This window comes from Pseudomonas sp. LS2P72, assembly GCF_054897865.1.
This window is the reverse complement of record NZ_CM142708.1, coordinates 3,659,802-3,717,472: the sequence shown is the minus strand read 5'-3', so window position 1 is coordinate 3,717,472 and position 57,671 is coordinate 3,659,802. Positions and strand designations below refer to the sequence as shown.

Sequence of the window (57,671 nt, the reverse complement as noted above, 5' to 3'; positions counted from 1 at the left end):
TCCCGACTACCGTACCGTTATCCAGTACGGCGAGTGCATCGCGCTCGGACTTCATTGTCAATCCGATGAGCTCGTTGATATCAGCGTTGAGCGTGGTTTTTGGAAGCCGAGAGATGTCACAGCTTGGGTTTGCCACCTTAAATGGCTCGAGGGGAGTCATGACTGAATGAGCCCTGACCAAATGCAACCTGGAAATGCCTGCCACAAACTCCGCGACGTAATCATCAGCCGGATTGAGAACAATCTCCTCGGCCGTTCCCACCTGAATGATCGCCCCATCTTTCATGATTGCGATCCGGTCACCTATTCGAATCGCTTCGTCCAGGTCGTGAGTAATAAATACAGCAGACTTGCCCAACTCTTTGGTCAGTTGGCGGAACTCATCCTGCAACTGCCTGCGAATCAAAGGGTCGAGTGCACTGAAAGGCTCATCCATCAGGATCACTTCCGGGTCTGCGGTTATCGCCCGAGCTAGACCTACACGCTGTTGCATGCCCCCCGACAACTCACTGGGGTATCTTGACACCCAATCGCTCAAGCCAACTTTGGCCAGGGCCTGCTCGGCGACCTTGTAGCGCGCGGCTTTACCCACACCCTGTACTTCCAACCCAAAAGCCGTGTTTTCCAAAACCGTACGGTTAGGCAGCAACGCAACGCTCTGAAAAACCATCCCGATGTGACGTGCTCTCACCTCACGCAGTTGTGCGGCATTCAATGACGAGAGCTCCTTGCCCTTGACTACGATCTTGCCGGCGCTAGGTGTGATGAGTTTGTTCAACAGCCTTATCAATGTAGATTTGCCACTGCCGGACAACCCCATGATGCAAAAAATCTCTCCTCGGCGAACCTGGAGACTGACGTCTGATACACCAACGACGCAGCCGTAGTTTTGCAGGATCTGAGTCTTGGTGAGCCCCTGCTGAACGACAGCATTCATCGCAGCAGGTGCGGCCTTCCCGAAGATTTTCCAGACTGACTGACAATCTATTAGCACTTCGTTTGTATCAATCTTGGGCGTTGTCATTTTTCGTACCCGTCGAACCAGTTTTCTGGCTTCTCTAATTAACTAAAGGGCGGCAGTGGCGATGTAGTTATTTATTATTTCTTTATATTTTCCCAGCGCTTAAGTAGCTCAGCGTGGTTGTCTGTCCATCCTTTGATGGCTTGTTCCATTGTTTTTCCGTCTTTCACCTCGCCGTTGATAGCAGTGATATCTGCAATCGGTACGTACACGCTCGCCATCACCTCACGGGCACGAGGGTATTCTTTGGAGAAATCCTTGTGCCCGATCCAGTAATAACCTTGTGGTGGAGGGAAAATACCTTTTGGATCCTTGAGGAATTTCAAGTCATACTTTTGAGCCATCCATGACGGCTCCCACACAGTTACTGCTACCGGCTCTTTACGATCAACCGCCGACTTTAACGCCGCCGTCATAGCAGCAGTACTGCCTTCCAGCAATTTTAGTTTCAGCCCATACGCACCGACTGCATTGGTTGCATCGTTCATCAAACCGGAGCCTGGCTCAATGCCAATAATTTTGCCGCCCAGTTTTTCTGCGTTGTCATTAAGCTGATCGATAGAGTCAATATCTACGTACTTGGGAACAGCAATCCCTTGATACAATCCAAAAGAAACAGGGGAAAGTTTCTCTAGACGGTTCTTATTCTTGTTCCAATAGTCATTCGCAGCGTAGTCTGTTTGGGACGCAAGAACCTGGATGTCACCTTTCCCCAATGCGGCGTAGGCGATACCCCATTCGGAAAACTCAATAACCTTAACGGTATAACCAGAGTCTTCAAGTACCTTTTTGGTTATACCGGTAATAGGTGTCAAGTCTTCCCATGTCAGTGTACCCATCGTAATTATTTTTTCTTCCGCGTGAACGGGCAGCATTACCATGCCCATCATCGCGACCGCGCAAACTGCCTTCCAAATCTTCTTCATGGCGTTCCTCGATCTACGGTTAAACTTATTATATTAGCCTCTAAACAATAGAAGCGCGTGGTGCACAGCTGTAAGCTCACCATCTGTTCCCGTTGTTGTTGCCTATCAATCCATAACCGGACTGATACTCAATGCCGTCGTTGCTTCGGCATGAACCTGTATCGACCCTTTTAGTAGAGGATCGGCATTACTTTAGAAGAAATGGCAGGTCGGCCTTCATCCCATGGGGAGCGATAAACATTTCCATGTTTTCTCGTGAGAGTTCCCAATGCTCGAAAACCAGATCAACTACAGCACTCTCGTCACGATTCTCAATTGCTTCTATAAAAGAATCGTGGTGCTCTGCGGAAAGCTGTAGCCGCTGCTCCGTATCCTCGTCACAAGGGCGGAAAAATGTGTGGCCAATACGCGCGTGATCAATCAACAGTCTTTCGAGGCTAGGCTCAAGGTACTGATTACCTGACATTTCGCCCATGATCGCGTGGAACCGATTGTTTTCAACGACCATCATCAGGGCATCACGCGATACCGTAGCGGCGCGGAAGCGGCGTTGAGTTTCCTTCAGGTCAACCAACTGATGAGCTTTGAAATTTTGAACCGCAAGTCGACCAATCGCGGCGTACACCATCGGGGCAACAAGGAAAAAGTTCCGTAGCGTTGAGTGGTTCATTGGAATCACTCGGGCACCCCGGTTTTCCCTGATATCGATGTATCCCTCACCAGCAAGACGTCGAAATACTTCTCGTACTGGGGTTCGTGAAAGCCCGTACCGCTCGCTGATAGCAACCTCATCCAGTGCCTCGTCAGGATTCAGTTCCATCGTGAGGATCTGACGCTTGAGGTCGTCATATAGACTGCTCTTGCCGTTTTTCAAAATGACCTCCCGAGGCAACCAGATCAGCGGTACGGCTTGTTGTTGAATTGAGATTCGCACGGGTTTGGTGTGTCGTCAATGCTTTGTATTATTTATGTATACAGAGAAAATACTGTGAAAATTCACATACAAAATCAATTTATTACTTTTAAATCATGCAGTTAGCATTTTTATTCGAATCTAGGTGGTCGTTAACAGAAATGTAACCTGTCGCAAATTGAACGCCCCCTACCCTTGAAAATACGGTGTTTCACCGAATCGGATGTCTACAGGCGCCATTCAAAAGACCGCAAACGACATGCTGTAGCCACGACATAAACGGTAATGTTCGAGACTCCCGATTCGTGTCAGTGAGCAGCAACTGGGGCGTCTGCTAAATGGCACTGACGCGGCAAGAAATCCGAGATCGTCGGCCTACTTCCAGCGAACCCCTTCCGGTCGGGCTGGTCTTCTCCTGTATCAGCTCTCAGGCAGCAACACAGGACTATTCACTGCCATCGACCTCTTTTATCGAAGCGAGGAGGTCGTCGTGGAGCGTTTATCCAGGCGTAAAATCCGAGAGGTACTACGTCTAAAGTTCGCCGCCGGCCTGTCCGTGCGCAAGATCGCCACCAGCTTATCCATTGGCTATTCGAGTGCGGGCGACTAGTTTTACCGGTTCGCAGCCAGCGGGCCTCATTGGCCCATCGATATCTCTGATGCCGAGTTGAACCGACGCCTGTTTCCACCGGCAGCTCAGGCGCCGAGCGACCAACGCCCGATGCGTGACTCGGCATGGGCTCACACCGAGTTGCGCCGCCCCGGCGTGACTCTGGCTTTGCTCTAGCAGGAACATCGACTCAATCACCCACAAGGCTTCCAATACAGCTGGTTCTGCGAGCGCTAGGCGGGCTGACCCACGCTTGGAATAGCAAACAGCATGCCAGCGCCAATAATAATGTACTCCCGGTGTATCGAATCGAGGCCCCGTGATGAAACACGTCAGGTTGATTCGGCACGCGGAAAGCTCCACAAACGCAGGCCTATGGAGCCATCCGAATTCCGGATGAGGCCCTGTAGGAGCTCGAGCTGTACGGCAGTGATTCCCTGTACTTAATCGAAGAGTACATCGGCAACACTCGCTGCCTAGTGCTATCGAAGACGGCCCAGATAGCGGATCGAATAGATGAACTCACTGAAGCTTGGAATAGCGAACAGCACGCCAGCGCCAATAAAAAATAAGGCTCTCCCTCTGTATAAAGTCGAGCCCTTGCGATGAAATATGTCGGTTGATTCGGCTGCTCCAGGCAATACAGACTAGAATTTGAAGCGTCCGACCAAGCCCTTTAGTTGACCGGAAATGTCTGTCAGACGGCCCGATCCGGTCTGTGCCGAGTGCGCAAACTCCTCTACAAGCTGTGCATCAGCATGGATCTGCGCAATGTGCCGGTTAATGTCTTCGGCCACCTGATGCTGTTCCTCTGCCGCAGTTGCGATCTGAGTATTCTGGTCACGAATCAAGTCCACTGAGCTGCGGATTTTGTCAAAACTGTCGCGAGCCTGCTGGATGCGCTCAACACTGGTTTGTGACATCTGCAGGCTGCGCTGCATCTGCTGGGTCACTTCCTGGGTGCGCCGCGCAAGGTTGCCGAGTAGGCTGTCGATCTCGCCAGTGGAATCGGCCGTACGTCGTGCCAGAGCCCGCACCTCGTCGGCTACTACGGCAAAGCCACGGCCCTGATCGCCGGCGCGCGCCGCTTCGATGGCTGCGTTGAGGGCCAACAGGTTGGTCTGTTCGGCGATCGATCGAATGGTATCGAGAATGGTGTTGATGTTTTTGCTGTCCTGTTCAAGCATCTGCATGGTCTGGGTTGATTGCTGCAAGTCTTCGCTCAGTTGAAGGACGCTACCTGTGGCCTCACCTATATGATGCTGCCCGTCGTGGACGTCGCGATAGCCAGTGTCCGCACTGAAGGCGGCCTGGCTGCAGGAGCGGGCTACTTCGTTGGAAGTTGCGACCATCTCGTTGAAGGCGGTGCTGACCAATTCCACCGCTTGGCGCTGCCGACCGGCGGCTTCGTTCATGCTCATGGCCACTTTACTGGTGTCGGCCGCCGTATTTTGCAGGTCGGAAGAAGCGCTGCCGATTCGCTGCACCATCTGAGCAATCATACCCAGGAACTGATTGAACCAGCTCGCCAGAGTGGCTGTTTCGTCCTTGCCCTGTACGGAGAGTTTTCGGGTGAGGTCGCCTTCCCCTTCGGCGATTTCCTTCAGGCCATCGGCAACGCCGCGAATCGGTCGCACGATCACGCTGGCGAAACTCGCGCCCACGATCGCAAAAGCGACAGCCAGCGCGGTAGCAATGACTGCGATCATCCAAATCAGGCTTGAGGCGCTGGCCATCACCTCGTCGCGTTTGATCAGGCCGATGAAGCGCCAGCCGAGGGTTTCGGAACTGACCACATTGACCATGTAGGGAACGCCATCAATCTCAATCCGAGTCACGCCGTCGCCGCTCTTGGCGAGTTCGGCATAGTTTGGGCCCAGGTCAGCCAGAGACTTGAAATTGTGCTTGGCATCGCTCGCATCCACGAGAACGTTGCCGTTGGCTTCGACCAGCATGAGGTAGCCGCTATCGCCCAGCTTGATGTTTTTGACCAGTTCGGTCAGTTGTTTGAGCGACACGTCGAGGCCGACTACGCCCACTAGGTTGCCGTTGGCGTCGGCAACGGTGCGTACGGTGCAGATCAGCGATACATCATCAGGCGCCCAGTAATAAGCGTCTGTGCGGACGGTAGTGCCCGGCGCAGCCATGGCGGTCTTGTACCATGGGCGCACGCGGGGGTCGTAATTGGACATTTTAGGATCATTAGGCCAGCTAGCGTAGCCGCCGTCGTTCAGCGCTACGGAAAGATAGGCTGTGGTCGGATGGCTCTTGGCGAATCCGTCGAAAATCTCCAGAAGCTGTTGGTTGATTTCAGGAAGAGGAGTTTGTGCAGCGTCGGCCCCGGAGTAAATTTTTAAGCCCTTTGCGCTGATAATCCGCGGGTCATTGGCGAAATATTCGACATTCTGGCTGATGCCATCAAAGAACTGCTTCATACCGTTGTCGATCTGACGGATTTCACGGCTACTGCTATCAAGGAAACTGGTTTGTGCCGCGTCGCGCAGGTTCAAAACGACGAGCACCGCCACCAGGATAACCGGGAGGCAGGCGATGGCCGCGAACGCCCATGTCAGCTTCTGCTTGATACTCATGACTTCTCCTGCGGATATTTTTATAGGTGTTGAAACGACGGAAGCAGCACAGGTGCGCTTTGCGAAGTTCTGGGAGGGAAAAGCATCCATGCCTAGGTGGTACGCATCATGTAAGTTGCGACGGAATCCCTGATTGGTTCGATTTTAGTGAGGCATAGGGCGTCGCACGACGACGGCCGAGGGTGTGGACGCTAATTCAACAACCTCCTCCCTTTCTGCTTCTCAAATGCTTACTGCACAATCGCGAGGTTATGCTCTCGATGGGCCGGCAACTCGTGTGCGTTTACCATGGCTTCGGCGAGACGCCGGAAAGTGACAACCCCGAGCGGTTTACCGGATGCAGAAACGACCGTGACATCGCCCTCTGGCGCTAACGCGAGGGTACGCACAGCCTCCTCAACAGTGGTGCCTGCCATAATAGTGGCTCCATTCGCTGGTGCTCCTGAGCGCAACGGCAACATTACGGCCTCCACATTCAGCACCCGCCCACGGTTGACCTCTTTGACGAAATTCGCAATGTAGTCATCAGCCGGACGCAGCACAATATCGTGACTTGTTCCCTGCTGAATAACCTGTCCATCACGCAAAATGGCAATTTGATCCCCGAGGCGCAGGGCCTCATCAAGGTCGTGTGTGATGAAGACAATGGTTTTCTTAATCTCTTTTTGCAGATCCAGAAGCACGGCCTGCATGTCAGTGCGAATCAGCGGGTCAAGCGCGGAGTAGGCTTCGTCCATCAAAAGGACTGGTGCGTCATTGGCAAGCGCTCGCGCCAAACCAACCCGTTGCTGCATGCCACCCGACAGTTGATTCGGATATTTTTTCTCGAAGCCTTTGAGCCCCACTCGCTCGATCCAGCGCATCGCAATGTCGGTGCTCTTGGAGCGGGACATTTTTTGGATATCCAGCCCGTAGACGGTATTCTCAATGACGTTACGATGGGGAAGTAATGCAAACTTCTGAAAAACCATTGCTGTCTGCTGACGGCGAAAATCACGGAGTTCAGCTTGGCTCATTTTCACTACATCGACACCGTTAACCAGCACCTCCCCTGCGGTAGGATCGATCAACCGGTTGATGTGACGAATCAGCGTGGACTTGCCCGAGCCAGACAACCCCATGATCACCTGGATGCAGCCTGCCGGCATTTCCAGAGTGATGTCCTTCAGGCCAAGCACGTGGCCAAAACGCTCCATAAGCTCCATCTTCGACATGCCGTTTTTCACGGCATCGACATGATTAGCCGCATTCGGGCCGAAGATTTTGTATAGATTGCGGATCTTGATGCCGTCAAAATGTTGGTCAGCCATGTACCACCTCCAGGTGTTTCTGAAGTCTTTGCCCGTATGCCTGACTGACCCGGTCAAAGATGACGGCGATACCGACAATCGCAAGGCCGTTGAAAATTCCAAGTGTGAAGTACTGGTTGGCGATAGCTTTGAGTACTGGTTGGCCAAGGCCCTGCACCCCGATCATTGACGCGATGACGACCATGGCGAGCGCCATCATGATCGTCTGGTTGATGCCCGCCATGATGGTCGGTAATGCCAAAGGCAATTGAACGTTCTTTAGCTTTTGCCAGCTGGAAGAGCCGAAAGCGTCGGCGGCTTCGAGAACATCTTTGTCAACCAGGCGAATACCAAGGTTGGCCATGCGGATCATCGGGGGAATCGCGTAGATAACCACTGCGATCAGCCCTGGAACTCTGCCGATGCCCAGCAACATGACAACGGGAATCAAGTATACGAAGCTTGGCATCGTCTGCATGACATCCAGGATAGGATTGACTAGCCTCTGAAGGCGGTCAGAGCGCGCCATCAGAATGCCGATCGGCAAACCAATCGCGATGGACAGCACCGTACAGACAAAGATCATGGATATGGTGCGCATTGAATCGTCCCACATACCGAAGTATCCGATGGCCATCAGCGCCATGAGTGCACCCAGTACGATCTTGATGCTTCGGCTGGCGCCCCAGGCGATGGCCAGAATGATCAAGACGATAATCGGCCAAGGCGTCTGGGTCATGAACTTCTCGGAGATGAGGAGGAACTTCTGCAGGGGAGAAAAGAACCCCTCGATGCCCTCGCCGTAGCTGCGGGTAAACGATCGAAATCCCTCGTCGATAACTTGTTTGAGCCCGCGCAGGGAGTCTTCGTCCATTTGAGGAAATTGTTGAAACCAGCTCATATGCTCACCTTTTTCATAAATGCCAGGCTCATTTTTTGTTTTCTACCTGGTGGACTCGGCGTCCAGAAACGCCGAGCCGCAAAGCAAATTACAACGCTGACTTGATCTTCTGAGCTGCTTCAGGCTCGACCCACTTCGCCCAGACATCAGGATGCTTTTTCAGGAATTGCTTTGCACCATCAGCACCGGTCGCCTGGTTGGCCGCCATCCAAGCCAGCATCTGACTGACTGCAGCGTTCGGCCAGGTGCGTACTGTCAGATATTTATAGGCAGATCCAGCACGGTCGGAGAATGACTTAGTGACAATCGTGTTGACTTCGTCAGCAGGCCACTCATTCGGTTTTGGATCCGGGCAATTCTCGACCTTGTTGCAACGGTTCCACTCAGCCTCATCGTAGGGAACGCCTGATGGAAGGCGAACCATCTCGTATTTGCCCAGCAGCGAGGTCGGATCCCAGTAGTAGCCAATCCAGCCCCTCTTGCGCTCATAGGCATGTATGAGCGAACCGTCGTGCCCTGCCGCAGATCCGGTATCAACAAGACGAAAGCCCGCTTCTTTGCCCTTGTACGCCTTGTAATACTGGCTAGCGATGATGGTGCCGCCCCACCCTTGCTGTCCGGCAGACCAGGCGCCTTTCGACGGATCTTCAGGATCAGGAAAGAGCTCAGGATGCTTCAGGGCATCTGCGATAGTCTTGATGTCAGGATGTTGATCAACGATGAACTTGGGGATGTAGATACCCTGCACGCCGCCATCAGCGAAGGTTTTGCTTGCAATGAGCAATTTACCTTCGACGATACTCTTCTGTGTAATAGGCGGTCGCAAGCTCGTCCAAGACTCGGGCGCCACGTCCGGTTTTCCTTTCTCGGCCATTGAGGTCAATGTCGGAACCGTGTCGCCGAGTACGATGCTCGCATCACAACCGTAGCCGTTCTGCAAGATGAACCTGTCGACCTCGGCAAGGAGCTCTGCAGATGCCCAGTTCATACTCGCAATCGTCACGGCGCCACAGTCTGCAGCATTGGCAACCGGCGTAATGGCTGCAAGACCCAGCACCAGCGACATGCTAGAGACCAAGCGTTTGATTGCAAGCCCTCTGGTATCCATCTGGACGGAGACATCTTTTTTTATTTTCATTTGCAGTCACCCTTCTTATGTTCATCTAGGAAGCTTATTCAGACGTACATTCGCGCCTGTTTGCGCGCTCACGTCTATAAAGCGAGCAATGCCGTTAGCACACCCGCAAGTACGAAATTAAGGACGCTCAGAAACGACTTACTCGACCAGCTCCTACCGCAGCGACACTCCAGTCCAAACGGGCAGTGAATGTTCCATATTTGGTGGTCGCCTTGTTGGCGTTAACTAAGCGCAGGCATAGCTTGTTGCCAATCTCCAAGGCTCGGCCTTTAACATACAAGTGACGCGATCAATGATCAGGGAGAAGGCACCCAATACAATCCGGTGCTTACGTGGGTAATCATCAGCCGAGTACTCTTTAGCTTCATGGCGGTCGAGCCTTCGAGGTCTGAGTTGATTCTGTTCCGGCTGAAGATCCACAGCTATAAGGAAACGGACGATTACCGGCAGAATCTGACAGCTACGATTCTTACTTTTCGCTGCGGTTGAGACGCGCCCGCACAACTCAGTCATTTCTGAACATTTGGACTAACGGAAATCCTTGAAGCACCGGGCAGCAATGGCTGTGCAAGCCGCAGATTGGCTTTTCTTGACAGTGTTGGCCTGAGCTGCGGCTCGCGGTAAACCGCCAAAGCTGGCCGTGGTGCAAGGCTAAGTTGGTTTTAATGGCGGATCGATTGAGTACCGATTCTTCTGGCCGAACGAAGGGATCTTTAGTGGGTGCAAGCAATCCTGCGAAGCACCAATTGGCTTATCACAAACTGACTAATCACCAGATCGAAATGCGCGCCGCCGGCGTTTTTGTAGACGGTGATATCGCTTGGTGCGCGGCTAAATCCCTCGTCCTGGCAAATATCGTACAGGTCACCCTCGATCTGCGTTTCGCTAATCGCGCCGAGGGTCAAGGGGATATGGATATCGCCGGACACATATGCGGTGGAACGGTCATCCACGAAGATCCTCGACCTGCGCATCAGATCGGTATCTGCTTCCTGCATATCTTGGCGATAGCCGCCTACAAGGTCGACGTGGGTACCTGGTTTAACATTCCTACCCTCGATCAAAGGTATCGTCGAACTGGTGGCCGCGCTGATGATGTCCGCCTCACCGACTGCCGCAGACAGATCTTCGACGATCTCGACTGGCACACCTCTCCCGCGCAGTTCCTGGCAAGTCAGGGTCAGTTTTGAAGGCGTGCGATTCCACAATAGCACTTTGCTAATGGCTGGGCGGATATGCAAGTAGGCATCGACCAGGGATTTGGACACGGGGCCGGCCCCCAAAACGAGCAAGACACCACTGTCCTTACGGCTGAGTTTTCTCGCTGCAACGATGGAGTCTGCAGCAGTTTTCCAGCGAGTAATCTCAGGGCCATCCAGCACGGCCTGAATGGCCTTAGTCGTCTCATCGATGACCACAAATGCGGCGTCCTCGACTGGGCGGGGTGGTCGTGCACGGCTATTGACCGGGCACATAGACGCGATCTTCAGCCCTGCCCCGAACCCAGGAAGGATGACACCCCTACTTAGTAAACCATAATCGGCATCACCCAAAAAAAAACTGTCCCCTATCGGTCGAGGCCCAAGATGAGCCGTGTATAACGCTTCCAACACAGCGTCCCACTCCATCACCGAATTGATTTCGCTCGCCGAGATGATCCGCATTTTGTGCCCCTCATGCTCTCTAACAAAGTGCTGCACACAGGGTATGTGAGTAGCACTAAGCAAGAACCTTTGATCCTTGAATGCTTAGCCGTGGATATTACTCAGCGATGCCGGGCAAGCGAGCATCTACGCGTGAAAGCACAAACTCCGTGATGTTCTCAACGCTGCGACTGATCAGATGCTGCATCGCGTCTCTGCTGCTCCAGGCAACGTGAGGTGTAAGGATGAAATTGTGCATTCCAATCAACTGCAGGATGGGGTTGTCCGGTTGTACTGGCTCATCCACCAGGACATCCAACGCAGCACCGCCGATACGCCCAGCCAGCATCGCATCTATCAGCGCACCTTCGTTGACAATGCCACCGCGCCCTGTGTTGATGAGAATTGCATCCTTCTTCATCTGGGACAATTCAGCAGCCCCTACAAGATCGAGTGTTTCCTCAGTCAAGGGACAGTTGATCATGAGCACATCACTGATCTGCAATAACTTCTCCATACGAACGAACTCCGGCCCGACGTAGCGACCATCACGATCATAGAAAAACACCTGCATGCCGATTGCGCGTCCGAGCTCTGCTACTCGTTTCCCGATAGAGCCATGCCCTACGATACCAAGCACTCGACCACATAGATCCCTGATCGGGAAGTCGAAATAGATGTTGCGAGGCTCTGTTTCGCCCCTCTGAACTTTCTGCATCAAATCACTGTAGCTGGAGACGTTGCGAAACAGCTCGAACATCATCGCCAGCGAGTGCTCTGCCACAGTATTGGTTGCATAGCCTGGAACGTTGGTGACTTTGATTCCTCGCGCCTTGCAGTACTCCACATCGACGATGTCAGTACCCGTAAGCGCAAGAGAGATCATCTGCAAATTGGGCAGTTGAGCGAGATGCTCCTCGCGTAATGCAACGCTGCAGGTCAGCGCGACTGTAGCGCCGCGCAGGTGCTCAACCACCTGATCGGGTTGGGTATAGCGATAGCTCACCCAGCTGTGATCAAACGGCATTTCTGGCAAGGCGACATCCGGCCCAATGCCTTCGTCATCGAGGAACACGATGCGATGCTTCATGAGGGACATTCCTATTTTTTCTGAGCGGGAACGTAGCCAGCAGGTGCCAGCGATGCGAGTTTGGAAGTCAGAACGCTGGCATCCATGTTTCGATCCTCCAGTGACTCCTTGCGTACAAGCGCGTCACGTACGAGGTGTGCACCAATGAAGCGGAAGGGCTCGACTGGGAATAGCTTCATCTTCTGATTCACCAGACCGCAGTTCGACCACTCATCGTTGGCATTTTCCACCAGAGATTTGATGATCCGGCTAGCGAACACAGTCGTACCAACGCCGTTACCAGAGAAACCGATGCCAAAGACGATATTTGGGTGTCCGCCAAGCTGACCGAAGTTCGGTAAGCCTTTCATTGCACGGTCAATAGGCCCTGTCCAACTGCTGATGATAGGAACATCGCTCAGTTGCGGGTAGAAGCTGCGCACTTCTTCAGTGACTTTATCCACTGCGGGCGTTGGGCGCTCATAGAGGTCACCGATCTTGCCGGCGAACGCGAATTTACCCAGTGGCTTGCCAAATACAATTCGCCCATCGGGCGTGTTGCGGTAGTAGTTCAGCACCGTGCGTGAGTCTGTGATGCACTCGCCGCCACTGAAGCCTATTTGGTCAAGACGCTCTTTGACCGGCGCGGTCGCAACCATATCACTCGACATGATCGCAATCATGCGACGCAGTTCGGGGAATTGGGCTCCCCAAGCATTCATCGCCACGACAACTTTATTCGCCTGAACACTTCCATGCTCGGTATGAACAACAGGTTTGTCTGACCGCTCTAAGGTGGTCAGGGGCGACTTTTCGTAAATCACAACGCCGAGCTTTAATGCAACACGGCGCAGGCCACGGGCCAACATCGCAGGCTGCACGGTAGCGGCGTTAGGATCGAAGATCCCGCCCATCATGCGCGCAGAGCCCGTGCGGCGACGTACCTCTTCGCGAGTCAGTGGGCTGAACGGATTCACGCCGTGTTTTGCGAGACTTTCGGTCAGCACCTTCCAGGAATCGACTTGACGCTGGTTGCTCGCTGTCCAGATCCAGCCATCTTTTCGGTATTGAGCGTCGATGCCATGCTCTGCGCAGAAGGAGCCAATCTCGTCGATGGCAGATTCCGCAGCCTCGCAGATGCGGCGAGCCTCTTTTTCACCACAGATGCTCATCACGGATAGGTATTTTGCCCACCAGTTGGTCGCGATACCGCCATTACGTCCGCTTGCACCAGAACCACAGCGATCTCGCTCAACGATCACGATGCGCCAGTCGGGGTGAGCCTGCTTCAGGCGGATCGAAGACCACAAACCGAGAAAACCACCGCCAATGATGCAAACGTCCGCCTGCTCATTACCCTTCAGAGAAGGTGCAAGATGGCACTCCTGATCCAGAGCTTGCGCATACCAAAAGCCACGGTACATGTGTGTTCACCCACAATTAGATTGATCGATGGGACACATGTTGCCGAACGGACGGATCTACCACTATCAGGTTACGGACAGATGCTATTAGCCGGCTGCCGTTATGAAGAAATATGCAAAAAGAATTTCTAGCTGAATGAAGCAGCTACCTGCTGTCCGAATTTTTATATAGATGGCATAAATATTATATCTTCTGATAGCGCTGTTATATTTAAGACGGCAGAGTGAGCATAAGCTTTCGCTCACAGAGGGTGCTGCGCGCGCAACAGCTTACTCTTCTAGTAATAACGCAGCACCCAATCCACCTAACGGTGCGTGAGGCCAGTGAGGACAATAATAATGAAAATTTCCAGCGTCTATGAAACAGGCGGCAAAGACCCCGAGGCTCAGGTAGTCAAGCCCGACCTGCGCGTCGGCTTCATTCTCATGAACCAATTCACTCTCGTTCCAGTTGCGGGATTCGTGGATTCATTGCGCTTCGCAGCCGACAAATCCTTTCGAAGCCAGCAGATCTTCTGCAAGTGGGATTGGATGACCTGCAACGATCAGCCCATCACCGCAAGCTGCGGAATGCCCATCCATCCGACCAAGCCCTTGACTGACATCGAAAGTTACGACTATGTCGTCCTGGCTGGTGGACTGCTGAGCGAAACACGCAACCCGCCAGAATGGCTACTGGAAATGCTGCGCCGCGTTCATGCTGCGAAGATTCCGCTCATTGCCCTGTGCTCCGGCTCCTTCGTTCTCGGGAAAGCAGGTTTGCTGGAAGATCGGCGCTGCGCAATCCACTTCACCATCCGTGAAGAGTTCATGCAGCGCTTTCCGGAAGCTGAAGTCCTGGTAGACAAAAGCTTCGTTGACGATGATGGGATCATCACCTGCCCGGGCGGCACGGCCATTGATCTAGCTGCACACATCATCAGTCGACATTGCGGCTCGATACGAGCACAAAAAGGGCTTGAGTATTTGCTCGTCAACGATGAAGAAATTCAACGACAAGCCAACGATGAAAAAACCGGCATAACCGAGCTGCACGTATACAAAAACGCCATGGTCGAACGTGCCATCAGCTACATGCGAAACCACATGGACTCCCCTACGTCTCTGAAAGAGGTCGCAGAAAGTATTGGTACCAATGAGCGCCAACTGCATAGAGCGTTCATGTCCAGTACAAACGAATCTCCCGCGCAGTACTGGCGAAAACTCCGCCTGGAATATGCACGCAAATTACTGATGAACACTGAGATGCATGTTACTCAAATTGCTTTTCAGACTGGGTTCTCGGACGCCTCGCACTTCATCCTCTGGTTCCGCAAGCAGTTCGGTGAAACGCCGTGCTCCTTCCGAAAGCGCCGCCATGATGTGGAGAAGCTCATCAACTTCGGGCACTAAGCGCTTGCGCTTGCGTTTACCGCCGCTGTAACAAGCGGCAGGTGAGCTCTCACTAGAGTCCTCCTCTATCTACACATACTGAATCTTTCGCCCCTCAATCGCGGGCGATACTCGCGCCGTTCTCGAAACCAACAGTCCACTGCCCCTTCGCTTCACATCAGGCAAATAATGACAAAGGCCACTTCACAACAAGCCAAAGGCAACTTTCTGGGCGTCGGTGCAATCCTGCTCTGGAGCACCATGACTTCCCTGATGCGACTGCTTAGCGAGACATATGGCCCCACTGCGGGCGCGGCGCTGATGTATACAATAGCAACTATTGTTCTATCGCTGTTGCTTGGCTGGCCGTCGATGAAGCGCTTTCCACTGCGATACCTGATTGTCGTGGGGTCGCTGTTCGTAATCTACGAGATCGCACTGTTCTTCGCTTTAGGGTTAGCTCAAAACCGCTCGCAAGCCATTGAGGTCTCCATCCTCAACAACATGTGGCCATGCCTGACCGTCGCCTTGGCGGCGCTGATGGGATTACAACGGGCAAGCCTTTTGTTGGTTCCCGGGATGGCGATTTCCTTGTTGGGCGTAGGCTGGATTCTCAGTGGCGGTCAGGGGCTAACCATCGACAGCATATTGTTTAATGCAAATCAGAATCCGCTCAGTTACGGTCTCGGATTATCGTGTGCATTTCTATGGACTTTCTACTGCTGCCTATCGAAGAAGATGGTGCACTCGGAAGACGGAACGGTACCGTTTTTTGCGTTCGCTAGCATCGTCCTATGGATCATATACGCGGTTAATGGCGAGCCATTGCCCAAACCTGGGCTCGCAAGTGTGGGTTTACTGATCGCCACCGCAGTGGTCATCGCTCTCGGTTACGCCGCTTGGAACAGAGCACTGCGAACCGGCAATCTGATGATGCTAGCAGCCATCTCGTACACCTCCCCAGTTCTATCCGCTTTTCTGAGCTCCTTGCTTCTCAGCACCACCCTGCAGTTCAGCTTCTGGCAAGGTGCGGTGATGGTGACAATGGGCTCGCTGATCTGCTGGTGGGCCTCGCGAAGAGGCTGAAGGTTGCGGCTACATGCCGGCGGCACCGCGAACATGAGCCAACAGCGCCTGGAGTGGATGCAGCACCGTTTTTCCATCCATGCGTTTCACCTGGCTCCGGCAGGAGTAGCCGTCTGCGAGCAAACTGCCGTCAGCCCGATGCTTGTCGATCAGTGGGCCCCACGACTGCGCATAAATTTTCCGGGATGACTCAGCGTTCCTGGTCTCGTGCCCATAAGTACCGGACATGCCGCAACATCCCGTAGTCAGCACTGAGAGCTTCAGTCCAAATCGCTCAAACACTCTTTGCCACTGAGTGATGCTCGCCGGGGCATTCGTTTTCTCGGTGCAATGAGCCAACAAGTTGTAGGCAGCCATTGGTGGCACATCAATTTCCGTATCAGGCAAGATTTCGCATAACCACTCCTGGATGAGATGCACTTGAGGCGCGCCCTCCCCCAGCACTTTTGAATACTCCTGCCGGTAGACGAGTGTCATCGCAGGATCGAGTCCCACCAATGGAATACCATAAGCAGCCAATGCTCCCAAAGTCCCACCGTTGCGCCGAGCCGCCCTCTCGAAAGCACCAAGAAAGCCTTGCACTTGCAGAGGCTTGCCATTTGGAGCGTACGGTGCGAGGTACACTTGGTAACCGAGGCGGGAAACCAGTTCAATCCAATCTATGGCCACCGTGGTCTCGAAGTAACGGGTGAACGCATCCTGCACGAAAATCACGCTGCCCTCGCGCTCAGCTTGCGACAAACATCCAAGTTTTTGCGTGGTAGCCAACTGCACATTCCAACGCTTGCAGGCAGTCTTGAAATTGAGCGAACTGATTCGAGGACTATCAACCATCCCAGCAACTCGCTCCAGCAGCACCCTCACTGGCGGTAAACCCATCAAGCCGTTGTAGAGACGCGGGAATCGCGCAAGCACAGGAATGCTAAACTCAAGAGAGCCAATCAGATAGTCTTTCAAAGGCCGTCCATATCGGCAGTGGTAAAGCTCCAGAAAACGTGACCGAAATTCAGGAACATTTACTTTTACCGGGCATTGGCCGGCGCAGGACTTACAAGCCAGGCAACCTGCCATGGCATCGTAAACTTCGTGAGAAAAATCAGGCTCTCCCAAAGACCTGGCAATCGAATTACGCAGCCGAGCTAGAGGTGCGAACAAGCTCGATCTCTGTCGAATGGCGGCGCTCTGAGCCAACACATCGACCCCTGCCTGCCCTTGCTGACGGAGCCATTCGCGAATCAGCGAAGCGCGTCCTTTTGGCGACTGGGTTCGATCGCGAGTCGCCTTCCAAGACGGACACATGGCATCGTTTGGATCGAAGTTGTAACAAGCTCCGTTTCCGTTGCACTGAACGGCGGTGTCGTAACTCTCCCACACACGTTCGTCAATAACCCGATCCAGGTCTCCCCGCAGCGGGACTTCATCTACTCCAGTTAACTTCGCATTGATCATGCCCGCCGGCGTTGAGATCTTGCCAGGGTTCAATTGGTTATGCGGGTCGAAGGCAGCCTTCAGCGCCTGCAACTCAGGATAGAGCTCCCCAAAAAAGGCCGGTGCATATTCCGAACGCAGCCCCTTCCCATGCTCTCCCCATAACAAGCCACCGTATTTATGGGTTAGCGCTGCTACAGCATCGGAGATAGGACGAATCAACGATGCCTGTACAGGATCTTTCATATCGAGGAGTGGACGCACATGAAGCACACCCGCATCAACATGCCCAAACATGCCGTACTGCAACCCATAGCCGTCGAGCAACTCACGAAATTCGACGATAAAATCTGCAAGGTTCTCGGGTGGTACCGCAGTGTCTTCAACAAAGGGCTGGGGTCTTGCCTGCCCTTCAACATTGCCCAACAAACCAACTGCCCGCTTGCGCATCATATAGACACGCTTAACCGCCGCCTCGCCAATGGCCAGCGTGTGCCCTAAACGACGTACGGAGGTATCCCTGTACAAATGCTCCACGAAGTCATGTACGCGCGATTCCAGTTCCGGCCAGTCATCGCCACTGAATTCGATCAGATTGATACCCAAAGTTGGCGCTTCATGATCTTCAGGGAAATACTCAGCGACACCGTGCCAGACAATGTCACGCATCGCCAAAAGCAGCACCTTGGAGTCGACGGTCTCAATGGACAGTGGCTTGAGTGCCATCAGCGCATTGGCATCGCGCAAGGCATCCATGAAGCTTGCGTATCGCACATTGACCAAGACCGTATGTTTCGGAATCGGAAGCACATTCAGCTTGGCTTCGACAACAAAACCGAGGGTACCTTCAGACCCGCACAGTACGCTGTTGAGGTTGAATCGACCGTCAGCTTCACGTAGATGCGCCAAGTCATAGCCAGTCAGACAGCGGTTGAGTTTGGGGAATTTATGGGCAATCAGATCGGCGTTGCGGTCGACAATATCGCGGGCGCAACGCAGCACTTTAGCGCTGCGGCCAGCGCCAGTAATCCCGAGCTCCAGTGCTTGCTCCTCAATGGCGGAGCTGTTCAACAGCTCACCACCCAACAGCACAGTTTTCAGCTCAAGCACATGATCACGAGTCTTCCCATAAGTGCAGCTACCCTGCCCACTCGCGTCGGTATTGATCATCCCGCCGATGGTTGCCCGATTGGAGGTCGAGAGCTCTGGCGCGAAGAACAGTCCGTAAGGTTTCAGCGCTGCGTTGAGCTGATCCTTGACCACTCCCCCTTGAACCCGAACCCAGCGCTCTTCAGGATTGATTTCCAGGATGTGCGTCAGATGGCGTGAGAGATCAACGACAATACCTTCGGTCAGCGATTGGCCGTTGGTTCCTGTTCCTCCTCCGCGAGGCGTCAACACTACCTCTTGGAATTCTTCTTGTGCAATCAGCGTGGCTAGACATGAAACATCCGCAGCGTCCCTTGGAAAAACTGCGGCCTGTGGCATCCGCTGATAAATGGAATTATCGGTGGCGAGCACCGTCCTGGTCGCCTGATCCAGAGTGATTTCTCCGTCAAAACCGACAGCGCGCAACTGAGTGAGAAATGATCGGTACGCCTTGGCGAGCTGAGGTTCGGCGTGAAGACGGGCAATCATTCGATCACTCCTGGAAGTATCTATGAAACACGATGAATAGAGCCTGCAAGAGCTGTAACACATTGGCTAAAGCAGGATTGTAGAGATGATTTTATGGGCTCGACCTCACCCTGGGACGAGGTCGATACGAAGCCAGCTCATCTACGATGATGACGCTGGCTATTACCTTCGCATCTCGTTCAGCGGTGCGCCGAAGCCTGAATCTCAATCAAATAATCAGGGGTGGCAAGCTGCGCACCGACGCAGGCGCGAGCAGGCTGCAGCTTGGCTCCCACCCATGCGTCATATACTTCGTTCATGGCGTCAAAGTGCTTCATGTCTGCGAGCCAGATCTGCACCCGCATTAGCTCTTCACGACCGACACCGGCCTTGCCTAAAAGCTCTTCGAGCTGGGTAAGCACATCACGAGTTTGGCCTGCGATGTCCTGCGTGACATCGTTGGCCACAAGGCCAGATGTCTCAATCCAGTCGCCAGCGATTACCAGCTTGCTGGCTCGATGCGATGCGTCAATTCGAGAAACCACGGCGTGCATCCTCAGAAAATGACATAGGTCTTTCGGAAGGTTTCGCGGATGTCCCAAACACCTTCGCAGTTAGCTGGGAAAAACACCGCATCCCCTGTACGAAGCTCGACCGGCTCCCCACCATCTGGAGTGAAGATGCACCAGCCTGCTACGACGTGACTGAATTCGCGATTCATGATGTGGCGGCGAAACACACCTGGAGTGCACTCCCAGATACCTACGGAGGATGAAGACTCTTCCAGTGTGACATCCTGGCCAAGCTGCGAATGAGCAACCACATCTCCAATTGGCAGTTTTGCAGGCGTGGGCTCGCCCATCGGAGAGCGCTCTGCGTTTGTGATTACTGTAGGTTTAACGGACATTGGTTTTTTTCCTGTTCATGGGCGCCTTCATGTTTCAGGCACAGTTTTACAGTTGATTACTGAAAGGGGGCTGCACTCTTAACTTTCCAGGCGTGCGCGACGTTGCCCCCAATGCAAATTGGCGTTCACGCCTAGGGATAGGAATGGCTCTGGCGGATTTCGGTTCGGCCCAGCGCTAGCGAGCAAGAAGTCGATTAATTCATGGTGCTTACCGGCCAACCAGTCGGCCAATAGAGTGCCGGCCCCAGTTCCACGAGTGATGCCCAAACCATTACACCCCAGCGACCCGTAGACGTTAGGAGCCAGCTGACCGAAATGTCCAGAATGATTGCGGGTCATGCACATAGCACCGCCCCAGGTGTAGTCGAAATTTACACCCGGCAGCATGGGAAAGCGGTTCTGGAAAGAACGGCGCTGGTTAGCCTCAGCGCGAGCAAGAAGATGGGCGTTTATCTTTCCGCTGGGGTTGAAGGTGAAGCTGTTGCGAACCAGCAAACGCTGATCTGGAGTACGCCGCAGGGTGCTGCCAAACGGGTCGGCGGGAATAACGCCCCAGACTCGTTTTCCCCCCAGTCGAGCTTGCTCATCTGCGCTCAACGGCCGAGTCATGCTGGCATAGGTGAAAACGGGCAGCAGGCGTCCTTTGAGAAAGCCAAACTGTGTTGCGAAAGCGTTATTGCTGAGTATCAGTTTATCGACAGTAACTGTCCCTTTCGCATGGGTCAGCACAATCGGATTGGAATAGTCGACAGCAGTGACAGCGCAATTCTCAAACAAAGAGACGTTGGCCGGTAGGCTCTCGGCCAAACCTTTAACCAGGCTGGCGGGCTGGATCAACATTGTCCCAGGAGTGAACAATGCGCGTCGGTAAAATGAGGTTCCTAAATGCGAAGGAAGCTCCTCAGACTCAATGATTTCGTAAGGTTGGTCGAGCTTGTCCAGGCCGCTCTTATAAGCCTCCAAAACTCGCAGACCTTTCATTTCTACCGCTGCCTGATATTTGCCGGCGAGCTCTATCTGGCAATCGAAACCATGCTTTGCAATCAGAGAAGTAATGATGTTCTGGGCGAAGAGATTCAGTTTCAAATTCATCTTGGCAGTCACAGGGTCACCGATGTAATCCGCTGCACCGATGTCATGCGGCAGATCGATAGCGAACCCTGAGTTGCGACCCGAAGCGCCAAAACCGACTTCCTGAGCCTCTAACAACACGATTTCGTCGTCAGGAAAGTTCAACGCAAGCTGGCGCGCGACCGCAAGTCCGGTCAGCCCGGCACCTACGACCCCCCATCGGGCGCGGACATGACCTTGGCGAGCAACACGGGGCGTTCGCGGAGGACTGAGATGGAACCAGCCACAGCCATTATCGTCAGCAGGGGTTTCTTTTATTTTCATAATTTTCGGCTCTCACAACTGTGCACCGATTCTGGGTTGTACTCCTCTCCTGCGCCTATAACGATACGGACGATTGCCAGCAAGTTTCTCCCTCAACGCCAAAATTGATCCTTCGAGCATCCATTTCCCTGATCCACAGATGAACTCCCAGGCTCAAGCCCATCGAAGCAACTAACCCATAACCTCCTATGACTTGTCCCCCCTGTTATATGGCCAGGCAAGGCACGAATGAGATAGTTAGATGATCGAGAGCCACACCCATCACGCTCCGTTCATGGAGTGATTGGTTTTCCACCCACCTTTTCGCCATTGAATAAAAAGGCGGCATTGAAAGGAGGTACTCATGCAGAAACTTGGAATACTTGGTGTCGGCGACCTAACAGATAAGATCGTTCGCGGTTTACGCCGTAGTGGACACAACGAGAGCATTTTTTTGTCACCGCGCAATGACGAGCGTTCAGCCCAACTAGCCTCCGATTGCGGCTGCCAAGTGATGCCCAGTAACCAGGCGGTCGTGGATAGTGCAGACCTGTTGATCATCGGAGTGCGACCAGATGCTTTACCAGGCCTGGCAGCCGAGCTGGTCATCCCGGCAGGGAAAAAGGTCATTTCAATTGCAGCCGGCGTGAGCCTTGACGCATTGAAACGCCATTTCCCCAATGCTCAATGTGTTCGAGCAATGCTCTCCTGCGCAGCGCAGTTCAACCAATCAACTGTTGTTATCTGCCCACCAGATACCACTTGCGAACAGTTACTCCTCCCCCTCGGGAAGATTGTGGATCTCGAAGATGAAGCTGATTTCGAGCTCGCTACGGTTGCCGCCTGCATGAACGGCTGGTTCTATTTTTTCCTTCATGACCTGCAACAGTGGCTGGTGGAAAAAGGGCTGCCTTCGGACAAAGCTCGCAGCCTCGTGCTGGATAACATGCAGGATTGCATCGCTTCAGCTCGACACCATTCGACTATTGATCTCAAAACACTGGGGCAAGCGATAGCGACGCCAGGCACGTATACAGCAGATGGGCTCGATATGCTTTACCACCTGCAAGCCAATGCCCACTGGGGGGCCGCTTGTGAAATTGTGCTGGGAGCATTGCAGGCCAGCTCAACTCCACCAAGCCATTTTTGATAACCGACGCTCTACACCCATCGTCCAGATGAGAGATCCATCTGGGCAAAGGGTGCGCGTCACCAAACCGTTTGAGGTAGTAAGCAAGATGACCAAGGCCGCCGATCTAGTAGTGCAATGCCTGGAAAACGAAGGTGTCGAGTATGTGTTCGGCATCCCCGGCGAGGAAAACCTCGATCTACTGGAGTCCCTGCGTAAGTCGCATATCAAGCTCGTGCTGACCCGCCACGAACAATCAGCTGGCTTCATGGCCGCGACTTATGGCCGTCTCACTGGTAAAACCGGGGTTAGCCTATCTACCCTTGGCCCGGGCGCTACCAATCTGGTTACTGCAGGCGCCTACGCCTACCTAGGCGGGATGCCGATGCTGATGATTACCGGCCAGAAACCCATCAAAAAATCCAAACAAGGCAAGTTCCAGATTTTGGATGTGGTAGGCATGATGCAGCCGCTAACCAAATACACCCACCAACTGGCTTCGGCGGACAACATCCCGTCCCGTGTGCGCGAGGCCTTCCGTTTGGCAGAGGAAGAAAAACCTGGCGCGGTACACCTTGAATTGCCGGAAGACATCGCCGCCGAGCAAACCGACAGTCTGCCGATCCCGCCGAGCCTGCACCGTCGCCCACTGGCTGAACACAAGGCTATCCAGGCCGCAGTCGATAAACTGAAGACCGCCCGTAGCCCAATCCTGGTCATCGGCGCCGGTGCCAACCGCAAGATGACCGCCAAGGTACTCAAGCAGTTGATCGACAAAACCAATATTCCGTTCGTGACCACCCAGATGGGTAAAGGTGTGGTCGATGAGCGTCATCCACGTTTCCTTGGCAACGCTGCACTGTCATCTGGGGACTTCGTGCACCGAGCCGTCGAAGCCGCAGATCTGATCGTGAACATTGGCCACGACGTCATCGAAAAGCCTCCCTTTTTCATGGTTCGCGGAGGCACCCAAGTCATCCACATTAACTTCCGCTCGGCCGAAGTCGATTCCGTGTATTTCCCGCAGATCGAAGTAATCGGTGACATCGCCAACGCTGTCTGGCAGATAGGCGAGGCGCTTAACGATGTCTCGCACTGGGACTTCTCACGCCTGATGACTATCCGCGAAGCGAACGAGGCACAGGTTGCCGAAGGCAGCGACGATGCGCGTTTCCCGGTATACCCACAACGCCTGGTTGCAGATGTGCGTAAAGCGATGCCATCCAACGGGATCGTCGCGCTGGACAACGGAATCTACAAAATCTGGTTCGCGCGGAACTACAAAGCCCATATGCCTAACACCGTGCTGTTGGACAACGCCCTGGCCACAATGGGTGCTGGTTTGCCTTCTGCGATGGCAGCTCACCTGGTCTATCCAGACCGTCCAGTCCTTTCGGTATGCGGAGACGGTGGCTTCATGATGAACAGCCAGGAGCTGGAAACCGCTGTGCGCCTGAAGATGAACCTGACCATCGTTATCTTGCGTGATGACGGCTACGGAATGATTCGTTGGAAGCAAGCGAACATGGGGTTCACTGACTTCGGCCTGAATTACGGCAACCCTGACTTCGTTCAGTACGCACAAGCTTACGGTGCTTACGGCCATCGGGTTGAAAGCACAGAGGGCTTTTTGCCGCTCCTGGAAAGATGCTTGAGCACGCCTGGCGTACACCTGATCGACTGTCCGGTGGACTACTCCGAGAACGACCAAATCCTGAACACCGAGCTCAGAACCCGCAGCTCGAAAGTTTAACAAATAAGCATCGCAACCCTGCACCGCACCCTCGTGCAGCTTTCGCACTCATCCTGAAATGAACAGGAGCTCCCATGCAACTTAAAGACAATTCGCTGTTCCGCCAACAAGCCTACATCGACGGAGTTTGGCTCGACGCCGACAGCGGCCAAACCCTCAAGGTCAACAACCCGGCCACCAATGAAATCATCGGTACCGTGCCAAAAATGGGCGCGACCGAAACCAGGCGCGCCATTGAGGCCGCTGATAAGGCACTGCCGGCCTGGCGTGCCTTAACAGCAAAAGAGCGCGCAGGTAAGTTGCGCCGCTGGTTTGAATTGATGATTGAAAACCAGGACGACCTGGCACGTTTGATGACTATTGAACAGGGCAAGCCCCTGACGGAATCGAAAGGCGAAATTGTCTACGCTGCCGCGTTTTTCGAATGGTTTGCGGAAGAAGCTAAGCGCGTTTATGGCGACGTTATCCCAGGCCATCAGCCTGACAAACGACTGCTCGTTATAAAGCAGCCTATTGGGGTCACTGCTGCGATTACCCCTTGGAATTTTCCATGCGCAATGATTACTCGCAAGGCCGGGCCAGCCTTGGCTGCCGGTTGCACGATGGTGCTCAAACCAGCCTCCCAGACCCCCTACTCCGCCTTGGCGCTCGCTGAGTTAGCAGAACGTGCCGGCATTCCAAAGGGTGTATTCAGCGTCGTCACTGGCAGTGCTGGAGACGTCGGCGGTGAGCTGACCAGTAATCCGATCGTACGCAAACTCAGCTTTACTGGCTCTACTGATATCGGTCGCCAATTGATGGCTGAATGTGCCAAGGACATCAAAAAAGTGTCCCTGGAGCTAGGCGGGAACGCACCGTTCATCGTCTTTGATGATGCCGACCTGGACGCAGCCGTAGAAGGCGCACTCATCTCCAAGTATCGCAACAATGGTCAGACCTGTGTTTGTGCAAATCGTCTGTATGTTCAGGACGGTGTGTACGACGCTTTTGTCGCGAAGCTCAAGACGGCAGTTGCTAGGCTGAATATCGGCAACGGGTTGGAAGAGGGTATTACGACCGGCCCACTGATTGACTCTAAAGCAGTCGCCAAGGTCGAAGAGCATATTGCGGATGCGGTTAGCAAGGGTGCCAGAGTAATTGCCGGGGGCAAACCGCACGCCTTGGGTGGCACCTTCTTCGAGCCGACCATTCTGATTGATGTCCCTCGAAATGCGCTGGTCTCCAAAGACGAAACTTTCGGCCCCCTAGCACCTGTATTCCGTTTTAAGGATGAAGCAGAAGTCATCGAACTCTCCAATGACACCGAGTTCGGCCTTGCTTCTTACTTCTACGCGCGAGATATGAGTCGCGTCTTCCGTGTGGCCGAAGCGTTGGAATACGGCATGGTAGGGGTCAACACCGGCCTGATTTCCAATGAGCTTGCGCCTTTTGGAGGCGTCAAAGCTTCTGGACTGGGCCGTGAAGGCTCAAAGTACGGTATCGAAGATTATCTAGAAATCAAATACATCTGCCTGGCCATCCAGTAAGGCGCTACAGCCCGTCAACATAATGGATTTCGTTGATGGCGGTAGCACCGCCATCAGCATTTCTTACGTTTAAAATCAGCACTGCTTCTCCCCAATTGGCGCGCAGTTATCCCCTGTTCAAAAACCAGTCTCTTCCCCAGCGAGTCGTTCACAACCCAGTCCCTCCGGCACCTCTAAATCAACGATTTTAAAACACTTCTCAGTCGAGCTGGGCGCACTTTTTGCCTGAGGAAGAATCTCCCAAAAGTAGTCAGGCCTGTTATATGGCTCCCAAATGAACGGTGAGATAGTGCCGTCCAAGGAGCAAGTATTACGTTTCTGTTTATCGCCCGTAATTGGATAAAGCGATGGCCGTTGATTGGTGTGATGGGCAAAAGTCTCCCAGACTCTTTGCCCGACCAATCGCGTAATTATCTCTATAGGTGAATCACCCCCTAATGCAACACCGATGACACCTTATAACAATTCTAAAAACTCAGCAGATTGGCGCTAGTAAGTCTTGTCCGCATTGGCCGACAAACATACTCAGTGCTGATGGAGGCACGATGACCAACAGTCAAAAAATCTCACTAGAAGACGCTCCACTAAACGCCTTTCACAAAAAACTGGCGGTTTACTCTTCTGGTGCGCCATTCCTTGACGGCTACATCCTGAGCATTATCGGTGTCGTCATGGTACAGCTCAGCCAAGCGCTGCAGTTGACCACTCTGCAAGAAGGCATGGTAGCGGCAGCTTCGTTAGTAGGGATGTTCTTCGGTGGCTTCGTCGGTGGTCTCTTTACTGACCGTTTAGGTCGAAAGACGATGTACGTACTCGTACTCGTAGTCCTTGGTCTGTTCTCTCTCTGTCAATTCTGGGTCGCCTCGGCCTGGTCGCTAATTGCGCTGCGCCTGATGCTTGGTATTGCAATAGGTGCCGACCATCCGCTTGCGACATCGCTTCTCGCAGAGTTCCTACCAAAAAAGCAGCGGGGGTCGATCCTGGCGTCACTGGTAATGATGTGGTTCGTGGGTGCCGCAGTGGCGTACATTGCCGGAGAGCTCATCCTTCGTACAGCAGGCCCTGAAGCGTGGCGTTGGGCTCTGGCAAGTGCCGCAGCTCCTGCATTACTATTTTTGATCATGCGTGCTGGAACTCCTGAATCTGCACGTTGGCTTTTGAACAAAGGCCGAGTTCAGGAAGCTGATCAAGTGATTAAAAAAGTCTATGGCAATCAGTGGTCTGTTCACAACTTGCCCGAGAAAACGCCGGAGCAAAACGTGTCGGTGTGGTCACTGTTCCATTCCAATTACGGAAGACGCATCTTCTTCGTGAGCATTTTCTGGACTTGCTCGATCATCCCCCAGTTCGCGATCTACGCCTTTGCTCCTAAGATTCTGAACACAATGGGACTGACCGGCGAACTGGCAGCTTGGGGCGCAGTCGCAATCACGGTGATGTTCGTCTTAGGCTGTCTGTTGGGCGTTAAACTGATCGACCCTCTGGGGCGTCGCAACATGCTTATGCATAGCTTTCTTTGGTCTGGCCTCGCACTACTGCTGCTGGGGCTTTACCCGGAGAGTGGGACTATGCTGACTCTGGCTCTCTTTGGTAGTTACGCCCTGTTTATTGGGGGCGCTCAAGTGTTGCAATATGTTTACCCTAACGAGCTTTTCCCTACTTCGATTCGCGGTACCGCTGTCGGGTTGGCAACTTCTCTATCGCGTGTAGGCGCAGCCATCGGCACATACTTTGTTCCGTTATCTCTGGACAGCATTGGGATTGGAAACACAATGCTCGTGGCATTCGGTATATCCATGGTGGGGCTGTTTTTTACTTGGCTAATGGCTCCAGAAACGCGCTCTCTGGATCTGCATCAGGCCAGTTCGGTTCGCTGCTGAAACTATCCACTGGTGGGAAGCTCGCGCTCCGCGAGCCCTCCCCCTTCGTGAGCTAGCATCTTCAACGGCCAACCCCGTATTCGACAGGTAGAGAAAATGGCATTCAAAAGAACAATTCACGCGGTAGACACTCACGCCGGCACCCCTATGCGTGTCATCACCGGCGGCGTCCCGAACATCCCAGGCAATAGCGTCTATGAGAAGATGAAATGGCTTGAGGAAAATGATGATCAGCTGCGTAAGTTGATGCTGCGAGAGCCGCGTGGCTATCCGGCACATTGCTGCAACATAATCGTGCCACCGAATCACCCGGAAGCCGATGCTGGCTACATCATCATGGAGCAAATCGAATACCCAGTGATGTCGGGAGGCAACACCATTTCTGTGGTAACCGTTCTTCTCGAAATGGGCATGCTGCCTATGAAAGAACCGGTCACCGAACTGACGCTTGAAGCTCCTGCCGGATTGATTCGGATTAAAGCGGAGTGCAAGGATGGCAAGGTAAAAGGTGTAACTTTCAAGAACGTGCCTGCCTTTGCCGTTCACCTCGATGCCATTATCGACGTTCCGTACCTAGGGAAGGTCAAAGTAGACGTGGGCTGGGGCGGGATGTTCTATGTCATCGCTGATGTTCGTCAGTTCAAAGATCTGCAACTGATCCCTCAGCACGGCGCTGAAATCGCACGTATCTCCTCCATGATTCGCCAAGCTGCCATTGAACAGTTGCCTGTGGCACACCCGGACTATCCTGGCGTAGGCATCACTATTTCGCAGTTGTCTGGCCCGTCCGATGACCCTAATGCCGATTGGAAAAACGTAGTGACCATGGCCTCTGGAGATTTCTCTTGGGACGATAAAGCAACTTGGACTGGAGCCCTGGATCGCTGCCCATGCGGCACTGGTACGTGCGCCAAAATGGCAACGCTTCACGCCAAAGGTGAGTTGCCACTAAATCAGGACTTTCGTCACCAAAGCATTATTGGGAATATCTACACGGGCCGCCTTATCGAAGAAGCTCGCATAGGCGACCACAAGGCTGTAGTGCCTACCATCACCGGCAAGAGTTGGATTTATGGCCTGAACACGCTTGTTCTTGACCACGACGATCCATTCACCGAAGGCTTCACGGTGGGCGATATTTGGGCCTAAACCGAATGGCGTAAGCAGCGAGCCGCGCCGTTGTGAAAGAAAACGGACGTCGAGATCCGTCACTGGCTGCAGTACGTTGGTTTGCGGGCGGAGCAGACCCTATTACAAGCCCACGCGGACTGCCGATGACGCGCTCGAGTGTGGCTGAGCGGATTGCCTTGACTGTCACTGGGGCGATAAATACGTGTCCCCAGTTGCAGCAACGCAAGGTATCACCACACACGCCGCGTCATTCGGCAGCCATACACCTTCTGACGGCCGGGTGGATATCACCGTCATCGCTCTATGGTTGGGCCACGAAAGCCAAGTCACCACTCACGGTTATATCGAAGCCGATCTAGCCATGAAGGAGCGTGCGCTTGCCACCATCGACCCACCCGAAATCAAGCGCGCGCTAACGTCCGACTGACACCCTGCTGAAGTTTCTGGAATGTCTCTGAAATGCAAAATCGGCAGTGGTGGGCAACCAGGCGCGCTGCCACCATCGCCGCATACCCGTCATAACTTCCGACTGCGGATAATTGCGATTATGCCAAGCTTGGCATAATCGCAAGAACTGGCTCTTCACGGGATCGCTACGCAGTGGAAAAACGCGCGGCCGCGATCATGAGTTTGATCAGTCTGCGCGGCTGAATGGGTAGGATCCGTATGCATACTTGAAGGATGTACTCACGCGCCTGCCGACGCAGCGGGCGAGTGAAATCGATCAGTTGCTGCCGCATAGTTGGCGCCAGTCTAATCAGGCAAGGCTTGATGCCTGGACGCATACGAAGGGAAGGTATAATGCATAACATCCCAGTCATACCCATGCTAGCTGCGAAATGCTATAGCAGATATCGGTTTTACTTATCAGGCAACATGAGCAGAACTTTAGCGCAGTTCCGCATGAGAGCTGATCCACAACACCGTTGCGTCTTCTGCTGTGCCAGAAACACATGCATGCCCCATGGTGCTGTCGAAATAGCAGGAGTCTCCTGCCCCCAAATGCAGGGGAGCATAACCATCGGTATGCAATATTACTTCTCCGGTCAGGACATAGATCAGCTCTTCGCCATCATGACTCAGTAGTTGTGGAAACTCAGCACGGTCATGGGCTCGGATAGTCGTCACCAACGGAATAAAGCGTTTGTCCGTCATGTCGGGATGCAAAATTTCATAGTTGTACTGGTCTGTGCGGTGCGCAATACCTTGTCCGCGACGCGTCACACTTCTTCTCCCCGACATTGAGGCTTTTGCAGCCGGGCTGAAAAGCTCGCCCACCTCAATATTAAGTCCTGATGCCAACGCAGCAATTTTTTCGTACGTCGGCGAGAGTTGGCCATTTTCGATCTTTGAAAGCGCAGATGCGGAGATGCCACAGCGCTGGCTCAACTGCTGCAGGGTCAGGTCAGCGTTGCGCCGCAGCATGCGCAGTTTGCCAGCAAGCACACTGCTGGAAAGCTCGGGGGCAACGAACGTCAACGTATTTTCGGAGTTTTCTGAGGTCATGGCAGGCGTTCCGCGCAACAACCGTTCGAGCAGAAGCCCTAGACGAACAGGTTACTTTGCGCTATAAATTTCCTATACGAAATATAAATGTAGGATAAGCACATTATCCCCGGCAATGAGTGGAGCATAGCATGCGAGTTCTAACTAACCACCAAACGGCAGCTCACCTGCCTTTCGACGGTTTGATCGAGGCTCTGGAAGGGTTCTTCAGAGAGGGTTGCGAGGTGCCGCTGCGGCACAATCATGCCATTGCTGGCGACAACGCCTCACAGGACGGCATCCTGCTCCTGATGCCTGCATGGCAACCAGGCAAGCGCTTGGGGGTGAAGACGGTCTCGATTTTCCCTGACAACCACACACGTGGCCTACCAGGGCTGCACTCAGTGTTCATTCTGTATGACGCCACCACGGGCGCCCCCCTTGCAATCCTCGACGGTGATGTCATCACCTCCCGGCGTACCGCAGCTGCTTCGGCGCTCGCGGCGAAGTGGTTGAGCCGGCCGGACGCCAGCACATTGCTGGTAGTTGGTGCCGGACGCGTTGGGAGCCTGTTACCAGAAGCTTATCGCAGTGTGCGCCCGATTGAGCGAGTACTGGTCTGGGATCGTAACGCCGAAGCAGCCACCACAATGGCCACCCACCTGCGCGGGCAAGGCGTTGATGCCCTGGCAGTGGATTGCCTCGAAGATGCAGCCCGCACAGCTGACATCATCACCTGTGCGACGCTTGCCACTGCCCCGCTCATCCTGGGCCAATGGCTCAAACCCGGCACCCATCTGGACTTGATTGGCGGCTTCACTCCAGCCATGCGCGAAAGCGATGATGAATGCCTGCGCAAAAGCACAGTATTTATCGATACAACCGAAGCGTTGCTCAAAGCCGGCGACATCCTCACCCCGATTGCCAACGGTGCGTTCAGTGAGCAGCAAGTGGCAGCGACCCTGGAGCAATTATGCCGTGGGCAGCACGCCGGCCGCACCGATGCCGAAGAGATTACCGTATTCAAAGCGGTGGGCACTGCCTTGGAAGATCTGGCTGCGGCGTCATTGGCATTCGACGCGTTCGAAGCAACCGTCGCATAAGGGGTCAACACCTCGACAATCAGCAGCAGGTTACCTGTGCGCTGAGGTGGCCAAAATGGCTATACCCGCTTGTTATCTGGGGACTCGAAAATGGAATCATCCAATCATTACGCTGTTGTGGGCGCCGGCATCATTGGCCTGTGCACCGCCCTGGAACTGCTTCGGCGCGGCAGCCAGGTAACGTTGCTTGAGCAAAACGCTCCCGGCATGGGAGCTACGTACGGTAACGCCGGGTTTATCGCCACCGAGCTGATCGAACCTTTGGCCAACGCAGAAAACATTCGCAATGCGTGGTCATTGCTCAAAGACCCCCATGGCGCCTTGTCTGTACCTGCAAAAAACTGGCAACAAAGCCTGCCGTGGATGATCCGCTTCGCGTTATCCGCTCGTCATAACTCGGTGGTAAAAGGCCGGGAGGCATTGGCGAAACTACTGAAACCCGCGGTGCCCGCGTGGCAAGATTTATTGGGACGCGAGGGGCTGACCGAACACCTAGTGCAAACCCATTACCTGCGCATATGGGAAAAGGCCGAAGGGGCTGAAGCCGCTCGTGCAGAGCAGGACTTTTACTCCGCCTGGGGGATTGCCGCCCAGTTTGCGGACAGCGAACAGGTAGTAGCGCTGGAACCGGCTCTGCGCGGTCGCGTTAATCATGCCGTTCTGCTGCCCCACGCACATCGGGTCAGTGACCCCTATCGCTTGAGTCAAGCCCTGCTGGAGCGCTTCATCGCCCATGGGGGCGTATTACTGCAGGAGCAGGTATTAGCGCTGCGCCCGGTCGCAAACCATGTGGAAGTGCTGACTAACGGCGGGCCGCGCACGTTCAACAAAGCCATTGTTTGTACCGGTGCACATAGCGCGAAGTTGCTGCAAAAGCTGGGTATAAGCGTGCCGCTCATGGCCGAGCGCGGTTATCACCTCAACTTGCCGAGTGTACAAGGGCTGATCAACGGCCCTATCTGCTCGGCCGAGCGCAACGTATTTATCTCCCCATTGGAAACAGGCCTGCGGATAGTCGGTTTCAGCGAATTGGGTGGTTTGAAACTCCCTGCCAACCCGGCTCGCTATCAGACCCTTCGCCATCATCTGGGCTCGCTCTTGCCCCAGACGCAGTCCCACCTGGCGCAAGCGGGAGAATGGATGGGGATGCGGCCTACGTTGCCTGATTCGTTGCCGGTCATCGACACCCATCCCAATTACCCAAACATCGGTTTCGCCTTTGGCCACCAACACGCCGGACTGACGTTGGCCGCGATCACCGGCAAGCTCATCAGCGACCACATGAGCGGTGCGAAGGTCGGACTCGACCTCAACGCTTACCGCGTTACCCGATTCTAGTTCTGCCCCAGAACCGGATATTCCGAAGCGACACTATTAATAACAATAGGCACTTTGTATGACCCAGCACATCAGCATCAGGAAATTCCTCTCCCTTTCGTTCTTTCTGTTTTCGATGTTTCTGGGGGCGGGAAACATCATCTTTGCCCCTCCTCTGGGCCAGGCCGCTGGGACTAACACCTGGGTCGCGATGTCAGGGTTTCTGATCACTGGGGTAGGCTTGGTGCTTCTGGCAATCACTGCGCTGTCAATCGCCGGCGGTACTATTGACACGCTGGCAGGTCGGGTAGGCCCCCGTTTCGCCAAGGTCTTTTCGCTACTGCTGTTCATGACCCTCGGCCCTATCTACGTGGTGCCTAGGACTGCGGCAGTGGTATATGAAATTTCCATCACTCCCTTCGTCGCGCAAGACTGGGCTTTGATGGCATTCTCAGTGTTGTTTGTCGGTCTCTCTGTTTACCTCGCGCTGGAGCCGAAAAAACTCGTTGATCGCCTGGGTAATGTGTTGACCCCCACGTTTATCATTCTGCTGCTGATCATCGTGCTCAAGTCGTTGGTTACGCCGATAGCCGACTTCGCAGAGCCTTCAGGTGATTACATAAACCACGCATTTAGCCGCGGTTTTACCCAGGGTTACTACACCATGGATGTATTGGCGGCATTTGTCTTCGGCAAAATTTTCCTAGACGCTGCCAAGCTCTACGGCGTTGCACCGCAGCAGTTGTCCAAGCTGTTCGTGCGGGCAGGCATCTTCGCGGTGACTGGTTTGGCGGTAGTGCAGTTGTCTTTGGCAGGCATGGGTGCGAGCAGTTTTGCGGTGCTGGGTCTGTCCACCAACGGTGGTCAGGCGCTGACGCAGATTGTTGACCTGCTACTCGGCAACACCGGCGTCATGATGCTGGCGGGGATTATCTTCCTGACAGGCTTGACCACTGCGGTCGCTTGCCTTGCTGCGGTGTCTGAATACTTCAGTCGGATTTTTCCGGTACTCAGTTATAAATCCTGGAACCTGGTATTGGGTCTGCTTAGCCTAGTGATCACCAATTTCGGGCTGGTCTCGATCCTTCATCTGGCCTCGCCTATTCTGCTGTTGCTTTATCCTATCGCGATCACTCTAGTCGCATTGGTATTTCTGAACCGTTTCTTTAAAGGGCATCAAGCCGTGTACGTCGGCGCGGTAACGGGTGCCGGGGTCATGGGGTTAATTGATGCATTCAATGCATTCGGCATGATTCCGTCCGGCATGACGGCCATTTTGAACGAGGTAGTCCCACTGTATACCAGTGGTTTAGGTTGGATCGTTGCGGCGACGCTGTTCGGCCTGATGGGGCTCGCGACGATCCCGCTGGCCCGTGGTCGCGTCTTTCACAATGCGCCCGTTGCGTAAGGTGTTCCACGCAAGCGTCGACCCATCGGGTTGACGCTTTGATCAGCCTTCATTTGTCAGAAATGGCAAGCCGGCCCATAGGCTTTGCGGGACACAAACCTTTCCATCGAAAAGCAGCCGTGCCGTGCGGATCATCCCGCGATCGCCCTTATCGACCGGGCTCGGAAGGTGTGTTCGCCGGCCCCTTACGATTCTCGTCCGTGCCCCCTCTTCCTCGCTAACTAAAAAGAGCCCTCGAACAGACTGTGTGAAAACACACTGACAGGCCCTAGACCAAACGCCCCGACTTGTTCGGGGCGTTTGTTTTTTGCGCTGTAAAAGGCCTTTCAACCCATCAGTTGCATCATTTTTCGGGCACCCAGAACGGCAACAGCCCGCTTGAGGTTGTAGGCAGTCACAGCCAAGGCCATTTCAGCTCTCGCCCCGTCAAGTTGTCGCAGCAAGAACCGCCCGTTTCCAAACAGCCATTGTTTGAGGTTCCCAAACGGGTGCTCCACGATGGATCTGCGCCGTTCCATCATCTCCGGATGCAGTTGCATCCGCTGCGCCATACGCTCAAAGGCTTCCTCTTACCAGTGGTGTTGCTTGGATTGATGCTAAGGGAGCCTGGGCGCGGATACCTCGATCAACTTCACACGAAATCGGCACAGGCAAGCCTGATGGGCACCATCCGCTACATCCGCTCACATGAGGCCCTTTCGCATATCATGAAGGGGGCCACTCTATATTCGTTCTGGGGATGGGGGATCGTGTGGTGGCTACCGGCCTATCTCTCCAGAGCATACGGGCTGTCCACTGGCGCTGCTGGACAAGTCATGGGGCCCATACATGCCATCGGCGGCACCTCGCTCATGTTCGTGACAATTGCCCTCATGGCATGGCTGCGAACCAGGTCTGCAAGTTGGCAGGCGTTATATGTTGGTGGCGTCGCGGTGCTTGCCACCATTCCTTGCGTACTGCTGTTTACCTTTTCCACAGATGGGAACTACCTCATTTTCCTCTGGATGTTCGTCCCGTCCATTTACGTGTATCTCGGCCCGACTACCGCACTCATTCAGAATTATCTTCCGCCTGAAATGAGAGCTAAGGGCTCAGCGATCTATATGTTCAATTCGAACATCTCATGTCTGGCAGCAGCCCCTTTGATCATCGGAGCGGGATCAGACATGTTGCAGACACTCGGCGCGGACTCCCTTCAATCGCTGCGCATTATGTTGGCAGGCATCGCATTCTTTGGTCTTTGGTCAGCCTTCCATTATTGGTCGGCTGCACAGATCATCCGGGCACGCGACACGAGCAACACCTAAAGCACTCGAATTGCACTGCCCAACAGAATGAGAGATCTGTTCATTGTTCCGGAAGTGATGAAAGCGTTCACCATCGCCTTTACCGTGTCGGCGATTCGCACGCAAACTTGAAGGAGGCCTCACGCGCCCGTCAATACTACGAGCGAGTGAGAATATTGAATCGCAGAAGGTAGCTGAGATTCAAATGCCACCGTGCCAATGGCTGTCTCAGTCACGCAAGGTGAATTAGACAAACGCTTCTTCATCGAAAACGCCGAGAGCCAGCGTTGAGTTGATTTAGGCAATTAGCGATAGTTGTAAGCACTCTCATTGTGTTCGGCCAAGTCCAGCCCAATCTCTTCGACATGCTCGTCCGCGCGCAATCCAATCAGCGCCTTGACCACTTTCAGAATGATCCAGCTGACCGCAAAGCAATAAACCACAGTGAACAATACGCCTTTGATCTGCGCGACCACTTGGTCACCCATGGTCACGCCTTCGACTAGACCGCCAAGCGACGGTACGCAAAATACGCCGGTTAATACAGCGCCGATCATCCCGCCAATGCCGTGCAGGCCAAACACATCGAGGCTGTCGTCATAGCCAAAGCTTTTTTTCAGCACCGTGACACTTAGGTAACAGAACACGCCACACAACAGGCCGATTGCCAAAGCACCGCCGACACCGACATACGCACACGCTGGCGTAATGCCGACTAGGCCGGCCAAGGCTCCGCTGGCCAGGCCCAGCGCACTCGGTTTTCCGACCCTGAACCACTCAGTGAACATCCAACCGAGAATACCGGCACAGGCGCCCAGTTGAGTGTTGAGCATGACGATGCCCGACAGAGCGTTTAACCCGCCACCAGAGCCGATATTAAAGCCGAACCAACCGACCCAAAGCATTGCCGCACCGACCATGGTCAGGCTGAGATTATGCGCAGGCATTGGCGCGTTTTCGTATCCTTTGCGCTTGCCCAGAATCAAACATGCTGCCAACGCTGCGACGCCAGCGTTGATGTGCACGGCTGTCCCGCCAGCGAAATCCAGCACCCCCCAGTTATGCATCAAGGCACCCGCCCCGCCCCAAACCATGTGCGCCACCGGCGCGTAGACCAGGGTAAACCAGATCGCCATGAACAGCAGCGCAGCGGAGAACTTCATGCGCTCAGCAAAGGCACCAGCAATCAGCGCAGGAGTGATGATCGCGAAGGTCATCTGGAAAGTCACGAACACGCCCTCGGGAATGTCGCCCACCAGGCTTTCTGGCGTCATGCCTGACAGAAACGCACGACTCAAGCCACCGACGAAGCTATTGAAGCTGACCTCGCCCTCAACCATGTTGGTGGTGTCGACCACCATGCTGTAGCCATAAATCACCCATAACACGCCGACCAGTCCGGCGATACCGAAGCACTGAGTGAACAGTGACAACATATTCTTGGCCCGCACCAGACCGCCGTAAAACAGCGCAAGGCCCGGGAGACACATGAACAGCACCAACACTGCTGCCGTGACCATCCACGCGGTACTACCGGTATTAAGTGTTGGTGCATCGGCAGCCTGGGCCAGAGGAATGAGGGCGCCGAGCGCCAGTAATGCAAGAAGAGATTTGCCGATTAGACGGTTTACCATTTTCGAAGCTCCTGCAATGAATGGAAAAGTGTCTGGCAGAAAGCGAGGTAGAAGTGACGGGCCTTGATGGCCTCTTCGAGGAAGTAATTAGAAGTCGAAGCATTTGTAAAAGCGCACTCGTCAGCGACAATTCCTATCGCGGGCCAGCGCGCTCAGAGGTGGTTAGCGTCTCAATACTGCTTTCCTGGAATCCACGAGGTTCCTGCCAGCGGCACCCGGGCCATTGCTGCCGATTCCACAGTCAATGCCACCAAATCCTCGGGATCGAGGTTATGCAGATGGGATTTACCACAGGCGCGCGCCATGGTTTGTGCTTCAAGCACCAATACGCGCAAATAGTTGGCCAATCTGCGTCCGCCCTCGACCGGATCGAGACGTTTTGACAGCTCCGGGTCTTGGGTGGTGATACCTGCAGGGTCACGGCCGTTCTGCCAATCATCATAGAAACCGGCAGCAGAACCGATTTTCTTCAGTTCCTCGTCCAGACGCGGATGGTTGTCGCCCAGAGCGATCAGCGCCGCCGTACCGATGGCCACTGCATCAGCGCCAAGCGCCATGGCCTTGGCCACGTCAGCACCGTTGCGGATACCGCCGGAGACGATCAGTTGCACTTTGCGGTGCATGCCCATTTCCTGCAGTGCCTGCACTGCCTGCGGGATAGCTGGCAGAATCGGGATACCAACGTGTTCAATGAATACCTCCTGAGTTGCCGCAGTACCGCCCTGCATGCCATCGAGCACGATCACATCGGCACCGGCCTTCACCGCCAGCTTGACGTCGTAGTAAGGGCGGCTAGCACCAATTTTCACGTAAATCGGTTTTTCCCAATCGGTGATTTCGCGGATCTCGGCAATCTTGATCGCCAAGTCGTCTGGCCCTGTCCAGTCGGGGTGGCGGCACGCTGAGCGCTGGTCGACACCGATCGGCAAAGTCCGCATGCCTGCAACACGCTCGGTCACTTTCATGCCCAGCAGCATGCCGCCGCCACCCGGTTTAGCACCCTGACCCAGCACAATTTCGATGGCATCGGCCTTGCGCAGGTCATCCGGGTTCATGCCGTAACGCGAAGGCAGGTACTGATAAACCAGATGCTGCGATTGACCACGCTCTTCCGGAGTCATGCCGCCGTCACCGGTGGTAGTGCTGGTGCCGGCGATAGTGGCGCCACGACCCAGGGCTTCTTTGGCATTGGCTGACAGCGCGCCGAAACTCATGCCCGCAATAGTCACCGGAATCTTCAGGTGAATGGGATTCTTGGCGAAGCGGTTACCGAGGATTACATCAGTGCCGCACTTCTCGCGGTAGCCTTCCAACGGGTAACGGGAAACGCTAGCACCCAGCAACAACAGGTCGTCGAAGTGCGGCAGCTTGCGCTTGGTGCCGCCGCCGCGAATGTCATAGATGCCGGTTTCCGCAGCACGCTGAATTTCTTGGATGGTCAGGCGATCGAAGGTGGCCGATTCGCGCAGGACTGGAGGGGTTTTCTCGCTCATGTTCTTGCTCCTGAATCAGTACGCTGAGGCGTTATCGACTTTGAAGTTGTACAGCTGACGGGCCGAGCCATAGCGCTTGAAGTCCGACGCTTTCTCGTTGAAGCCGGCTCGGTTCAGCAGCTCCTGAAGCTCTTCGATGTGTTCGACACGCATCTCTTTGGCAATGCAATCCGAGCCTAAGGACTCGACCTTTCCTTTGACGTAAATGCGGGTTTCGTACAGCGAATCACCCAGTGCATCACCCGCGTCGCCGCAGACCACCAAGCGCCCGGCCTGGCCCATGAAGCAACTCATATGACCGATGCTGCCACCGACAACGATGTCGATGCCTTTCATGGAAATGCCGCATCGGGCACCAGCATCACCTTCAATCACCAGCAACCCGCCATGGGCAGTGGCGCCGGCCGCTTGCGAGGCGCTACCTTTGACTCGAACGTAGCCGGACATCATGTTCTCGGCGCAGCCCACGCCGACATTGCCATGCACAGTCACCGAGGCTTTCTGGTTCATGCCCGCGCAGTAATAACCGGCGTGGCCTTGAATATCGATGGACACCACTTCATCGACGCCAACCGCAAGATTGTGTGCGCCGTTGGAGTGGGTCACCACCCACTCGCGATCTTCGAGATTCTTAGCCTGATCGTGCAGGGCCTGATTGAGGTCGCGCACGGTAGAGGTGGAAAGATCGATAGTTTTCATATGAGTGCTCCTTAAGCCGACTCGCGTTCCCAGATGTACATGGTGGCGGGAACGGGTTCCCAGACTTTGGCTTTCTCGATACCTGGCAGGCTCGACAACGCTTGATATTCCGAGGCCATGGCAACGTAGTCGTCGGTCTCGGCGAGGATCGCCGGCTTACAGGCGATCGGATCGCGGATCACTGCAAAACCGTTGCGGGTGCCAATAGCGAAGGTGAAAAACCCATCCAACGCTTCAAGCGAACTGTCCAACGCGGTCTTCAAGGAGTCACCTTGCTGCAGGCGCCAGGCCAAGTAACCGGCCGCGACTTCGGTATCGTTTTCGGTGTCGAAATTGATGCCTTCGCGGCGCAGTTCTTGACGCAGCCGGAAGTGATTGGACAGCGAGCCGTTGTGCACCAGGCACAGGTCGGCGCCGGTGGAAAACGGGTGGCTGCCTTCCATGGTCACGGCGCTTTCGGTGGCCATGCGGGTGTGACCGATGATGTGGCTGCCCTTCATGCTGCCCAAGCCGAAGCGCTCGGAGATTTCTTTGGGCAATCCCATGCCCTTGAGAATTTCGATGCTCTTACCGGCGCTCATGATGCGCACGGTCGGTGCCAGTTCGCCCAATGCAGCGCGTACGGCGGCTTCTTCAGCCTTGATCTTCAGCACAATCGCGCTGGCGTTTTGAAACCAGTCCAGCGATGCGCCGAGCTTGCCTTCAAGCGCCGCAATCAGAGTCTTGAAGTCGTACTCTTCGGTGGTGGCCTGCAGGGTCAACTTGACCCAGCCATCCGCTACTTCATCGCCGTAGATGGCAAAGCCGGCACTGTCCGGGCCACGGTCGGTCATGGCTTCGAGCATGGGTTCGAAGAGCTTGCCGAGCTGTGATTCCAGCGCCAGGTTTTTCAAGTAAAGACCCACGATTCCACACATATTCATATCTCCTGGGCAGAAGACGCCCAACCCATTAGCTGGGCGTCAGAAACAGTTGGTTAAAACGGAAGGATTAGAAAAACTCGGTGTAGCGCTTCACTTCCCAGTCCGAGACGTGGCGGCTGTACTCCACCCACTCCATGCGCTTGAGCTTGATGAACTCACCGACAATCTCTTTGCCCATCACTTCGGCAAAAAGCGGATCGGCTTCCAGCGCATCGCAGGCTTCCTTGAGCGATTGCGGCAAGGTTTTAATGCCCTTCGCCGCAATGGCTTCCAGCCCAAGGCTGTAAAGGTTTTCATTGCAGATTTGATCGGGCATCAACTGGCGCTCAATGCCGTCCAGTCCCGCAGCGATGATCGCGGCACTGACCAAATACGGGTTGCAGCCGGCATCAGGCAGACGGAATTCGAGACGGCCATAAGGCACGCGAACCATGGCCGAGCGGTTGTTTGCGCCAAAGGCGATGAAGGCTGGTGCCCAAGTTGCGCCGGACAGCGAATTGCCGACGACAAGACGCTTGTAAGAGTTAACGGTCGGTGCAGCAAAGGCACACAGCGCTGGGCCATGGGCTAGAAGTCCGGCGGCGAAGTGATAGGCCAACTTCGACAACCCCATACCGTTCTTGTCGGAAGCATCGAAGAACAGGTTCTTGCTCTCGGCGCTGGCAATGGAGAGGTGAAAGTGCATGCCGTTACCAGCACGCCTAGGATCGGGTTTAGGCATGAACGAGCAAATCATGCCCAGATCATTGGCGATCTCACCGGCGGCCATGCGAAAGAACGTGAATCGGTCAGCCGACTCCATCGCGTCGCTGTAGGTGTAGTTGATCTCGAACTGGCCATTGGCGTCTTCATGGTCAATCTGATAGATATCGAAACCCACTGGCTGGAGCGCTTCGGTGAGTTTTTCGAGAAACGCCCTGGAACGCGACAACCCTTTATAGTCATAACAAGGCTTGTCCAGAGTATCGCTGGCGTCGACCAATTGGAGCTTACCGCTGTTATCCCGACGCATAAGATTGAACTCGGGCTCCAGGCCCGTGTTAAGCGTCCAGCCTTTCGCCTTGAGCCGTTCTACTTGCTGCTGAAGGACGTAGCGAGTGTCGTAGGGCCATGGCTCGCCATTGACGTGACCAATGCAGACGATGCGGCCATAGCCTGGTTGCCACGGAACTGGCGTCAGCGTTGACAGATCGCCCTTGGCCATAAAGTCTGGGCCGTGTGGCTCCATACCCATTCCGCTAATCGCGAAACCGGCGAAACCAGCACCACCTTCTGCAACCATCGGAAGACCGGAAATCGGTACCGACTTCGTCTTGGCAGAACCATGGATATCCACGAACTGCGCCAGCACGTATTTGATCCCGTGCTGTTCAATCAGGCGCTGAGTCTCTGCTGGTAACATTTTATCTATGCTCCGTATTCCGACGAGGAAATTTACTTTCCCTTTGGGAATGCAAGGTGCTTGCCAAAATCGTATTCCTGGATCATTTCGCCGTTGGCGAAAGATTTTTTTCTGTTTATATGGGAATATTGATTTCCCGACAGGAATACTGACCGGGCTACCTTACACAGAGTTTTACGTTTCGCACATTCCCAGTGCGAAATATTTTTTACTGAGCGGAAACAGTGCGCACGTGATGAATATGCCAACCGAAACAAAGCCGAAATTGAAGCTTGAGCAATACTTAGGCATTGAGATAAAGCGGCAGCGGCAGGCTCAAGACCTAAAACTTTCAGACGTCGCACGGATTGCAGGTATCAGCCAGGGCATGTTGAGTAAGATCGAAAACGCTCAAGTGTCCACCAGCCTCGACAATCTGAGCCGGCTATGCGACGTGCTGGGTATGCCAATGTCGAAGCTGTTTAGCCAGTACGACCAACCAGGTAGCAGCGCGCTGCTCGTCAAGCGTGATGACGGATTGGAAGTCGTACGCAGAGGTACCGAGAAAGGGCATACCTATCACTTGCTCAACCACACTCGCGGGCCGAAAAAAAGCTTCGAGGCGTACATGGTTACCATGGACGACGCCAGTGAAGAGTTTCCGACCTTCTCCCATCCCGGTACGGAGTTTCTGCACCTGCTGGAGGGCGAACTTGTCTATCGCCACGGTAACCAGCTGTATCACATGGAGGCTGGGGACAGCCTGACCTTCGATGGCGACATCCCTCATGGCCCGGAAGAGCTGGTGAGGGTGCCGATTAAACTGCTGTCGATTATGAATTATGGGACGCAGGCGGAGTAATCTAAGCCACTGATTAACCCGCAAGAAAGCGTTTACAGCGCTGATCTCCCCCCACCATCATCCAGGCGTATCCACAACCGCATTGCGGGCGTGGGCCGCCTCGGCCGCCAGACGTAGCAAAGCCAAATATTCCTGACAGTTAAAAAAGTTTCCATATAATTCTGGACTCGCAGGATTCTTTCGCCTATAAATCCGCACGAAGAATAATTAATTCTCAAGAGGAATTTTTATTCATATCTTAAAACATTTTTCACCCCTGAATTTCAACCTGCTTTCAGCTGCCGCCATATCTCTGAGGACACGTGATGCAACACGAAAAGAACCATTTCATTCTCAAAATCAGCTGCCCGGCGACCTCCGGCATCGTTGCGGCGATCACCTCATACCTTGCAGGCAACGCTTGCTACATCGGTGAAATGGCGCAGTTCGATGATGAATTCAGCGGCAAGTTCTTCATGCGTGCGGTGTTCCGTTTCAACGACGGTCACGTCGGCGACATCGCGCAGTTAAAGGCCGGTTTCGATGACGTCGCCAAGGGTTTCGATATGCAGTGGGAACTGCACGATACCCGCGAGCCTATGCGCGTGCTGCTGATGGTCAGCAAATTCGACCACTGCCTCACCGATCTCCTGTATCGCTACCACAAAGGCGAGATGGACATGAACATCACCGCCATCGTCTCCAACCACCTCGACTTGCGCCCAATGGCCGAGCGTGAAGGCATTCGCTTCATCTACCTGCCGGTGACCAAGGACACCAAGGCTCAACAGGAAGCCGCGCTGATGAAAGTGGTCGATGAAACCGGCACTGATCTGGTGGTACTTGCCCGTTACATGCAGATCCTCTCCGACGATCTCTGCAAGCAGATCTCGGGTAAAGCCATCAACATTCACCACTCGTTTCTGCCCGGTTTCAAGGGCGCAAAGCCATACCACCAAGCGTACGAGCGTGGTGTAAAACTGATCGGCGCCACCGCTCACTACGTTACCAGCGATCTGGACGAAGGCCCGATCATAGAGCAAGAAGTACAGCGTGTTGATCACGCCTATCTGCCAGAGGATTTGGTAGCCATTGGACGCGACACCGAAACCGTGGCGCTGTCCAAGGCGGTGAAATACCACCTTGAACACCGTGTCTTCCTTAACAAGGACAGAACGGTGATTTTCCGATGAACACCTCCAAACTGATCGATGGGAAAGCTGCCGCCAATCGCATCATGACTTTGGTCAAAGCCGATGTCCAACGCCTCAAAGCCGATGGCATCGAACCTGCGTTGGCGGTAATTTTGGTTGGCCAGGATCCGGCCAGTCAGGTTTACGTTCGCAACAAAATTCTGCGTGCCGAAGAAGCCGGCATCCGCTCGCTTGAATATCGCCTGAGTGCCGAAACAACCCAGACGCAGTTGCTCAAGCTCATCGCCGAGTTGAACGATGACGACAGCGTCAACGGTATCCTTCTGCAGTTGCCGCTGCCCTCGCACATCGAGGAGCCCCTAGCGTTACAGGCCATCGCTCCGGGCAAGGATGTGGACGGTTTTCACAGCGAAAACGTCGGCGGCCTGAGCCAGGGTCGCAACGTTCTGACGCCTTGCACCCCAAGTGGCTGCATGCAGTTGCTGGAGGATGCCTGCGGAGACCTGAGCGGTAAGCACGCGGTGGTCGTCGGCCGTTCCAACATTGTCGGAAAGCCCATGGCCGCCCTGCTACTCAAGGCTCATTGCTCGGTCACCATACTGCATTCACGCAGCATGAACGCCCGGGCCCTGTGCCGTCAGGCCGACATCGTGGTCGCCGCCGTTGGCCGCCCACGGATGATCGATGCTAGCTGGCTCAAGATCGGCGCGGTGGTCATCGACGTCGGCATCAATCGCATTGATGAGGACGGCCGCAGCCATCTGGTGGGCGATGTCGATCTCGAAAGCGCCCTGCCCCAAGTTTCGGCCATTACCCCGGTACCTGGCGGAGTCGGCCCGATGACCATCGCGTTTTTGATGAAAAACACGGTGATCGCTGCCGTACAGCAAGCCCACATACAACGCAGCTCTTCGGAGGCCCCATGCCTTTCAATCTCCTGAAATACGGGCTCAGCTCGGAGTATCCCGTAGAGGTGGATCTGCCTGCGCCAAAAGAGCTCAAGTCTTCCTATGATGTGGTGATCATCGGTGGTGGCGGTCACGGCTTGGCCACCGCCTATTACCTTTCGAAGTACCACGGCATCACAAACATTGCGGTGTTGGAAAAGGGGTACTTGGGCGGAGGCAACACAGCACGCAACACAGCCGTGATCCGCTCCAACTATCTGACAAGCGAAGGCGTGCGTTTCTACGCTGAGTCGGTGCGGATGTTCGAGGGCCTATCCAATGAATTCGACTTCAACATCATGTACTCCCAACGCGGCCAACTGACCTTGGCGCACACCGATGCAACGGTGCGCTCGTTCCGTCAGCGTGCAGAGGTCAATAAGCACTTTGGTGGCCGCACCGAAATGATTGATCGTCAGCAGATTCGGGAACTGGTGCCAACGCTGAATCTCGATCCAGGGCATATCCCAGTACTCGCGGGCTTGTGGCATATGGATGGTGCCACCGCTCGTCACGACGCTGTGGCCTGGGGTTATGCCAAGCAGGCGGCCAAGCGCGGTGTGGAGATTCATCAGCTCACTGAAGTGCAGGAGCTGGTCATCGAAAATGGCACCATCACTGCCGTCAAAACTAATCGTGGCACCATCAAATGCGGCTGTGCAGTACAGGCCGTGGCGGGCATGAGTTCCCAGCTAATGAAAAAGGCCGGTATCCGTTCGCCAATCCAGACCTTTCCGCTGCAAGCGATGGTCACCCAGCCATTCAAACCTTTCCTTGACCCACTGGTGAGTTCGTCGGCCCTGCACTGCTATGTGCAGCAGACCAGCCGTGGTGAAGTGGTATTCGGTGGCGGCTCTGACCCGTACCCGCTGTTCAACACTCGCTCGACGCTGGACTTGAAGGAAAGCCTATTGGCCCACGCCATCGAAATGTTCCCGTTCTTGGCCAACGCCAAGCTGATGCGTCAATGGGCCGGAATCACCGACATGACCCCTGATTACAGCCCGATCATGGGCTTGTCGCCGGTCAAACATTACTATCTTGATGCCGGTTGGGGCACTTGGGGCTTTAAGGCCACGCCCATCTGCGGCAAGACCATGGCCGAACTTGTGGCAAGCGGTGGCAAGGTGCCAGAACTGATCAAGCCGTTCGGCCTTGAGCGCTTCTCCACATTCCAACAGGTTAACGAAATGGGCGCGACAGCGGCCAGCCACTGACGGAGAGCGACAGATGAAAGTCATGACTTGCCCGCTCAACGGGCCGCGCAATATCAGCGAATTCACCTATGGCGGTGAGTTCAAGCAGATGCCCGATCCTCAGACCTGCACCGACACCGAGTGGGCCGACTACGTATTCAATAGCGAGGACTCCTTGGGCGTCGTGCGCGAATGGTGGATGCACAACCCTTCCAGCTACTGGTTCCTGGCAGAGCGCCACACTGGCAGTGACGAAATACTTCGCACCTTTGATCCTAAGGAAGTGTTCAACGCCCGCGTCGACTTCCATGCCGCCACCCCCAAGGAGACCTCCAAATGAGCCGCCTACCCGCTCCCATGGGCCTTCTAATCGACCGCAATCAGCCGCTTAATTTCAGTTTCGACGGCAAGCCATATCAGGGTTTCGAGGGTGACAGCATCGCCAGCGCGCTGCTCGCAAACGGTCGGTTTCTACTGTCTCGCTCGTTCAAGTACCACCGTCCGCGTGGCCCGCTGACCATGGCTGGGCAAGACGCCAATACCCTGGTGCAACTGCCGAGCGAACCCAACGTGCTCGCCGACAGTTACCTGTTGGAAAACGGCGTGCAGGTGACCGGGCAGAACTTCAATGGCTCGCTGGACAACGACAAGGATGCCTACCTCGGCAAGTTCTCGAAATTCATGCCGGTGGGCTTTTATTACCGCTCGTTCTACAAGCCAAAAGGTATGTGGAAAGTCTGGGAACCGATCATCCGCAAGAAGGCCGGTCTGGGTGTACTCGACCTGAAGTTTCAGCCCGAGTATTACGACAAGGCCTATCTGTTTGCTGATCTGGCGGTCATTGGCGCAGGCCCGGCCGGTTTGCAGGCCGCACTGACTGCCGCCAATTCTGGCGCCAAGGTGCTGCTGATCGAGCAACAACCTGTGCTCGGCGGTTCACTCACCTATGCCCGTTTCGATCTCGAAGGTACCCGCGCCGAAAACCTACGTCGTGAACTGGTCAGCGCCGTCGAAGGCCACGCCAACATTCATGTACTGAAAAAGGCGACCTGCAACGCCTGGTTCGCCGACAACTACTTGCCGGTGATTCAGGGCAAACGCATGTACAAAGTCCGTGCGACCCAGTGCCTTGTCGCCAGCGGCTCGTTCGATCAGCCGGTGATCTTCCGCAACAACGACCTGCCCGGGGTGATGCTGACCAGCGCCGCGCAGCGACTGATGAAGTTGTATGCCATTAAACCGGGCAAACGCGCTGTGGTTCTGACTGGCAACGATGACGGTTACCTCGCAGCGCTGGATCTGCACGAGCAGGGTGTCGAAGTCTCGGCACTGGTGGACATGCGGGTGAATCCGGCTGACCGAGCCCTGCTGTTGGCACTGGAGAAGCGCGACATTACCTGCCACCTCGGCAGTACTGTTTACGAGGCACTGCATGAAAAAGGCATGCGCCATGTCAACGGTGCCGACATTCGCAAGATCACCGGTCAAGGCCAGGTGGCCAGTAGCGGCCTGACCCTGGACTGCGACCTGCTGTGTATGTCCGGCGGTTACATGCCGGTGTATCAGTTGCTGTGTCAGGCTGGCGGCAAGTTAGCGTACGACGATCAACTGGCAGAGTTCACACTCACAGGTCTTCCGAAGAACCTTGGCGTCGCGGGATCCGCCCATGGTTATCACGCGCTGGAGAACGTGTTGGCAGACGCGACTCATGCTGCCGCAGAGATTGTCATCGCGCTCAATCTCGGCCTCACAAACAAACCTTTGCCGATGCACGCCGAAGCACAGGTCAACTTCCCTTGGCCGATCTTCCCGCACCCCAAGGGCAAGGATTTCGTCGATTTCGATGAAGACCTGCAAGTGCGCGACATCATCAACGCTACCAGGATTGGCTATCGCGACGTGCAGTTGGTCAAGCGCTACTCCACCGTAGGCATGGGGCCGTCCCAAGGGCGTCACTCTGCGTTGCCAACCGCGCGGCTGGTAGCCGCTTCGACTCAGCGCAGCATCAGCGAAACCGGCGTGACCACCGCGCGACCACCCTTTGAAGCGGAAAAACTGGCCCACGTTGCAGGCCGAGCTTTCGACCCCTATCGGCAGACGCCGATGCACAAGCGGCATTTGGACGCTGGTGCGAAGATGATGCCCGCCGGAATCTGGCAGCGCCCCGCCTACTACGGCAAGGCTAGTGACCGTGACAAGTGCATGCAGGCCGAAGCGCTGCATGTGCGCAACAAGGTCGGCATTATCGACGTCTCGACCCTCGGCGGTCTGGACGTACGTGGCCCGGATGCCGCTGAACTGCTCAATCGCATGTACACCTTCGCCTTTCTCAAGCAACCCGTGGGTCGCTCACGTTATGCGCTGATGACCAACGAACATGGCGTGGTGATCGACGACGGCGTCTGTGCACGTTTCAGCGAAAATCATTTCTACGTCACCGCCACCACAAGCGGCGTGGATCGCATCTATCAACAGATGCTCAAGTGGAATGCGCAATGGCGGCTGAACGTCGACATCGCCAACGTCACGGCCGCGATCTCGGCGGTCAACGTCGCAGGGCCGGATTCACGCAAAGTGCTGGAGAAGGTCTGTACCAATCTGGATTTATCGTCGGAAGGATTCCCGTATCTGGGCGTGCGTCAAGGTACGGTGGCCGGGATCAAGGCACGTCTAATGCGAGTCGGTTTTGTCGGTGAACTGGGCTATGAAATTCACGTCCCTGCCCGGCACGCGTTGAAGCTCTGGGACGCATTGATGGAGGCTGGCAAGTCTTTCGATATCCGCCCTTTCGGCGTCGAAACCCAGCGTCTACTGCGTCTTGAAAAAGGCCACGTGATCATTAGCCAAGACACCGATGGGATGACCCATCCGGCCGAGATCGATATGGGTTGGGCAGTCAGTCGGAACAAACCGTTCTTCGTGGGTCGTCGCTCGGTGGACATTCTCGAAGCCCAACCGCAGAAGCGCAAACTGGTCGGCTTCACCCTGCCTAAATCCAGTCCCTTGCCGCTGGAGGGTCATCTGGTGCTCAACGGCCCGGCCATCAGTGGCAACGTAAGCTCCTGCGAGTATTCGCAATCCCTCGGCCAGATCATTGGCCTGGCTTACGCAGGTTTTGATCAAAGCGCCCCAGGACAGCAGATTCCGATCCGCGTCGAGAACGGCGTAATTGTGCATGCTACCGTGGTGAAACTGCCTTTCTTCGACCCTGAAAACAAGCGCCAGGAGCTCTGACATGTCCAGCCTCAATGCAGAAAATCATATCGGGCTGAGCCCATTGCAACGATGCGCCGTGGTCGATTTGACCGAAGTACCTAGAGTCGGATTTCGTGGCACGGACAGCGCAGCGTATTTGCTGGCACGAGAATTCATTCTGCCGAACTCACCAAATCGTGCAGTGACTCAGGCGGACGGAAGCCATGTCGTACGGCTCTCGCAAACCGAATTTCTGCTCTTGGGCAGTTTGCTAGATCGTGGTGAGCGCATCGCTGGCGAAGAAGCACGTTGGGAAATGGATCACAGCGCCAACTACTTGCTACCTCGCGAGGACAGTCATGGCTGGCTGCTACTGAGCGGAGTCCACATTGCCGAGGTCATGGCCAAACTTTGCAGTGTCGACCTCCGGCCGCAGGCGTTTGCGCCTGGTGCCGTGGCACAGACATCAGCAGCACGTATCAACGTGATTGTGATCAATCTGGGTTCGGTAGCTACGCCAGTTTTTCATATCCTCTTTGATCGCGCTTCTCTGGACTATTTCAAGGGCGCATTGATGGATGCCATGGGAGAGTTCGATGGAGCCGAGCTAGACATCGAAGCGTCGATCTGAAACTCAACGCAGGCAACAGCATAGATTGTTGAGCAGCAAAGTCTGCTCAACAATTGCCGTCGAAATACTCTCGCTCATATCTCCATCAGAGGCCACGATGACCATTCTCGACACGCCGGATAAGGAAACTGACTACAGTGTGCCGGCCCTGGCTCGGGGGCTAAGCGTGTTAGGACTGTTCGATGCAAGCACACGCAGTCTGAACATCCATGAAATATCTGAAAGGCTGGGCGTCAGCACTTCGGCTGTGTACCGGATATTGTTCACGCTCATCAACACCGGCTATCTGAATAAGATAAACACACAGTACGAACTGGGCGCACGAGTCATCAGTGACGGATTTAGCTATCTGGCTAATCGCGATATTGTCGAAGTCGCTATGCCGCACCTCAACCTGTTGCGAGACCGTACTTCGCTGTCTTGTCATCTGACTATTCGTGAGCAGACCGACAGCCTCTACGTATACCGAGCGTTTGCCGCTCAACGCCTCTCTGTCAACATCCCCATCGGGACACGAATCGCTTGTCACTGCACAGCTATGGGAAGGATTTTGCTGACCGCGCTGGATGACATAGAGTTAGGGGCGCTCTATCAACATATCAGGCTGGACGACTATCCCTCACCAGCACCTCGAACTCTTCCTGAGCTCCAAGCCCTGATCCTAAACGACCGCCAGCGTGGCTGGGTGCTACATCGATCTGATTACTCAACTGCAATTGCTACATCGATCAAAGACCATAAGGGGGCGGTCACTGCTGCGATCAACCTTTCAGGCCCCGATGCAGTGATGGATCCTCCTGGTGCGCAGGATCAGTTCAAAAACTTACTATTGACGTGCAGTGCAGACATCAGCCGCGAGCTAGGCTATGTCCCATAATTGACGATTTGAAGCGCGCGCTGAACGCGCGATAGTTAACGCGACTTGCTTTGTTATCACGGAAAGTAACTGATGGTTGGCCACGTAGCTGTATTGACGCCAGTCCATTTGCCGGTTGCAACGGCGCAGCAACAAACTAGAGGGTTACCCATCAGGCACATGGCCATGTCGACACCTTTGCGAATAACGGCTCCCCTCTTTTGCCGATAACATGACTCAACGACGAGGTCAGGCCTGTCTCATTGTGCGTAAGGGCGGCGCAATTGCTATATTGCTACGCGAGAAAGAGGGTGAATTTCCCTTGCGGAATGGCCAAACTGCGGTGCCGGGAAACCTGATACGTCTTGGTGGCTTTCGTTCAGCGGTCTGCCGTCTATGGCGGCAAGCCCTCAAACGGCGCAGCCAGCGCAATAGACTTCAATGGTCACGCTACGAACGCCTCGCCGACCTCTACATACCTAGACCCAGAAATGCACATCCTTACCCTGAGGATCGCTTCGCGTCACATACCCGAGGCAGGAGCCGTATGCGGTAGTTCCGCACGTACGGATCTGTGCGGGGGGTGGCAGGTAACTGCCATCCCTACCGCGACCGTGTCGCCGGGAATCTACGGGCGTTGAACTGCTTGGCGGATCAGAAGCAATGGAGACCACACGTGAGAAAGCCACCTATGAAAATCATCATCGAAGAATGGGACGGCGACGGCGCAATTCGAATTCCCGATGAGGCGCTGCAGGAACTGGAACTCGATGTTGGCGACTCGCTGTATTTGATCGAGGAGTTTGTCGGCAATACGCGATGCCTAGTCCTATCAAAAAAGCCTCAAATGGCGAATCGAATACGTAGTGAGGCTGGCGACAAGGCAGTACCAATGCGCAGGGAACCCCGTGGCCCGGCCATTCTTTGATCGAATTCCAGGGGGGTGTGCAAGATATTACCACCCTCAGCTAGCGGCCTGTTTTACAATTGGTTTATCTATTTAAATTATTTGGCCGTATCTTTCTGGGCGAGTTCAATTAACGAACTACCCGTACTGATAACTAGCTACACCGCCCATTAACTTACTACGAATGCAAACAGATCACTGTTTCATAATGCACTCCGCCCTACACAGATACCTCTGCAATATAGCGGCCTATTTTTACGACACTGGACAAGTAATTGTCCGTGCGAGCAAACCCCATTCCAAACACCCTAAATTATTCTTGACTCCTATTTCTTACACTATGTTTTTGGGCATCACTATCAACATGGTCGGAACCTATCAAATCGGCAATTGCATCCCCAGACTCTACCCGAGACAGCCAATTCAACGCCGCTTGCTTAATCAACCAGTGCGGGGTTCGGTCTATAGAAGCAGCCGCTACTTTTAGTCGTTCAATATCCTTAATTTTTAGCTTAACTCCCAAGGTTGTTTGCGACATATAAACTCCATTTGTTTACTATACGGATACAACTCAGCCAAAGCGGTCGCGTCGCTGAGTGAAAATTCTACCGCCTAAATAAATTTATTCGTTGCATGCGCTTGTGAAATTGCATCGTTACACTGCTACCCGTACAAAAGCCTCGACCGCCCGGAATAGTGAACACACAGCCAGCAAGACGTTTTCCAACTGACAAATGGTGTTGATCGATAATTTCTCCAGTGAGTGAATCTACTCCACCCCAAAAGCTCAGACCAACATCCGCATACAGCAATCTTCCTTGCGCTGAGCCGTCAATAAGGCACCACCCGACATAGGGCTTACTTAACATTCGACACCTCCGATTCTCTATCAGCAGGCGGAGCACCTCGCATCTAGCGGCCTGTACGGGTAGTTCGTTAACCTAAGTCACCCAGAAACACGCGACCAAATATTTTAAATAGATAAACGAATTAAGCAAACACCCACTAGTTAGCGCCACACATGTTTAGCCGAGCAGCCTCCCTAATCGTTAAGAGTGGGTGTACCATTGTAACTAAGGGGAGAGGCGTCTAGTGCCACCTCTCCGGTGCTCAGCCACTAGTATTAAGGCTCATCCAACATGAACAGGCTTTAAGCGTTGAGACCCAAGGCTGCCAAGGCGACCCGTGCCGCAGCTAGATCCCAAGCCGCGGTTCCCACACTTTTGAAGACAACAGGGCGCGCAGGATCTAATTCATTATTCAGTGCGGTAGCTAAAGATTTGACGCGAGTCCAGTCAACGCCGGCTTGAATCAGGTCACCGGCCTCGTGCATGGCGCCTGGTGGATCGTCAGCATAAATATCGCTGCCCGACAATGTGGTCGCACCGATTTCCGCCATGTCAGGCTTGAATGCGCCTACCCCGATAACAAGACGACCAACCACGGCGTCTTCATCATAGACGGCTTTGGTGCTGGTGGTCACCGTGATGACTACGTCAACACCGCTGGGGAGCTCTACGGGGCAGGGGCTCAAGTGTGGGTGGTACTGACTATTGCCAGTGCAGAAGTCCTGAACCATTTGCTCGTTCAGGCCTCGGACTAATACCTTAGTCTGCGGATGCAGTGCATTGATCGCCTGCAAGTGGTAACGAGCCTGAACACCCGTTCCGTAGAGGAGAATGACTTCAGGCTCTTTTTTCAAAAAGTTTCGAATGGCGAGCATGGTAACTGCAGCGGTTCGTCTGCCTGTCAGTTCAGGGCCATCAAGAAGGCACATCACTTGGCCTTTCGCCGAGTCACAGACGGTAACGGTACCGTTGATAGTGGGTAGTCCCAGTTTAGCATTGGATGGCATTACGCATACCAGCTTATGGATGCAAATGTCATGCGTCGTAGCCGGCATGCTCAGGAGGACATTCTCTCCGCTTATTGGGACGACCATTCGTTCAGGGCTAAGGATAGTCCCGCGCTCCAACTCGGCTGCAGCGACTGCAACCGCATCAACGAGCCGTTTAAAATCTAATAATTTAGCTGTTTCTTCTTGGTTGCACACTGGAATGGGCAAAGCGTTGCCATGGGTAGACATAATGATCCCTATACCTCTCTCGGTTGTTTTGTTGCTTTTGGTAAATTTTTTGCGAGTAGTTCTCAGTTTTAAATCTAATGACGAGAGTTCACTCGTGCGCTCAGGAGGCCGCACTTAACCATAGGGCAAATAACGCCTCGCTAGAAAATTACTGAGTTGCGCAAAAGCTAACAACGTAGACTTAATTTTGTAAACTTAATTTTGTAAACTTATTTTTGACAAGCTGCTGAATAATTCGAACATGCGAATCTTCAGCAGCCTCGGATTAATTAGATTCTCTCTTCTTTATTGGTCAGTTGTGCAACCCTTAACCTGTCGGGGAGTTAAAATCGCCAGACAGAACAAAACGTGTGGCTTTAAAAGGTGAGAGATCGATTTTGTCTTCGCCCAAAATCATCCGGCTACTGATAAGGTCTGCTGTTGCTGCCGCCAGTGTTAAACCGACGTGAGAATGTCCAAAAACAAAACCCAAGTTCGGAAATGCAGGGTGCGTATCGATAATTGGCTTCGAGTCGGGCAAGGTGGGCCGCATCCCCATCCACTCAGAAGCTCCAGTGAGAAGATGTTCGGAACCAGGAAATAGGCCATTGAAATGCCACCTCAGCGTATCAAAGCGCTCCGGAACAGGTGGCAAATCCACTCCGCCCATCTCACTGAAGCCTACTACGCGAAGGGCTTCATCCAATGGGTTGAAGAAGACATTTCGATCCGCCGAACATATCGGCCCGTTGAGAAGACCCTTCGCTCGCGTGAGGTTCAAGTGGTAGCCGCGTTCGGCCATAAGCGGCACACGCAATCCTAGAGGTTGCATCAACTTGGCGCTATGGGCTCCTGCACAGACAACTGCATGAGTAAAAGACTTCTGAGCGGTAGTAGAGGTAACCGTGACAGATCCAGATATGGGGCGAACCTCCCACACGTCCTCTTTTTTAAGTTTCCCGCCACGCAAGGTGAAAGCTTTGAACAGCGCCAGGCTAAGTTGGTACGGGTCTCGCACGCGATGAGCATAGGGTAGAAGCACAGCATGATGGACTCGGCCCTTAAGCACAGGCTCCAACTCAGCGACGCGCCGCTGGTCAGCAAATTCAGCTTCAGTGCCCCAGTGGTTGTAAAAGGCCTGTTCCGCGCGGGCTGCCGCCACTCGGGTACTATCTTCCCATACCTTCATATAGTGAGTCGGAACCAACTGATCCAGGAGCCGCTCCTGCCCTAGTAGGTCTTTCCAGGCGGGGACTGCGAGTCGCTGAAGGCTTGCCAGCGCTTGACGTGTACCTTGAACCACTGCTGGTCGTGCGGAAGCCGCAAAGCGAAACATCCACGGTACGCTTTGGGCCCAGTTGCCCAATGGGACACGAAGCGCGCCGTGACGATCGAGCAGCAGCGGGATCGCTTTTCGAATCGCCTGCGCGGTAGCAAGTGGATTCACCAATTCGGTCGCAATGAAACCGGCATTTCCGAAGGATGCTCCGAGCCCTGGGCCTTGGCGATCGTAAAGAGTAACCGCAAAGCCCTTCTCAATAAATTTCAGGGCTGTACATATTCCTACGAATCCCGCGCCGATCACGGCACAGCTGGGTTTGCTATTCATGCTGTATTTCGCCTTAACACGCTACGTTCAAGGAATAACTGGGGTCTGACTAAAATAAGATCCCGTGCAATTCATTTTATTGAGCGCAAAAATTCAATCGTTTCTGGCCGTGTTGGATTTCCGATCACTTGGTCTGGGGTACCGATTTCATGTACTAGCCCGTTCCGGAAAAATGCCACGCGGTCTGATACGTCACGAGCAAAACGAATTTCGTGGGTTACCAAGACCATCGTCATACCGTCTTCGGCAAGCATGCGCATTGTGTCAAGTACTTCGCCCACAAGTTGGGGGTCAAGAGCAGATGTTGCCTCATCGAACAGCATATAATCAGGAGACATCGCGAGTGCGCGCGCAATTGCCATCCGCTGTTGTTGACCGCCGGAGAGCTTCCCCGGGAAGGTTTTTAGCTTTTCACCCAGCCCAACGTGCTGCAATTGCTGGACTGCGATAGCTTCGGCTTCTTGTTTAGACTTCCCCAGTACCTTTCTCGGCGCGAGCATAACGTTTTCAAGCACAGTGAGGTGCGGAAAGGCATTCCACTGCTGAAAAACAATGCCTATTTTCTGGCGAAGTTTATTGATATTGGTTTCTTTATTATGCACCTCTACGCCGTCGACTCGAATGCTGCCTTTCTGAATCGGTTCGAGCCCATTGATACACATAAGCAGAGTTGACTTTCCAGAACCTGAGCCGCCAATGATCGAGACGACCTCCCCTTTCTCAACTTGCAAGCTTACGCCTTTAACAACTTCCAGTTTGCCAAAAGACTTATGAACGTTGGTAATCTCAATCATTTTGCCACCTCTTCTCTAGACCGGCCCCTAAGCGCGCCACCACCAGGCTCATGACATAATAAATAATTCCCGCGATACAAAGCACTAATAACGGCTCTTGAATACGCGTAACGATAGTTTGAGATGAACGCAGAAGCTCAACTATACCAATCCACATCACTAGTGCGGTGTCTTTCATCAATCCAAGCACGAGGTTCAGCCAGCCCGGGAAGCTTACACGCATAGCCATAGGCAGAACTATGTAACGCATATCTTGCCAATAACTCATTCCGAGCGATCGACTTGCACGCCTGATCGATGGTGATACTACCAACACACCGCTACGAACTATCTCTGTTATGTAGGCCGCAGCGTATACACCCAGCACTACACACCCTACGGTGAACGCACTTATATTGAGACCGACAATACTTTTGAGTGAGTTTACCAACACAAACTGTATCAGCAACGGTACGCTGCGGAATATATCCAACACCCACGCCAGCGGCATAGAACCATAAGGAAATATCGCACGGAGTAGACCAAAAATCACCCCGGCGAATGTACCAATAATCATTGCGACAAATGTTAACTGCAGGGTCACCCATGCGCCATGCAACAAAAATAACAAGTCGCTAGCAGTTAGGCTGGTGGAGAACATTTACAGCTCCTCAGTAGCGGAATAGTCGCCAGCTCATTAGGCGCGCCAGGACAACAATGAGTTTGGCGATCAAGTAATAAAGCACGGCTGCGATGGCAAAATACTCAAAGGTTCGGAAGGTCTTTACGTTGTAACTCTGAGTGATGCCTGTAAGGTCGTCAGTGAGACCAACAATGACCCCCAAAGAGGTCATCAAGACTGCCCAGACCATCTGGTTACTCAGCGGATAGAAAACTATTCGGAGCAATTGAGGAACTATGATCATGCGATAGGCCTGAAAGGCACTCATGCCCAATGATCTCGCTGCCCGCATTTGAGTACCAGGTACAGCCTTAAGCCCTCCACGGAAATATTCTGCCAAATAACCTGCGTTGTTGAATGTAATACCGGCCAACAACGCGGCCCAAGAACTCACATGAATCCCTAGAGAGCCCAGTCCAAAATACAGGATGTATACCTGGAAGAGCGCGGGCGTATTCCGCGCTAAAGAAACCCAACTGTTCCCGAACCCTCGCATGAAAAGGCTAGGCGCCTCACGCATCACGGTCAATGTCAGGGCTAACAGTACTCCGAAAATCATGGACAACGCCGCAGTCTCAAACGTAACTAAGGCGCCTCCCAGCATGTCCGGTAGAGCTCGCAACGCCGTTCGCCACTGGAAAGAGTAATCAAACATAAATAATAATATCTCCGAGCGCTATTAGATCCGGCTCTACAGGGTCTCACATTGCAGACAAGGGGTGCTGAAGCCTAACGGCAACTCAATCATCAGTTTGCCAAAATTAATCCACCTTCGAGTATTTAGACCCGCACCGACGAAGATGGCACGAGCCTACTCTTTCTCAGGGGAGAGCGTTTGCTATATGCAAATTTTTAGATACTTAAGCACCCGCACTAAATCTAATCGATCACGACAACAAACTTAATAGTAGACCTTGGGGACGATAAGATCCGTAGGGGGCAACTCTGCACTAATCCATTTCTTGTTGAGTTCTTCGTAACGGCCGTTCCGCACTTGCTGATTAATGAAAATATTTAGATAGTTGAGTAGTCCATACTCATTCCGCTTTACGCCCAAGGAAACGTAATCCAGAGTGTACGGTGCGTTGCCTGCGATTTTGAGATTCTTGTATTTACCGGACTTGATGGTGGCAACCGCAATGGTGTTGGTGATTACCGTAGCGTCAATATGCCCTTGGGCCACAGCGAGGATGGTATCATTCTGCGACTGGTAGGCCCGATAAGTCCCGTCCCCCCATTTTTTTACGTCTTTTTCAAGAGCAATACCCTCGAAATTGCCCGCTGTGTTGCCAACTGCTCGCCCTTTCAAATCATCGAAGCTATTAATCTTCGCATCATCGCGAGTGAGCACGACCAGTT

46 protein-coding genes and 7 pseudogenes (2 of these 53 cut by a window edge) are annotated in these 57,671 nt (G+C 54.1%); 23 read left to right on the top strand and 30 right to left on the bottom strand.

The features are described 5' to 3' along the window. The 3 genes from ACYZUA_RS17010 to ACYZUA_RS17000 form a co-directional block, all read right to left on the bottom strand. Positions 1–1,024: the 5' portion of a quaternary amine ABC transporter ATP-binding protein gene (locus tag ACYZUA_RS17010; protein ID WP_461959786.1), read on the bottom strand. It extends 95 nt beyond the left edge of the window; 1,024 of the gene's 1,119 nt are visible here — the first part of the coding sequence; it begins with the start codon at positions 1,022–1,024; the stop codon falls past the left edge of the window. A gap of 74 nt (positions 1,025–1,098) precedes the next feature. Then, the gene (locus ACYZUA_RS17005; protein ID WP_461959785.1) at positions 1,099–1,947 is read right to left on the bottom strand and encodes a glycine betaine ABC transporter substrate-binding protein; all 849 of its coding nucleotides are present in this window, start codon (positions 1,945–1,947) and stop codon (positions 1,099–1,101) included. Between the two features lie 187 nt (positions 1,948–2,134). Beyond that, positions 2,135–2,821 (bottom strand): GntR family transcriptional regulator, encoded by a 687-nt coding sequence (locus ACYZUA_RS17000; protein WP_461959784.1) that lies wholly within the window; start codon positions 2,819–2,821, stop codon positions 2,135–2,137. 529 nt (positions 2,822–3,350) lie between these two features. Here ACYZUA_RS17000 and ACYZUA_RS16995 point away from each other — a divergent pair. Together ACYZUA_RS16995 and ACYZUA_RS16990 are read left to right on the top strand one after the other, a co-directional pair. Then, positions 3,351–3,644: pseudogene (locus ACYZUA_RS16995) on the top strand (IS21 family transposase); the annotation flags it as partial. Between the two features lie 209 nt (positions 3,645–3,853). Continuing rightward, positions 3,854–4,042: pseudogene (locus tag ACYZUA_RS16990) on the top strand (AbrB/MazE/SpoVT family DNA-binding domain-containing protein). A gap of 75 nt (positions 4,043–4,117) precedes the next feature. Here ACYZUA_RS16990 and ACYZUA_RS16985 read toward each other — a convergent pair. From ACYZUA_RS16985 to ACYZUA_RS16950, 8 genes and pseudogenes are all read right to left on the bottom strand, one after another. Next, on the bottom strand, positions 4,118–4,822 hold the full coding sequence (locus ACYZUA_RS16985) for a methyl-accepting chemotaxis protein (protein WP_461964024.1): 705 nt from the start codon (positions 4,820–4,822) through the stop codon (positions 4,118–4,120). 204 nt (positions 4,823–5,026) lie between these two features. Further along, positions 5,027–5,905, bottom strand: a pseudogene (locus tag ACYZUA_RS16980) (cache domain-containing protein); the annotation flags it as partial. 386 nt (positions 5,906–6,291) lie between these two features. Then, the gene (locus tag ACYZUA_RS16975; RefSeq protein ID WP_461959783.1) at positions 6,292–7,371 is read right to left on the bottom strand and encodes a quaternary amine ABC transporter ATP-binding protein; all 1,080 of its coding nucleotides are present in this window, start codon (positions 7,369–7,371) and stop codon (positions 6,292–6,294) included. Next, positions 7,364–8,251 (bottom strand): ABC transporter permease, encoded by an 888-nt coding sequence (locus ACYZUA_RS16970; RefSeq protein ID WP_461959782.1) that lies wholly within the window; start codon positions 8,249–8,251, stop codon positions 7,364–7,366. Before ACYZUA_RS16970 ends, ACYZUA_RS16975 begins: the two co-directional genes overlap by 8 nt. Before the next feature lie 88 nt (positions 8,252–8,339). Continuing rightward, the gene (locus tag ACYZUA_RS16965; RefSeq protein WP_461959781.1) at positions 8,340–9,389 is read right to left on the bottom strand and encodes an ABC transporter substrate-binding protein; all 1,050 of its coding nucleotides are present in this window, start codon (positions 9,387–9,389) and stop codon (positions 8,340–8,342) included. A 713-nt stretch (positions 9,390–10,102) separates the two neighbouring features. Continuing rightward, positions 10,103–11,053, bottom strand: a complete 951-nt coding sequence (locus ACYZUA_RS16960) for an ornithine cyclodeaminase family protein (protein ID WP_461959780.1) — start codon at positions 11,051–11,053, stop codon at positions 10,103–10,105. A 97-nt stretch (positions 11,054–11,150) separates the two neighbouring features. Continuing rightward, complete coding sequence (locus ACYZUA_RS16955) at positions 11,151–12,122, bottom strand: D-2-hydroxyacid dehydrogenase (RefSeq protein ID WP_461959779.1); 972 nt, start codon at positions 12,120–12,122, stop codon at positions 11,151–11,153. An 11-nt stretch (positions 12,123–12,133) separates the two neighbouring features. Further along, on the bottom strand, positions 12,134–13,525 hold the full coding sequence (locus ACYZUA_RS16950) for an NAD(P)/FAD-dependent oxidoreductase (RefSeq protein ID WP_461959778.1): 1,392 nt from the start codon (positions 13,523–13,525) through the stop codon (positions 12,134–12,136). A 339-nt stretch (positions 13,526–13,864) separates the two neighbouring features. Here ACYZUA_RS16950 and ACYZUA_RS16945 point away from each other — a divergent pair, with 339 nt between their 5' ends. Both ACYZUA_RS16945 and yddG read left to right on the top strand, forming a co-directional pair. Next, on the top strand, positions 13,865–14,917 hold the full coding sequence (locus ACYZUA_RS16945; RefSeq protein ID WP_461959777.1) for a GlxA family transcriptional regulator: 1,053 nt from the start codon (positions 13,865–13,867) through the stop codon (positions 14,915–14,917). 168 nt (positions 14,918–15,085) lie between these two features. After that, the gene (gene yddG / locus ACYZUA_RS16940; protein ID WP_461959776.1) at positions 15,086–15,982 is read left to right on the top strand and encodes an aromatic amino acid DMT transporter YddG; all 897 of its coding nucleotides are present in this window, start codon (positions 15,086–15,088) and stop codon (positions 15,980–15,982) included. A gap of 9 nt (positions 15,983–15,991) precedes the next feature. Here the strand turns inward: yddG and ydiJ are convergent, their stop codons facing one another. From ydiJ to ACYZUA_RS16920, 4 genes are all read right to left on the bottom strand, one after another. Next, positions 15,992–19,048 carry a D-2-hydroxyglutarate dehydrogenase YdiJ gene (ydiJ, locus tag ACYZUA_RS16935; protein WP_461959775.1) on the bottom strand — a complete coding sequence of 1,019 codons (3,057 nt, stop codon included), beginning with the start codon at positions 19,046–19,048 and terminating at the stop codon, positions 15,992–15,994. Between the two features lie 179 nt (positions 19,049–19,227). After that, complete coding sequence (locus tag ACYZUA_RS16930; protein WP_461959774.1) at positions 19,228–19,581, bottom strand: RidA family protein; 354 nt, start codon at positions 19,579–19,581, stop codon at positions 19,228–19,230. A 2-nt stretch (positions 19,582–19,583) separates the two neighbouring features. Then, entirely contained in the window at positions 19,584–19,934 is a 351-nt protein-coding gene (locus ACYZUA_RS16925) for a cupin domain-containing protein (RefSeq protein WP_461959773.1), read from the bottom strand. Positions 19,935–20,012: 78 nt separating this feature from the next. Next, positions 20,013–21,332: an NAD(P)/FAD-dependent oxidoreductase gene (locus tag ACYZUA_RS16920; RefSeq protein WP_461964022.1), complete on the bottom strand. Its 1,320-nt coding sequence runs from the start codon at positions 21,330–21,332 to the stop codon at positions 20,013–20,015. 340 nt (positions 21,333–21,672) lie between these two features. On the opposite strand from ACYZUA_RS16920, the gene ACYZUA_RS16915 reads away from it, so the two are divergent. From ACYZUA_RS16915 to ACYZUA_RS16890, 6 genes and pseudogenes are all read left to right on the top strand, one after another. Continuing rightward, complete coding sequence (locus ACYZUA_RS16915) at positions 21,673–22,458, top strand: pyrroline-5-carboxylate reductase family protein (RefSeq protein ID WP_461959772.1); 786 nt, start codon at positions 21,673–21,675, stop codon at positions 22,456–22,458. An 88-nt stretch (positions 22,459–22,546) separates the two neighbouring features. Beyond that, positions 22,547–24,190, top strand: a complete 1,644-nt coding sequence (locus tag ACYZUA_RS16910; protein ID WP_461959771.1) for an acetolactate synthase large subunit — start codon at positions 22,547–22,549, stop codon at positions 24,188–24,190. A 74-nt stretch (positions 24,191–24,264) separates the two neighbouring features. Beyond that, positions 24,265–25,716, top strand: a complete 1,452-nt coding sequence (gene gabD / locus ACYZUA_RS16905) for an NADP-dependent succinate-semialdehyde dehydrogenase (RefSeq protein WP_461959770.1) — start codon at positions 24,265–24,267, stop codon at positions 25,714–25,716. Positions 25,717–26,261: 545 nt separating this feature from the next. Further along, positions 26,262–27,596, top strand: coding sequence for an MFS transporter (locus tag ACYZUA_RS16900; RefSeq protein WP_461959769.1), 1,335 nt, complete (start codon positions 26,262–26,264; stop codon positions 27,594–27,596). Positions 27,597–27,692: 96 nt separating this feature from the next. Next, a complete protein-coding gene (locus ACYZUA_RS16895) occupies positions 27,693–28,745 on the top strand; it encodes a proline racemase family protein (RefSeq protein ID WP_461959768.1) in 1,053 nt (350 codons plus the stop codon). A 548-nt stretch (positions 28,746–29,293) separates the two neighbouring features. Next, a pseudogene (locus ACYZUA_RS16890) lies at positions 29,294–29,536 on the top strand (transposase domain-containing protein); the annotation flags it as partial. Positions 29,537–29,615: 79 nt separating this feature from the next. Here ACYZUA_RS16890 and ACYZUA_RS16885 read toward each other — a convergent pair. After that, entirely contained in the window at positions 29,616–30,233 is a 618-nt protein-coding gene (locus ACYZUA_RS16885) for a helix-turn-helix domain-containing protein (RefSeq protein ID WP_461959767.1), read from the bottom strand. A 131-nt stretch (positions 30,234–30,364) separates the two neighbouring features. On the opposite strand from ACYZUA_RS16885, the gene lhpI (ACYZUA_RS16880) reads away from it, so the two are divergent. From lhpI (ACYZUA_RS16880) to brnQ, 3 genes are all read left to right on the top strand, one after another. Continuing rightward, complete coding sequence (gene lhpI, locus ACYZUA_RS16880) at positions 30,365–31,315, top strand: bifunctional Delta(1)-pyrroline-2-carboxylate/Delta(1)-piperideine-2-carboxylate reductase (protein ID WP_461959766.1); 951 nt, start codon at positions 30,365–30,367, stop codon at positions 31,313–31,315. 90 nt (positions 31,316–31,405) lie between these two features. Then, complete coding sequence (locus ACYZUA_RS16875) at positions 31,406–32,653, top strand: NAD(P)/FAD-dependent oxidoreductase (protein WP_461959765.1); 1,248 nt, start codon at positions 31,406–31,408, stop codon at positions 32,651–32,653. A gap of 58 nt (positions 32,654–32,711) precedes the next feature. Beyond that, a complete protein-coding gene (gene brnQ / locus ACYZUA_RS16870; RefSeq protein WP_461959764.1) occupies positions 32,712–34,040 on the top strand; it encodes a branched-chain amino acid transport system II carrier protein in 1,329 nt (442 codons plus the stop codon). 326 nt (positions 34,041–34,366) lie between these two features. On the opposite strand, the pseudogene ACYZUA_RS16865 reads toward brnQ, so the two are convergent. Then, positions 34,367–34,609, bottom strand: a pseudogene (locus ACYZUA_RS16865) (transposase); the annotation flags it as partial. Between ACYZUA_RS16865 and ACYZUA_RS16860 the strand changes: the two are divergent. Continuing rightward, the gene (locus tag ACYZUA_RS16860) at positions 34,568–35,347 is read left to right on the top strand and encodes an MFS transporter (RefSeq protein ID WP_461964020.1); all 780 of its coding nucleotides are present in this window, start codon (positions 34,568–34,570) and stop codon (positions 35,345–35,347) included. The pseudogene ACYZUA_RS16865 and the gene ACYZUA_RS16860 overlap by 42 nt on opposite strands. A 284-nt stretch (positions 35,348–35,631) precedes the next feature. Here the strand turns inward: ACYZUA_RS16860 and ACYZUA_RS16855 are convergent, their stop codons facing one another. The 5 genes from ACYZUA_RS16855 to glnT all read right to left on the bottom strand — a co-directional run bounded on the left by ACYZUA_RS16855 (position 35,632) and on the right by glnT (position 41,477). Next, a complete protein-coding gene (locus ACYZUA_RS16855) occupies positions 35,632–36,960 on the bottom strand; it encodes an ammonium transporter (protein ID WP_461959763.1) in 1,329 nt (442 codons plus the stop codon). Between the two features lie 170 nt (positions 36,961–37,130). Beyond that, complete coding sequence (locus tag ACYZUA_RS16850) at positions 37,131–38,453, bottom strand: FMN-binding glutamate synthase family protein (RefSeq protein ID WP_461959762.1); 1,323 nt, start codon at positions 38,451–38,453, stop codon at positions 37,131–37,133. A 15-nt stretch (positions 38,454–38,468) separates the two neighbouring features. Continuing rightward, positions 38,469–39,152: a GltB/FmdC/FwdC-like GXGXG domain-containing protein gene (locus ACYZUA_RS16845; RefSeq protein WP_461959761.1), complete on the bottom strand. Its 684-nt coding sequence runs from the start codon at positions 39,150–39,152 to the stop codon at positions 38,469–38,471. A gap of 11 nt (positions 39,153–39,163) precedes the next feature. Continuing rightward, positions 39,164–40,069 carry a class II glutamine amidotransferase gene (locus tag ACYZUA_RS16840; protein WP_461959760.1) on the bottom strand — a complete coding sequence of 302 codons (906 nt, stop codon included), beginning with the start codon at positions 40,067–40,069 and terminating at the stop codon, positions 39,164–39,166. A gap of 73 nt (positions 40,070–40,142) precedes the next feature. After that, positions 40,143–41,477: a type III glutamate--ammonia ligase gene (gene glnT, locus ACYZUA_RS16835; protein ID WP_461959759.1), complete on the bottom strand. Its 1,335-nt coding sequence runs from the start codon at positions 41,475–41,477 to the stop codon at positions 40,143–40,145. A gap of 235 nt (positions 41,478–41,712) precedes the next feature. Between glnT and ACYZUA_RS16830 the strand changes: the two genes are divergently transcribed. The 9 genes from ACYZUA_RS16830 (at position 41,713) to ACYZUA_RS16790 (ending at position 51,204) form a co-directional block, all read left to right on the top strand. Next, on the top strand, positions 41,713–42,318 hold the full coding sequence (locus tag ACYZUA_RS16830) for a helix-turn-helix domain-containing protein (RefSeq protein WP_461964018.1): 606 nt from the start codon (positions 41,713–41,715) through the stop codon (positions 42,316–42,318). Positions 42,319–42,623: 305 nt separating this feature from the next. Further along, complete coding sequence (purU, locus tag ACYZUA_RS16825; protein WP_461959758.1) at positions 42,624–43,490, top strand: formyltetrahydrofolate deformylase; 867 nt, start codon at positions 42,624–42,626, stop codon at positions 43,488–43,490. Continuing rightward, a complete protein-coding gene (gene folD, locus ACYZUA_RS16820) occupies positions 43,487–44,392 on the top strand; it encodes a bifunctional methylenetetrahydrofolate dehydrogenase/methenyltetrahydrofolate cyclohydrolase FolD (RefSeq protein ID WP_461959757.1) in 906 nt (301 codons plus the stop codon). The genes purU and folD overlap by 4 nt, the downstream gene beginning before the upstream one ends. Next, on the top strand, positions 44,374–45,615 hold the full coding sequence (locus ACYZUA_RS16815) for an FAD-dependent oxidoreductase (RefSeq protein WP_461959756.1): 1,242 nt from the start codon (positions 44,374–44,376) through the stop codon (positions 45,613–45,615). Before folD ends, ACYZUA_RS16815 begins: the two co-directional genes overlap by 19 nt. A 13-nt stretch (positions 45,616–45,628) precedes the next feature. Beyond that, complete coding sequence (locus ACYZUA_RS16810) at positions 45,629–45,934, top strand: sarcosine oxidase subunit delta (protein WP_461959755.1); 306 nt, start codon at positions 45,629–45,631, stop codon at positions 45,932–45,934. Beyond that, positions 45,931–48,828 (top strand): 2Fe-2S iron-sulfur cluster-binding protein, encoded by a 2,898-nt coding sequence (locus tag ACYZUA_RS16805; protein WP_461959754.1) that lies wholly within the window; start codon positions 45,931–45,933, stop codon positions 48,826–48,828. Before ACYZUA_RS16810 ends, ACYZUA_RS16805 begins: the two co-directional genes overlap by 4 nt. A 1-nt stretch (position 48,829) precedes the next feature. Then, positions 48,830–49,420, top strand: a complete 591-nt coding sequence (locus ACYZUA_RS16800; RefSeq protein WP_461959753.1) for a sarcosine oxidase subunit gamma — start codon at positions 48,830–48,832, stop codon at positions 49,418–49,420. 97 nt (positions 49,421–49,517) lie between these two features. Then, entirely contained in the window at positions 49,518–50,297 is a 780-nt protein-coding gene (locus tag ACYZUA_RS16795; RefSeq protein ID WP_461959752.1) for an IclR family transcriptional regulator, read from the top strand. A 670-nt stretch (positions 50,298–50,967) separates the two neighbouring features. Then, positions 50,968–51,204 carry an AbrB/MazE/SpoVT family DNA-binding domain-containing protein gene (locus ACYZUA_RS16790; protein ID WP_461959751.1) on the top strand — a complete coding sequence of 79 codons (237 nt, stop codon included), beginning with the start codon at positions 50,968–50,970 and terminating at the stop codon, positions 51,202–51,204. A 352-nt stretch (positions 51,205–51,556) separates the two neighbouring features. Here the strand turns inward: ACYZUA_RS16790 and ACYZUA_RS16785 are convergent. From ACYZUA_RS16785 to ACYZUA_RS16750, 8 genes and pseudogenes are all read right to left on the bottom strand, one after another. Next, positions 51,557–51,721: pseudogene (locus tag ACYZUA_RS16785) on the bottom strand (transcriptional regulator); the annotation flags it as partial. 109 nt (positions 51,722–51,830) lie between these two features. Beyond that, positions 51,831–52,052: pseudogene (locus ACYZUA_RS16780) on the bottom strand (aconitase X swivel domain-containing protein); the annotation flags it as partial. Between the two features lie 281 nt (positions 52,053–52,333). After that, positions 52,334–53,269 (bottom strand): bifunctional Delta(1)-pyrroline-2-carboxylate/Delta(1)-piperideine-2-carboxylate reductase, encoded by a 936-nt coding sequence (gene lhpI, locus ACYZUA_RS16775; RefSeq protein ID WP_461959750.1) that lies wholly within the window; start codon positions 53,267–53,269, stop codon positions 52,334–52,336. A gap of 307 nt (positions 53,270–53,576) precedes the next feature. Then, positions 53,577–54,857, bottom strand: coding sequence for an NAD(P)/FAD-dependent oxidoreductase (locus tag ACYZUA_RS16770; RefSeq protein WP_461959749.1), 1,281 nt, complete (start codon positions 54,855–54,857; stop codon positions 53,577–53,579). Between the two features lie 71 nt (positions 54,858–54,928). Continuing rightward, positions 54,929–55,651, bottom strand: a complete 723-nt coding sequence (locus ACYZUA_RS16765; RefSeq protein ID WP_461959748.1) for an amino acid ABC transporter ATP-binding protein — start codon at positions 55,649–55,651, stop codon at positions 54,929–54,931. Next, positions 55,644–56,291 carry an amino acid ABC transporter permease gene (locus ACYZUA_RS16760; RefSeq protein ID WP_461959747.1) on the bottom strand — a complete coding sequence of 216 codons (648 nt, stop codon included), beginning with the start codon at positions 56,289–56,291 and terminating at the stop codon, positions 55,644–55,646. Before ACYZUA_RS16760 ends, ACYZUA_RS16765 begins: the two co-directional genes overlap by 8 nt. 10 nt (positions 56,292–56,301) lie before the next feature. After that, positions 56,302–56,967, bottom strand: a complete 666-nt coding sequence (locus ACYZUA_RS16755; RefSeq protein WP_461959746.1) for an amino acid ABC transporter permease — start codon at positions 56,965–56,967, stop codon at positions 56,302–56,304. 246 nt (positions 56,968–57,213) lie between these two features. Next, positions 57,214–57,671, bottom strand: the 3' portion of a protein-coding gene (locus ACYZUA_RS16750; protein WP_461959745.1) for an ABC transporter substrate-binding protein. 361 nt of this gene lie beyond the right edge of the window; only the last 458 of its 819 coding nucleotides appear in the window; its start codon lies off the right edge, out of view; its stop codon occupies positions 57,214–57,216.

Excerpts from the sequence above, each read along its gene's own strand:
- ACYZUA_RS16755 (WP_461959746.1), bottom strand. The coding sequence starts at position 56,967 with ATGTTTGATTACTCTTTCCAGTGGCGAACGGCGTTGCGAGCTCTACCG.
- ACYZUA_RS16915 (WP_461959772.1), top strand. The coding sequence starts at position 21,673 with ATGCAGAAACTTGGAATACTTGGTGTCGGCGACCTAACAGATAAGATC.
- purU (WP_461959758.1), top strand. The coding sequence starts at position 42,624 with ATGCAACACGAAAAGAACCATTTCATTCTCAAAATCAGCTGCCCGGCG.
- ACYZUA_RS16885 (WP_461959767.1), bottom strand. The coding sequence starts at position 30,233 with ATGACCTCAGAAAACTCCGAAAATACGTTGACGTTCGTTGCCCCCGAG.
- ACYZUA_RS16930 (WP_461959774.1), bottom strand. The coding sequence starts at position 19,581 with ATGCACGCCGTGGTTTCTCGAATTGACGCATCGCATCGAGCCAGCAAG.
- ACYZUA_RS16805 (WP_461959754.1), top strand. The coding sequence starts at position 45,931 with ATGAGCCGCCTACCCGCTCCCATGGGCCTTCTAATCGACCGCAATCAG.
- ACYZUA_RS16875 (WP_461959765.1), top strand. The coding sequence starts at position 31,406 with ATGGAATCATCCAATCATTACGCTGTTGTGGGCGCCGGCATCATTGGC.
- ACYZUA_RS16970 (WP_461959782.1), bottom strand. The coding sequence starts at position 8,251 with ATGAGCTGGTTTCAACAATTTCCTCAAATGGACGAAGACTCCCTGCGC.
- ACYZUA_RS16950 (WP_461959778.1), bottom strand. The coding sequence starts at position 13,525 with ATGTACCGTGGCTTTTGGTATGCGCAAGCTCTGGATCAGGAGTGCCAT.
- yddG (WP_461959776.1), top strand. The coding sequence starts at position 15,086 with ATGACAAAGGCCACTTCACAACAAGCCAAAGGCAACTTTCTGGGCGTC.
- ACYZUA_RS16800 (WP_461959753.1), top strand. The coding sequence starts at position 48,830 with ATGTCCAGCCTCAATGCAGAAAATCATATCGGGCTGAGCCCATTGCAA.
- lhpI (WP_461959750.1), bottom strand. The coding sequence starts at position 53,269 with ATGTCTACCCATGGCAACGCTTTGCCCATTCCAGTGTGCAACCAAGAA.
- ACYZUA_RS16765 (WP_461959748.1), bottom strand. The coding sequence starts at position 55,651 with ATGATTGAGATTACCAACGTTCATAAGTCTTTTGGCAAACTGGAAGTT.
- ACYZUA_RS16955 (WP_461959779.1), bottom strand. The coding sequence starts at position 12,122 with ATGAAGCATCGCATCGTGTTCCTCGATGACGAAGGCATTGGGCCGGAT.
- ACYZUA_RS16815 (WP_461959756.1), top strand. The coding sequence starts at position 44,374 with ATGCCTTTCAATCTCCTGAAATACGGGCTCAGCTCGGAGTATCCCGTA.
- ACYZUA_RS16965 (WP_461959781.1), bottom strand. The coding sequence starts at position 9,389 with ATGAAAATAAAAAAAGATGTCTCCGTCCAGATGGATACCAGAGGGCTT.
- ACYZUA_RS16790 (WP_461959751.1), top strand. The coding sequence starts at position 50,968 with ATGAAAATCATCATCGAAGAATGGGACGGCGACGGCGCAATTCGAATT.
- gabD (WP_461959770.1), top strand. The coding sequence starts at position 24,265 with ATGCAACTTAAAGACAATTCGCTGTTCCGCCAACAAGCCTACATCGAC.
- ACYZUA_RS16760 (WP_461959747.1), bottom strand. The coding sequence starts at position 56,291 with ATGTTCTCCACCAGCCTAACTGCTAGCGACTTGTTATTTTTGTTGCAT.
- ACYZUA_RS16770 (WP_461959749.1), bottom strand. The coding sequence starts at position 54,857 with ATGAATAGCAAACCCAGCTGTGCCGTGATCGGCGCGGGATTCGTAGGA.
- ACYZUA_RS16795 (WP_461959752.1), top strand. The coding sequence starts at position 49,518 with ATGACCATTCTCGACACGCCGGATAAGGAAACTGACTACAGTGTGCCG.
- ACYZUA_RS16830 (WP_461964018.1), top strand. The coding sequence starts at position 41,713 with ATGAATATGCCAACCGAAACAAAGCCGAAATTGAAGCTTGAGCAATAC.
- ACYZUA_RS16975 (WP_461959783.1), bottom strand. The coding sequence starts at position 7,371 with ATGGCTGACCAACATTTTGACGGCATCAAGATCCGCAATCTATACAAA.
- ACYZUA_RS16910 (WP_461959771.1), top strand. The coding sequence starts at position 22,547 with ATGACCAAGGCCGCCGATCTAGTAGTGCAATGCCTGGAAAACGAAGGT.
- ACYZUA_RS16945 (WP_461959777.1), top strand. The coding sequence starts at position 13,865 with ATGAAAATTTCCAGCGTCTATGAAACAGGCGGCAAAGACCCCGAGGCT.
- ACYZUA_RS16895 (WP_461959768.1), top strand. The coding sequence starts at position 27,693 with ATGGCATTCAAAAGAACAATTCACGCGGTAGACACTCACGCCGGCACC.
- ydiJ (WP_461959775.1), bottom strand. The coding sequence starts at position 19,048 with ATGATTGCCCGTCTTCACGCCGAACCTCAGCTCGCCAAGGCGTACCGA.
- ACYZUA_RS16860 (WP_461964020.1), top strand. The coding sequence starts at position 34,568 with ATGCAGTTGCATCCGCTGCGCCATACGCTCAAAGGCTTCCTCTTACCA.
- ACYZUA_RS16925 (WP_461959773.1), bottom strand. The coding sequence starts at position 19,934 with ATGTCCGTTAAACCTACAGTAATCACAAACGCAGAGCGCTCTCCGATG.
- ACYZUA_RS16960 (WP_461959780.1), bottom strand. The coding sequence starts at position 11,053 with ATGCGGATCATCTCGGCGAGCGAAATCAATTCGGTGATGGAGTGGGAC.
- ACYZUA_RS16845 (WP_461959761.1), bottom strand. The coding sequence starts at position 39,152 with ATGAAAACTATCGATCTTTCCACCTCTACCGTGCGCGACCTCAATCAG.
- ACYZUA_RS16810 (WP_461959755.1), top strand. The coding sequence starts at position 45,629 with ATGAAAGTCATGACTTGCCCGCTCAACGGGCCGCGCAATATCAGCGAA.
- glnT (WP_461959759.1), bottom strand. The coding sequence starts at position 41,477 with ATGTTACCAGCAGAGACTCAGCGCCTGATTGAACAGCACGGGATCAAA.
- ACYZUA_RS16850 (WP_461959762.1), bottom strand. The coding sequence starts at position 38,453 with ATGAGCGAGAAAACCCCTCCAGTCCTGCGCGAATCGGCCACCTTCGAT.
- ACYZUA_RS16985 (WP_461964024.1), bottom strand. The coding sequence starts at position 4,822 with ATGGTCGCAACTTCCAACGAAGTAGCCCGCTCCTGCAGCCAGGCCGCC.
- ACYZUA_RS16855 (WP_461959763.1), bottom strand. The coding sequence starts at position 36,960 with ATGGTAAACCGTCTAATCGGCAAATCTCTTCTTGCATTACTGGCGCTC.
- brnQ (WP_461959764.1), top strand. The coding sequence starts at position 32,712 with ATGACCCAGCACATCAGCATCAGGAAATTCCTCTCCCTTTCGTTCTTT.
- ACYZUA_RS16900 (WP_461959769.1), top strand. The coding sequence starts at position 26,262 with ATGACCAACAGTCAAAAAATCTCACTAGAAGACGCTCCACTAAACGCC.
- ACYZUA_RS17005 (WP_461959785.1), bottom strand. The coding sequence starts at position 1,947 with ATGAAGAAGATTTGGAAGGCAGTTTGCGCGGTCGCGATGATGGGCATG.
- lhpI (WP_461959766.1), top strand. The coding sequence starts at position 30,365 with ATGCGAGTTCTAACTAACCACCAAACGGCAGCTCACCTGCCTTTCGAC.
- folD (WP_461959757.1), top strand. The coding sequence starts at position 43,487 with ATGAACACCTCCAAACTGATCGATGGGAAAGCTGCCGCCAATCGCATC.
- ACYZUA_RS16840 (WP_461959760.1), bottom strand. The coding sequence starts at position 40,069 with ATGTGTGGAATCGTGGGTCTTTACTTGAAAAACCTGGCGCTGGAATCA.